Annotated in this window: 58 protein-coding genes and 1 tRNA gene (1 of these 59 cut by a window edge); 25 read left to right on the top strand and 34 right to left on the bottom strand. The window is 71.6% G+C overall.

All coding sequences use genetic code 11. The features are described from left to right. The 3 genes in view from ACFSC0_RS03635 to ACFSC0_RS03625 are tightly spaced (each overlapping or abutting the next) and all read right to left on the bottom strand, a layout consistent with a single transcriptional unit that may run on beyond the window. A protein-coding gene (locus ACFSC0_RS03635; RefSeq protein ID WP_377280471.1) for a YdcF family protein crosses the window boundary here: on the bottom strand, positions 1–296 show its start. It extends 340 nt beyond the left edge of the window; 296 of the gene's 636 nt are visible here — the first part of the coding sequence; it begins with the start codon at positions 294–296; its stop codon lies beyond the left edge, outside the window. Next, entirely contained in the window at positions 293–1,186 is an 894-nt protein-coding gene (locus tag ACFSC0_RS03630; RefSeq protein WP_377280472.1) for a cell division protein FtsX, read from the bottom strand. Before ACFSC0_RS03630 ends, ACFSC0_RS03635 begins: the two co-directional genes overlap by 4 nt. Then, complete coding sequence (locus ACFSC0_RS03625; protein WP_377355069.1) at positions 1,183–1,908, bottom strand: cell division ATP-binding protein FtsE; 726 nt, start codon at positions 1,906–1,908, stop codon at positions 1,183–1,185. The genes ACFSC0_RS03630 and ACFSC0_RS03625 overlap by 4 nt, the downstream gene beginning before the upstream one ends. Before the next feature lie 56 nt (positions 1,909–1,964). On the opposite strand from ACFSC0_RS03625, the gene ACFSC0_RS03620 reads away from it, so the two are divergent. Both ACFSC0_RS03620 and ACFSC0_RS03615 read left to right on the top strand, forming a co-directional pair. Next, on the top strand, positions 1,965–2,846 hold the full coding sequence (locus ACFSC0_RS03620; RefSeq protein ID WP_377280474.1) for a DUF3426 domain-containing protein: 882 nt from the start codon (positions 1,965–1,967) through the stop codon (positions 2,844–2,846). Further along, entirely contained in the window at positions 2,839–3,363 is a 525-nt protein-coding gene (locus ACFSC0_RS03615) for a phosphoribosyltransferase (RefSeq protein WP_377280475.1), read from the top strand. Before ACFSC0_RS03620 ends, ACFSC0_RS03615 begins: the two co-directional genes overlap by 8 nt. A gap of 94 nt (positions 3,364–3,457) precedes the next feature. Here ACFSC0_RS03615 and ACFSC0_RS03610 read toward each other — a convergent pair whose 3' ends face one another. The 7 genes from ACFSC0_RS03610 to argH form a co-directional block, all read right to left on the bottom strand. Beyond that, the gene (locus ACFSC0_RS03610; RefSeq protein WP_377280476.1) at positions 3,458–4,030 is read right to left on the bottom strand and encodes an AAA family ATPase; all 573 of its coding nucleotides are present in this window, start codon (positions 4,028–4,030) and stop codon (positions 3,458–3,460) included. A gap of 13 nt (positions 4,031–4,043) precedes the next feature. Then, positions 4,044–4,802, bottom strand: coding sequence for an N-acyl homoserine lactonase family protein (locus ACFSC0_RS03605; protein ID WP_377280477.1), 759 nt, complete (start codon positions 4,800–4,802; stop codon positions 4,044–4,046). Positions 4,803–4,832: 30 nt separating this feature from the next. Beyond that, positions 4,833–5,264: a DUF6326 family protein gene (locus ACFSC0_RS03600; protein ID WP_377280478.1), complete on the bottom strand. Its 432-nt coding sequence runs from the start codon at positions 5,262–5,264 to the stop codon at positions 4,833–4,835. A gap of 105 nt (positions 5,265–5,369) precedes the next feature. Next, positions 5,370–5,552 carry a hypothetical protein gene (locus ACFSC0_RS03595; RefSeq protein ID WP_377280479.1) on the bottom strand — a complete coding sequence of 61 codons (183 nt, stop codon included), beginning with the start codon at positions 5,550–5,552 and terminating at the stop codon, positions 5,370–5,372. A gap of 90 nt (positions 5,553–5,642) precedes the next feature. Then, complete coding sequence (gene lysA / locus ACFSC0_RS03590) at positions 5,643–6,911, bottom strand: diaminopimelate decarboxylase (RefSeq protein ID WP_377280480.1); 1,269 nt, start codon at positions 6,909–6,911, stop codon at positions 5,643–5,645. Continuing rightward, entirely contained in the window at positions 6,908–7,210 is a 303-nt protein-coding gene (locus ACFSC0_RS03585; RefSeq protein WP_377280481.1) for a hypothetical protein, read from the bottom strand. The genes lysA and ACFSC0_RS03585 overlap by 4 nt, the downstream gene beginning before the upstream one ends. After that, positions 7,207–8,625 carry an argininosuccinate lyase gene (gene argH / locus ACFSC0_RS03580; protein ID WP_377280482.1) on the bottom strand — a complete coding sequence of 473 codons (1,419 nt, stop codon included), beginning with the start codon at positions 8,623–8,625 and terminating at the stop codon, positions 7,207–7,209. Before argH ends, ACFSC0_RS03585 begins: the two co-directional genes overlap by 4 nt. Here argH and ACFSC0_RS03575 point away from each other — a divergent pair, their 5' ends adjacent. After that, positions 8,626–9,243 carry a TlpA family protein disulfide reductase gene (locus ACFSC0_RS03575; protein ID WP_377280483.1) on the top strand — a complete coding sequence of 206 codons (618 nt, stop codon included), beginning with the start codon at positions 8,626–8,628 and terminating at the stop codon, positions 9,241–9,243. Positions 9,244–9,420: 177 nt separating this feature from the next. After that, positions 9,421–11,295: an ATP-binding protein gene (locus ACFSC0_RS03570; RefSeq protein WP_377280484.1), complete on the top strand. Its 1,875-nt coding sequence runs from the start codon at positions 9,421–9,423 to the stop codon at positions 11,293–11,295. A gap of 15 nt (positions 11,296–11,310) precedes the next feature. Here ACFSC0_RS03570 and ACFSC0_RS03565 read toward each other — a convergent pair whose 3' ends face one another. Beyond that, positions 11,311–11,700, bottom strand: a complete 390-nt coding sequence (locus tag ACFSC0_RS03565) for a helix-turn-helix domain-containing protein (protein WP_377280485.1) — start codon at positions 11,698–11,700, stop codon at positions 11,311–11,313. A 439-nt stretch (positions 11,701–12,139) separates the two neighbouring features. Between ACFSC0_RS03565 and ACFSC0_RS03560 the strand changes: the two genes are divergently transcribed. Both ACFSC0_RS03560 and ACFSC0_RS03555 read left to right on the top strand, forming a co-directional pair. After that, positions 12,140–13,417, top strand: a complete 1,278-nt coding sequence (locus ACFSC0_RS03560; protein WP_377280486.1) for an acetyl-CoA hydrolase/transferase family protein — start codon at positions 12,140–12,142, stop codon at positions 13,415–13,417. A 67-nt stretch (positions 13,418–13,484) separates the two neighbouring features. Then, positions 13,485–14,141: a TetR/AcrR family transcriptional regulator gene (locus tag ACFSC0_RS03555; protein ID WP_377280487.1), complete on the top strand. Its 657-nt coding sequence runs from the start codon at positions 13,485–13,487 to the stop codon at positions 14,139–14,141. Positions 14,142–14,151: 10 nt separating this feature from the next. Here ACFSC0_RS03555 and ACFSC0_RS03550 read toward each other — a convergent pair whose 3' ends face one another. Together ACFSC0_RS03550 and ACFSC0_RS03545 are read right to left on the bottom strand one after the other, a co-directional pair. After that, positions 14,152–14,928: an acyl-CoA thioesterase gene (locus ACFSC0_RS03550; RefSeq protein WP_377280488.1), complete on the bottom strand. Its 777-nt coding sequence runs from the start codon at positions 14,926–14,928 to the stop codon at positions 14,152–14,154. Between the two features lie 16 nt (positions 14,929–14,944). Next, a tRNA-Arg gene (locus ACFSC0_RS03545) sits at positions 14,945–15,021 on the bottom strand. A 136-nt stretch (positions 15,022–15,157) separates the two neighbouring features. On the opposite strand from ACFSC0_RS03545, the gene ACFSC0_RS03540 reads away from it, so the two are divergent. From ACFSC0_RS03540 to ACFSC0_RS03500, 9 genes are all read left to right on the top strand, one after another. Beyond that, entirely contained in the window at positions 15,158–15,370 is a 213-nt protein-coding gene (locus ACFSC0_RS03540) for a hypothetical protein (protein ID WP_377280489.1), read from the top strand. A gap of 69 nt (positions 15,371–15,439) precedes the next feature. Continuing rightward, positions 15,440–15,622, top strand: a complete 183-nt coding sequence (locus ACFSC0_RS03535) for a DUF3606 domain-containing protein (RefSeq protein ID WP_377280490.1) — start codon at positions 15,440–15,442, stop codon at positions 15,620–15,622. 183 nt (positions 15,623–15,805) lie between these two features. Then, complete coding sequence (locus tag ACFSC0_RS03530) at positions 15,806–16,591, top strand: hypothetical protein (RefSeq protein ID WP_377280491.1); 786 nt, start codon at positions 15,806–15,808, stop codon at positions 16,589–16,591. Positions 16,592–16,594: 3 nt separating this feature from the next. Next, complete coding sequence (locus ACFSC0_RS03525; protein ID WP_377280492.1) at positions 16,595–16,990, top strand: phage holin family protein; 396 nt, start codon at positions 16,595–16,597, stop codon at positions 16,988–16,990. Beyond that, a complete protein-coding gene (locus ACFSC0_RS03520; protein ID WP_377280493.1) occupies positions 16,987–18,000 on the top strand; it encodes a DUF3618 domain-containing protein in 1,014 nt (337 codons plus the stop codon). Before ACFSC0_RS03525 ends, ACFSC0_RS03520 begins: the two co-directional genes overlap by 4 nt. 335 nt (positions 18,001–18,335) lie before the next feature. Then, positions 18,336–19,631 (top strand): dicarboxylate/amino acid:cation symporter, encoded by a 1,296-nt coding sequence (locus tag ACFSC0_RS03515; protein ID WP_377280704.1) that lies wholly within the window; start codon positions 18,336–18,338, stop codon positions 19,629–19,631. A 72-nt stretch (positions 19,632–19,703) separates the two neighbouring features. Next, positions 19,704–20,324 carry a DJ-1/PfpI family protein gene (locus ACFSC0_RS03510; protein WP_377280494.1) on the top strand — a complete coding sequence of 207 codons (621 nt, stop codon included), beginning with the start codon at positions 19,704–19,706 and terminating at the stop codon, positions 20,322–20,324. A gap of 11 nt (positions 20,325–20,335) precedes the next feature. Beyond that, a complete protein-coding gene (locus ACFSC0_RS03505; RefSeq protein WP_377280495.1) occupies positions 20,336–20,662 on the top strand; it encodes a DUF1244 domain-containing protein in 327 nt (108 codons plus the stop codon). Between the two features lie 5 nt (positions 20,663–20,667). After that, positions 20,668–21,336: an alpha/beta hydrolase family protein gene (locus tag ACFSC0_RS03500; RefSeq protein WP_377280496.1), complete on the top strand. Its 669-nt coding sequence runs from the start codon at positions 20,668–20,670 to the stop codon at positions 21,334–21,336. A gap of 25 nt (positions 21,337–21,361) precedes the next feature. On the opposite strand, the gene ACFSC0_RS03495 is transcribed toward ACFSC0_RS03500, so the two are convergent. The 4 genes from ACFSC0_RS03495 to ACFSC0_RS03480 form a co-directional block, all read right to left on the bottom strand. Further along, positions 21,362–22,147 carry a DUF899 domain-containing protein gene (locus ACFSC0_RS03495; protein WP_377280497.1) on the bottom strand — a complete coding sequence of 262 codons (786 nt, stop codon included), beginning with the start codon at positions 22,145–22,147 and terminating at the stop codon, positions 21,362–21,364. Between the two features lie 130 nt (positions 22,148–22,277). Then, on the bottom strand, positions 22,278–23,459 hold the full coding sequence (locus ACFSC0_RS03490) for a BaiN/RdsA family NAD(P)/FAD-dependent oxidoreductase (protein WP_377280498.1): 1,182 nt from the start codon (positions 23,457–23,459) through the stop codon (positions 22,278–22,280). Then, positions 23,459–23,986: a pantetheine-phosphate adenylyltransferase gene (gene coaD, locus ACFSC0_RS03485; protein ID WP_377280499.1), complete on the bottom strand. Its 528-nt coding sequence runs from the start codon at positions 23,984–23,986 to the stop codon at positions 23,459–23,461. The genes ACFSC0_RS03490 and coaD overlap by 1 nt, the downstream gene beginning before the upstream one ends. A 2-nt stretch (positions 23,987–23,988) precedes the next feature. Continuing rightward, positions 23,989–25,272: an MFS transporter gene (locus ACFSC0_RS03480; protein ID WP_377280500.1), complete on the bottom strand. Its 1,284-nt coding sequence runs from the start codon at positions 25,270–25,272 to the stop codon at positions 23,989–23,991. Between the two features lie 165 nt (positions 25,273–25,437). Between ACFSC0_RS03480 and ACFSC0_RS03475 the strand changes: the two genes are divergently transcribed. The 3 genes from ACFSC0_RS03475 (at position 25,438) to ACFSC0_RS03465 (ending at position 28,730) form a co-directional block, all read left to right on the top strand. After that, entirely contained in the window at positions 25,438–27,453 is a 2,016-nt protein-coding gene (locus tag ACFSC0_RS03475; RefSeq protein ID WP_377280501.1) for a TonB-dependent receptor domain-containing protein, read from the top strand. A gap of 90 nt (positions 27,454–27,543) precedes the next feature. Beyond that, positions 27,544–27,966, top strand: coding sequence for a hypothetical protein (locus ACFSC0_RS03470; RefSeq protein WP_377280502.1), 423 nt, complete (start codon positions 27,544–27,546; stop codon positions 27,964–27,966). Between the two features lie 14 nt (positions 27,967–27,980). Then, positions 27,981–28,730 carry a class I SAM-dependent methyltransferase gene (locus tag ACFSC0_RS03465; protein ID WP_377280503.1) on the top strand — a complete coding sequence of 250 codons (750 nt, stop codon included), beginning with the start codon at positions 27,981–27,983 and terminating at the stop codon, positions 28,728–28,730. Between the two features lie 10 nt (positions 28,731–28,740). Here ACFSC0_RS03465 and ACFSC0_RS03460 read toward each other — a convergent pair whose 3' ends face one another. From ACFSC0_RS03460 to ACFSC0_RS03445, 4 genes are all read right to left on the bottom strand, one after another. Next, positions 28,741–31,353, bottom strand: a complete 2,613-nt coding sequence (locus tag ACFSC0_RS03460) for an ATP-binding protein (protein WP_377280504.1) — start codon at positions 31,351–31,353, stop codon at positions 28,741–28,743. A gap of 102 nt (positions 31,354–31,455) precedes the next feature. After that, positions 31,456–31,782 (bottom strand): UrcA family protein, encoded by a 327-nt coding sequence (locus ACFSC0_RS03455; RefSeq protein WP_377280505.1) that lies wholly within the window; start codon positions 31,780–31,782, stop codon positions 31,456–31,458. Positions 31,783–31,814: 32 nt separating this feature from the next. Then, a complete protein-coding gene (locus ACFSC0_RS03450) occupies positions 31,815–32,726 on the bottom strand; it encodes a hypothetical protein (protein WP_377280506.1) in 912 nt (303 codons plus the stop codon). 125 nt (positions 32,727–32,851) lie between these two features. Further along, on the bottom strand, positions 32,852–33,094 hold the full coding sequence (locus ACFSC0_RS03445) for a hypothetical protein (RefSeq protein ID WP_377280507.1): 243 nt from the start codon (positions 33,092–33,094) through the stop codon (positions 32,852–32,854). Positions 33,095–33,283: 189 nt separating this feature from the next. Between ACFSC0_RS03445 and ACFSC0_RS03440 the strand changes: the two genes are divergently transcribed. Next, positions 33,284–34,309: a protein kinase family protein gene (locus ACFSC0_RS03440; RefSeq protein WP_377280508.1), complete on the top strand. Its 1,026-nt coding sequence runs from the start codon at positions 33,284–33,286 to the stop codon at positions 34,307–34,309. 85 nt (positions 34,310–34,394) lie between these two features. Here ACFSC0_RS03440 and ACFSC0_RS03435 read toward each other — a convergent pair whose 3' ends face one another. The 8 genes from ACFSC0_RS03435 to ACFSC0_RS03400 form a co-directional block, all read right to left on the bottom strand. Further along, positions 34,395–34,901 (bottom strand): CarD family transcriptional regulator, encoded by a 507-nt coding sequence (locus ACFSC0_RS03435; RefSeq protein WP_329636040.1) that lies wholly within the window; start codon positions 34,899–34,901, stop codon positions 34,395–34,397. 291 nt (positions 34,902–35,192) lie between these two features. After that, positions 35,193–35,534 carry a ferredoxin FdxA gene (gene fdxA, locus ACFSC0_RS03430; protein WP_377280509.1) on the bottom strand — a complete coding sequence of 114 codons (342 nt, stop codon included), beginning with the start codon at positions 35,532–35,534 and terminating at the stop codon, positions 35,193–35,195. Between the two features lie 84 nt (positions 35,535–35,618). Then, positions 35,619–35,900, bottom strand: a complete 282-nt coding sequence (locus tag ACFSC0_RS03425) for an RNA-binding S4 domain-containing protein (RefSeq protein ID WP_377280510.1) — start codon at positions 35,898–35,900, stop codon at positions 35,619–35,621. Further along, positions 35,897–38,431, bottom strand: a complete 2,535-nt coding sequence (locus ACFSC0_RS03420) for a helicase-related protein (protein WP_377280511.1) — start codon at positions 38,429–38,431, stop codon at positions 35,897–35,899. The genes ACFSC0_RS03425 and ACFSC0_RS03420 overlap by 4 nt, the downstream gene beginning before the upstream one ends. Positions 38,432–38,802: 371 nt before the next feature. Beyond that, a complete protein-coding gene (locus ACFSC0_RS03415) occupies positions 38,803–39,936 on the bottom strand; it encodes an ABC transporter permease (RefSeq protein WP_377280512.1) in 1,134 nt (377 codons plus the stop codon). Beyond that, complete coding sequence (locus ACFSC0_RS03410; RefSeq protein WP_377280513.1) at positions 39,933–40,850, bottom strand: ABC transporter ATP-binding protein; 918 nt, start codon at positions 40,848–40,850, stop codon at positions 39,933–39,935. Before ACFSC0_RS03410 ends, ACFSC0_RS03415 begins: the two co-directional genes overlap by 4 nt. Further along, positions 40,847–41,818 carry an HlyD family secretion protein gene (locus ACFSC0_RS03405; protein WP_377280514.1) on the bottom strand — a complete coding sequence of 324 codons (972 nt, stop codon included), beginning with the start codon at positions 41,816–41,818 and terminating at the stop codon, positions 40,847–40,849. Before ACFSC0_RS03405 ends, ACFSC0_RS03410 begins: the two co-directional genes overlap by 4 nt. Beyond that, complete coding sequence (locus tag ACFSC0_RS03400) at positions 41,818–42,450, bottom strand: TetR/AcrR family transcriptional regulator (protein WP_377280515.1); 633 nt, start codon at positions 42,448–42,450, stop codon at positions 41,818–41,820. The genes ACFSC0_RS03405 and ACFSC0_RS03400 overlap by 1 nt, the downstream gene beginning before the upstream one ends. A gap of 119 nt (positions 42,451–42,569) precedes the next feature. Between ACFSC0_RS03400 and ACFSC0_RS03395 the strand changes: the two genes are divergently transcribed. Both ACFSC0_RS03395 and rpmB read left to right on the top strand, forming a co-directional pair. Further along, entirely contained in the window at positions 42,570–43,844 is a 1,275-nt protein-coding gene (locus ACFSC0_RS03395) for a 3-phosphoshikimate 1-carboxyvinyltransferase (protein ID WP_377280516.1), read from the top strand. A 231-nt stretch (positions 43,845–44,075) separates the two neighbouring features. After that, entirely contained in the window at positions 44,076–44,375 is a 300-nt protein-coding gene (gene rpmB, locus ACFSC0_RS03390) for a 50S ribosomal protein L28 (protein WP_377280517.1), read from the top strand. Between the two features lie 174 nt (positions 44,376–44,549). On the opposite strand, the gene ACFSC0_RS03385 is transcribed toward rpmB, so the two are convergent. From ACFSC0_RS03385 to cobT, 3 genes are read right to left on the bottom strand one after another with little or no spacing between them, the layout of a single operon-like run. After that, a complete protein-coding gene (locus ACFSC0_RS03385; protein WP_377280518.1) occupies positions 44,550–45,299 on the bottom strand; it encodes a dienelactone hydrolase family protein in 750 nt (249 codons plus the stop codon). A 20-nt stretch (positions 45,300–45,319) separates the two neighbouring features. After that, positions 45,320–46,255 (bottom strand): esterase-like activity of phytase family protein, encoded by a 936-nt coding sequence (locus tag ACFSC0_RS03380; RefSeq protein WP_377280519.1) that lies wholly within the window; start codon positions 46,253–46,255, stop codon positions 45,320–45,322. A 50-nt stretch (positions 46,256–46,305) separates the two neighbouring features. After that, positions 46,306–48,255: a cobaltochelatase subunit CobT gene (gene cobT / locus ACFSC0_RS03375; protein WP_377280520.1), complete on the bottom strand. Its 1,950-nt coding sequence runs from the start codon at positions 48,253–48,255 to the stop codon at positions 46,306–46,308. A gap of 172 nt (positions 48,256–48,427) precedes the next feature. Between cobT and ACFSC0_RS03370 the strand changes: the two genes are divergently transcribed. Together ACFSC0_RS03370 and ACFSC0_RS03365 are read left to right on the top strand one after the other, a co-directional pair. After that, a complete protein-coding gene (locus tag ACFSC0_RS03370) occupies positions 48,428–48,604 on the top strand; it encodes a DUF1328 domain-containing protein (protein ID WP_377280521.1) in 177 nt (58 codons plus the stop codon). A 91-nt stretch (positions 48,605–48,695) separates the two neighbouring features. Beyond that, the gene (locus tag ACFSC0_RS03365) at positions 48,696–48,923 is read left to right on the top strand and encodes a DUF378 domain-containing protein (protein WP_377280522.1); all 228 of its coding nucleotides are present in this window, start codon (positions 48,696–48,698) and stop codon (positions 48,921–48,923) included. A 215-nt stretch (positions 48,924–49,138) separates the two neighbouring features. Here ACFSC0_RS03365 and ACFSC0_RS03360 read toward each other — a convergent pair whose 3' ends face one another. Beyond that, entirely contained in the window at positions 49,139–50,326 is a 1,188-nt protein-coding gene (locus ACFSC0_RS03360; RefSeq protein WP_377280523.1) for a DUF3089 domain-containing protein, read from the bottom strand. 187 nt (positions 50,327–50,513) lie between these two features. Further along, entirely contained in the window at positions 50,514–51,518 is a 1,005-nt protein-coding gene (gene cobS / locus ACFSC0_RS03355) for a cobaltochelatase subunit CobS (RefSeq protein WP_377280524.1), read from the bottom strand. 87 nt (positions 51,519–51,605) lie between these two features. Here cobS and ACFSC0_RS03350 point away from each other — a divergent pair, with 87 nt between their 5' ends. Together ACFSC0_RS03350 and ACFSC0_RS03345 are read left to right on the top strand one after the other, a co-directional pair. After that, positions 51,606–52,478 (top strand): TauD/TfdA dioxygenase family protein, encoded by an 873-nt coding sequence (locus tag ACFSC0_RS03350; RefSeq protein ID WP_377280525.1) that lies wholly within the window; start codon positions 51,606–51,608, stop codon positions 52,476–52,478. Between the two features lie 2 nt (positions 52,479–52,480). Beyond that, positions 52,481–53,011, top strand: coding sequence for a P-loop nucleotide/nucleoside kinase family protein (locus tag ACFSC0_RS03345; protein ID WP_377280526.1), 531 nt, complete (start codon positions 52,481–52,483; stop codon positions 53,009–53,011). The last annotated feature ends 84 nt before the right edge of the window (positions 53,012–53,095 follow it).

Here is a 53,095-nt window from a genome sequence, read left to right as displayed (position 1 = left end):
CCCAGGTCCACGCAGCAGTCATAGAGCGCGCGCACCGCCCGCGAGACGGTGCGGATGTCCTCGCGGCTGGCCTCGCGGTTGACGCCGGAGACCAGCATCCGCTCGCCCTTGTCGGCTTCCAGCAGGTTCATGGCCGCGCCGATCCGCTCGTTGGAGCCGGCGCCGGTCAGGGCGACGATCCCGTCCGCGGCCTGCGGCTCGGGCGCCGGCGTCGAGCGGTCCACGCGCTCGACGAAGGCCCACAGCCCCACGGCCCAGATCATGGCCAGGACCAGAAGCCCTGCGATGGTCCTCATACCAGCTCCCGGATCAGCGCTGCGGCGGTGGCGCGGGCGGCCACGGCGGCCACCGCCGCCGCCACCAGGGGACAGGGCAGGACGGCCAGCAGGTCGCTCCAGGCGACCGGGAGCACCGGCGTCAGGCCCGCGCCGCCCCCCGCCAGGCGCAGACCCGCCCCGACAATGGCCGCCGCGCCGGCGCCGAGCAACCCCGCCCGGGCGGCCATCAGCGCGAACCTGGTCTGGAACAGCCGGGCGATGAAGGCGTCCTCGGCGCCGGTCAGGTGCAGCACTTCCACCACCTCGCGCCGCGCGGCCATGCCGGCCCGGGTGGCGAAGGCCACCACGGCACCGGCCGCGGCGGCGATCATCAGGAAGATGGCCGCCCCGATCCAGCGGGTCATCCCGGCGCTGCGCTGGATGTCCGCCATCCAGGCGCTATGGTCGTCGACCAGCGCGTCCAGCCCCTGGCTCTTCAGCGCCCGGTCCATGTCCCGCTTGGAGGCCGGCGTCTGCGGGTCGAGCACGACGGCCACCAGCCGCGGAACCGGCAGGTCCTCCAGGTCGGCCACGTCGCCCAGCCAGGGGGCGATCAGCGCCTCGGCCTTATCGGCCTCGATGGCGCGCGCCTCCGTGACGCCGGGCACGCCCGCCAGGGTCTCGGCGGCGCGGGCGGCGGCCGAATCCGGCGTCTCGTTGCTCTTGGGCCGGACGACCACGGTCGCCTCGCCGGTGAGCTGGTCGGTCCAGCCGCGCGAGGCCCGGTCGGCCGCGATCACCCCCAGCGCCGTCAGGCAGGCGAGGAAGCACAGCACCGCGATGACGAAGGTCAGGGCCCCGTCGCGCGCGTCGCTGGCCGGCAGGAAGGGCGCCGGCTTCCAGCGGCCGGGGTCGAAGAAGTCGCTCAACCGGCCTCCCCAGGCAGGCCGTGGTGGACGAGCCGGCCCTCTTCGATGTGCAGCACCGGCATCCCCGAGCGGGCCACCATGTCCTGGTCGTGGGTGGCGATGACGATGGTGGTTCCGAGCCGGTTGAGCTCGACGAACAGGCGCAGGATGCGCACCGCCATCTCGTGGTCGACGTTGCCCGTCGGCTCGTCCGCCAGCAGGATCTCGGGCCGGGCGACGACGGCGCGGGCGATCGCCAGACGCTGCTTCTCGCCGCCGGCCAAGGTCGCGGGCATGGCGTGCATGCGGCTTCTGAGGCCCACCCAGGTGAGCAGCTCGGCCACGTCCTGGCGGTACTCGTCCGGCCGGCCGCCGGCGATGCGCAGCGGCAGGGCGGCGTTGTCGAAGGCCGAGAGGTGGTCGAGCAGCAGCAGTTCCTGGAACACCACCCCGATCCGCCGCCGCAGCGCGGGCCGCTCGACGGCGGGCGCGCGGCTCACATCCTGGCCGAACAGGTGCAAGAGGCCCTTGGACGGGCGGGCGGCGAGGTAGATCAGCTTCAGGAGCGAGCTCTTGCCTGCGCCGGACGGCCCGGTGAGGAAGTGGAAAGACCCTGGGGTTAAAGAGAAGGAAAGGTCCTTCAAGGTCTCGGGAGCACGGCCATAGCGCATCGAGACGTCATCGAAGCGGACAATGGCCGTTTCGGCGTCTTGCGCCAGTGCGGCGTGAGGGTTTCTGGACATGAAGGCCGAAATCGGCGACCTCGGAGGAGGTTGCTGGAGCGTCCGATTCGGCTGTCATGATACTGACCTGTCCCGACTGCGCCACCAGCTATTTCGTCGATGCGGCGAAGATCCCGCCTGACGGGCGGACGGTGAAATGCTCCGCCTGCGGAAAGCGTTGGACGGCCCACGCCGAGGTCGCGGAGCTGGAGCTGACGGAGGACGGCGAGGCCGCCGCCGCGGCCCGCGACGACGCCGACGAGATCCAGTTCGAGGAGGCCCCGCTCGCCGAGCTGCCGGGCGAGGCCCTGCCCAAGGTGTTCCGCGCCAAGACCGAGACCAGCCGCCGCATGCGCGAGGCGGTGGCGGTGGGCGTGGTCTGGGCCGGCATGGCGGCGGTGCTGGTCCTGACCCTCGGCGCGGCGGTGGTGTTCCGGGTCGACGTGGTGCGGCTGTGGCCGCAGACCGCGGCGGCCTACGCCGGCGTCGGCATGCCGGTGAACCAGCTGGGCCTGGCCATCGAGGGGCTGACGGTGGAGACGGCGCTGAAGGACGGCCACGCCGCCTATTCGGTCACCGGCACGATCCGCAACGTCGAGGGCCGCACCATCACCTCGCCGCCGCTGAAGATGACCCTGCTGAACAAGCAGGGCCGGCCGCTGGTGACCAGGATCGCCCGTCCCGCCGACCCGCGCATCCCGCCCGGCCAGGCGCGCCACTTCGGCCTGGTCATCCCCGACCCGCCGTCCACCGCCGCCGAGCTGGAGGTGAGCTTCGCCACCGACCTCGCGCCTGGGGCCGGCCAGGCGCCCGCGGCGGCCCAGGCCAAGGGCGACACCGCCGGGGCCCTCTCGCTGCGCAAGAGCCTCGAGCCCGCGCCCGCGGTCCACGCGCCGGGCCCGGCCGAGGCCCAGCCCTTGCCGGTGGACTCGCCGCACGCTCTAACGCCGCATGGCTGACACCCCGACCGTCCTGCTGACGGAGGAAGAGGTGCAGGCGCGCGTGGCCGCGCTGGCCCGCGAGATCGCCCCGCGCACCGACGACGAGACCGTCGCCGTCTGTCTGCTGACCGGCGGCCTGTGGTTCGCCGCCGACCTGACCCGGGCCCTCGCCCGGGTCGGCCGCAACGTCCGCTTCGACGCCCTCTGGCTGGCCTCCTACGGCGACGCCCGGGCCAGCCTCGGCCGCTGCGAGGTCCGCGCCGACCTGCAGCGCCCCCTGATGGGCCGCAAGGCGCTGGTGCTGGACGACGTCTTCGACACCGGCCTCTCGCTCAGCGAGGCCGCCCGCCTCGTCCGCGACGCCGGCGCCGCCGACGTCCTCACCGCCGTCTTCGCCCGCAAGCCCTGGCCCACCCAGCGCGCCATGGAGCCGGATTTCGTGGCCTGGGAGGCGCCGGCGAGGTTCCTCGTCGGCTACGGCATGGACCGCGCGGGCGAGCTGCGGGGCCTGCCGTACATCGGGGCTCTGGACTAAGGGCGGAGGAGAGCGGACCTACCTCCCGCCGCTGCGCGGGGGAGGTAGTTTTCCGCGATGTTTCGTCCAACATCCGCGAGTAGTGGGATCGGACCTACGCATGCAGACGGGAGATCAGCTCCGTCTCGATCCGATCCGCCGTCTCGGCCGCGCTGAGGCCGCTGGTGTCCAGGTCGAGGATCCAGTCGTGGTTGATCGGAAAGGGGCCTAGGGACGCCAGCGAGTCGGCCATTCCGGCGTCCGTGGTCTTGAACCGGCGGCGACGCTCCTCGCGGGCGATCCTCTCCCGGAGCTGCTCTTCGCCGCAGGCGAGACGGACCACGAGAAGGCTCGCCCCCCTCCGCTCGGCGACCCAGAGGATCTGCCCGGCTATGACCCAGTCGAGAGCGTGGCCGCCCGGGTCCGAGACCGCATGTGTGAAGACGTAGTTGCGCCCGGCCGGTCCGAAGCGCGCGACCGTCTCCAGCACCGCGGACATGACGTCGTTCGCCCTGTCCCACACGCCCGCCGGCAGGGCTGTCCCGTCAGGTTCGACCACCTCGAAGATCGGGTTGCACCAGAAGTGGTTGTCCAGAAGCTTCGCCGAGAGACGGTCTGCGATCAGCTTGCCGACGGTGTACTTGCCGACGCCAGGGGGGCCGACGAGGTAGACGACGACGTTGTTCATGGCGCCCGCCCGCCTACCCGCGGCTCGAGCTCAGGAGCGCGCGCTCGCCCCACTGGTCCGGGTCGTGGCCGTAGATCACCAGGGTGTCCGGGCCGCGCCGGGCGAGCAGGGCGTCCAGCGAGCGGTTCATGGCCGGGCCGTCGAAGTGGGCGGGGAACTCGCGGGTCTCTGCGGTCCGGCAGTTGTAGCAGGCGTCGGCGGTCAGGATGTAGTCGCCGGCCTCGGTGCGGACCTGCAGGGACTGGTGGCCGGGCGTGTGGCCGTAGCTCGGCAGGAGGGTGACCGATCCGTCGCCGAACAGGTCGTGCTCGCCGTCGACCTGGCGCACCTGATGGCCCAGGTCGAAGAAGCGGCGCGGCAGGAAGTAGCGGGCCGCGAGTTCGTCGTCGGACCCGGCCGCCCACTCCCTGGCCTGCACGACGATGGTGGCGTTGGGCAGCTCGTTGAGACCGCCGGCGTGGTCGAAGTGCAGGTGCGAGAGCACGGCGAAGCGTACGGCGGCCGGGTCGATGTCCAGCCGCTCGAGCGAGCGGGTGACCGTCTCCTCCGGCGCCAGGCTGACGTCCATCTCCTGGCTGCGCAGGCGGCGGCGATAGGGATCGTCCGCCTGCATCATGTCGGCGTGCAGGCCGCAGTCGAACACCGCCACGCCACTGGGATGCTCAATGACGTAGAACGGCACCGGGACGCTGACGCGGTCTCCCGCCATCCCGAGCCCGGCGCCGGGGCTGTGGAACTGGTCACAGACGCACCCGAACAGCTTCACGGCCATGCTTCCCTCCTGCGAATCCCGCCGGCGCCCTTAGCCGGGAGGTGCGCCCGAGATATCGCCAGCCTGCCTTGGCCATGTCCATGCAAGGCCCACGATAGCCAGGGTCATCGCCACCTCGAGCAGACCGAGGAAAATGTAGAAGGCCCACATTCCCCACAACGTGCCCAGGATCATCAAGGCGTAGATCGCGCCGACGACGATGTTGGCCCAGCGCGCCGCGCCGGCCCTCAGAAGCAGCGACATCGGGATCATCAGGCAGGGGATCGCGATCGAAAGCGCGAACGCGAAGAGCAGTCCCTGGCTGGTCGGCGGCAGCGCGCCCATCTTGCCGGCCATCACGCCCTCGAGCGCGCCGGGGGTGTAGAGCAGGAACAGGTCGTTGTACGCATAGAGCAGCATCACGGCCGTCCACAGGGCGGCCAGCTTGAGCCGGACATGGATCCTGGCGTCGGCGAGCTCCACCGGCCCCTCCCGTTTCCCCGCGGCGCCGAGCGCGCCAGACAAGCGTCACCGTTGACGTGGTAACGCCGTTCTTCGATTCAAGTGGGGAACCGGGTCCCGAGTCCGTCAGGCCTCCCGGCCGCGCCGGACGATCAGCGCCGCGGCGAGGACGCCGACGACCGCTCCGACCGCGCCCGGAGGGGCCGGCTCGATGCCGAAAACGCGGGCGCCGATGGCCGCGGTCGCGCCGACGAACAGGCCGAGCGCGAGGCAGAGCAGAACGGATCTGATGATGTCGAAGATGTTCAAGGTCCCACCCCCAGTCATGGCGGGGCCGGCCTTCTGCGAGGCCCCGCCCACCGCATTAACCTCTAGGTAACGGCCAAGCTTGCCGCAACCTCAAAGCCAGTCCGGAGCCGTCTCCCGCGACAGCATGTCCTCGTACGACGGCCGGGCGCGCACGACGGCGTGGCGGTCGCCCTTCACCAGCACCTCCGGGGCGAGCGGGCGGCTGTTGTATTCGCTGGACATGGTCGCCCCGTAGGCGCCGGCGGTCATGAAGGCCACCAGGTCGCCGGGCTGAAGCGGCGGCAGCTTGCGGTCGCGGGCGAAGGTGTCGCCGGTCTCGCAGACCGGGCCGACCACGTCGTAGGCCACGGCCTCGCCCTCGCGCGGCTTCACCGGCCGGATGTCGTGGTAGGCGTCGTACATGGCCGGGCGCAGCAGGTCGTTCATGGCCGCGTCCAACACCAGGAACCGGCGTCCGTCCGGCCGCTCGATCACGTACAGCACGCGGGCCAGCAGCACGCCGGCGTTGGCGGCGATCATCCGGCCCGGCTCGAAGGCCAGCTGCACGTCCAGCCCCTTCACCACGCCAGCGATCATCGCGGCGTACTCGGAGGGCGGCGGCGGCTCGGGCTGGTTGAAGTAGGGCACGCCGAGGCCGCCGCCGAGATCCAGCCGCTCGAGGCTCAGGCCCTCGGCGCGGATCCTCTCGACGAGGCCGCGCATCTTGCGGGCGGCCTCGTCCATCGAGGCCAGGTCGGAGATCTGGCTGCCGATGTGGCACGCCAGGCCCACGGGCCTGAGGCCCGGGCTGTTGGAGGCCTTGGCGTAAAGCCGCTCCACGTCCGGCAGGGCGATGCCGAACTTGGAGTCGGCCTTGCCGGTGGAGATCTTGTCGTGGGCCCCGGCCTTCACGTCCGGGTTGACCCGCAGGGCGACGCTGGCGCGCACGCCCTTGGCGCGGGCGACCTTCTCGACCAGCTCCAGCTCGGGCTCGGATTCGATGTTGATCTCCAGCACCCCGGCGTCGAGGGCGAAGGCGATCTCGGCCTCCCGCTTGCCGACGCCGGAGAACAGGATGCGCTCGGCCGGGATCCGGGCCGCCAGGGCCCGCCGGATCTCGCCTTCGGAGACGGTGTCGGCGCCCGCGCCCAGCCGGCCGAGGGTGCTCAGCACGGCGACGTTGGAGTTGGCCTTCACGGCGTAGGCGATCAGCGGATCGCCCAGCCCCGCGCCCACCAGCGCCTCGCGCAGCACCTGGTAGTGCCGCTCCAGGGTGGCGGTGGAATAGACGTAGACGGGGGTGCCGACCTCGTCGGCGATACGGGTCAGCGGCACGCCCTCGCAGGCGAGCTCGCCGCCCGTCAGCTCGAAGTGATTCATCGGCGGGGGTTGTTGTACGGATCCGGCAGGATGCCTTGCGGCGGGGCGCGGCCGGGGTCCTGCGGGCCGCCTTCGATCGGCAGGGTGCGCGGCGGGGCCGGGTCGGAGGTGCGGTCGCGCGGATCGATGGTGTCGACCGGGCGCGCGGGATCGCTGGCCCGCTCGGCCTCGTCGGCGTCGGCGGTGGTCGCCCGTCCGGCGCCGAACAGCGGGCCGGGGCGCTGGAGCTCGCCCGTCTTGCCGCAGCCGGCCAGGGCCGTGGCGGCGATCAGGCCGGCGATTGCGAGGCGAGGGGTCATTTCAAGATCTCCTTCCAGCGCGCGGCCTGCGCGCGCACCTGATCCGGCGCCGTTCCGCCGTAGCTCTTGCGGCTGGCCGCCGAGGCGGCCGGGCTCAGCACTTCGTAAACGTCACCCGTGATGCGCGGCTCCAGGCCCTGCAGCTCGGCGAGCGGCAGGTTCGGGAGGTCCACGCCCAGGGCCTCGGCCCGCTTCACCGCCGCCCCGGTCAGATGGTGGGCCTGGCGGAACGGAAGGTCCAGCTTGCGCACCAGCCAGTCGGCCAGGTCGGTCGCCGTCGAGAAACCCGCGCCGGCGGCGGCGGCCATCCGCTCGGGGACCGGCTCCAGGTCGGCGATCATGCCGGTCATCGCCGCCAGCGAGACCTCCAGGGAGTCGAAGGCCTCGAAGGTGGGGACCTTGTCCTCCTGCATGTCCTTCGAATAGGTCAGCGGCAGGCCCTTCATCACCACCGACAGCTGGGTGAAGGCGGCCAGCGCCCGGCCGGCCTTGCCGCGCACCAGCTCGGCCGCGTCCGGGTTCTTCTTCTGCGGCATGATCGACGAGCCGGTGGTGAAGGCGTCCGACAGCTTCACGAAGCCGAACTGCGGCGTCATCCAGATCACGATCTCTTCGGCCAGCCGCGACAGGTGGGTGGCGCAGATCGATCCCGCCGCCAGCGCCTCGAGCGCGAAGTCGCGGTCAGAGACGGCGTCCAGCGAGTTGGCCATCGGCGCGGAAAAGCCCAGAGCCTGGGCCGTCTCATGGCGGTCGATGGGGAAGGGCGAGCCGGCCAGGGCCGCCGCGCCCAGAGGGCTCTCGTTCATCCGCGCCCGGGCGTCGGCGAAGCGCGAGGCGTCGCGGCCGAACATCTCCACATAGGCCATCAGGTGGTGGCCGAAGGTCACCGGCTGGGCCGGCTGCAGGTGGGTGAAGCCGGGCATCAGGGTCTCGGCGTTCGCCTCGGCCTTGGCGACCAGCGCCCGCTGCAGGCCGCGCAGCTGCTCCAGCGTCCGGTCGCAGGCCTCGCGGACCCACAGGCGGAAGTCGAGGGCCACCTGGTCGTTGCGGCTGCGCGCGGTGTGCAGCCGGCCGGACGCGGGGCCGATCAGCTCGGCCAGCCGGGCCTCCACGTTCATGTGGATGTCCTCGAACTCCTCCCGGAACGGGAAGCGCCCTTCGGCGATCTCGCGGCCGATCTCCTCGAGGCCCTTCTGGATGGCGGCCTCGTCCTCGCTTGAAATGACGCCCTGCTTGCGCAACATCGCCGCGTGCGCGCGGGACCCAGCCAGGTCCTGCTCCGCCAGGCGGCGATCGAAGCCGATGGAGACGTTGATCGCCTGCATCAGCGCGTCCGGCCGGGCGGTGAAGCGTCCGCCCCACATGGCTTGGCCGGCGGGCGGCTTGGCTGGGGGCATCGAGGAAGAGTCCGACATATGAGTGAAAATCCGGCGGCGAAACCCAGCGGCGGTTTCCTGAAGTGGGCGCTCTGGGGCGCCGCCGCTGTAGGCGTCGCGGCGGTTCTCTACATCATCGGCGCCGCTCTCATCAAACCCGGCGGCGGCGGAGAATTGGAACGGCTGGCCAAGGGCGAGATGGCCAAGCTGGAAGTCCCTCTGGAGCCCACGCGCGCGCCGGGCCACGTGTTCCACGACGGGGCGGGCAATCCGGTGCGGATCGGCGACTTCAAGGGCCAGGTGGTGGTGATGAACATCTGGGCCACCTGGTGCGCGCCCTGCGTGCTGGAGATGCCCACCCTGGCCGCCCTGCAGAAGAGCTACGCCGGCAAGCCGGTGAAGGTGGTGGCGGTCAGCGTCGACCAGGAAGACGACCTGGCCAAGGCCCAGGCCTTCATCGCCAAGCACGCGCCGCTCGACTTCTACATCGACCGCGAGCGGAAGATCTCCTTCGTGCTGACGCCGCCGGCGCCCGGCATGCCGACGACGGTGATCTACGGGCCCGACGGCGTGGAGCGCGCCCGGCTGGCCGGTGAGGCCGACTGGACCAGCCCCGAGGCGAAGGCGGTGATCGATGCGGTGCTGGCCGGCGGCTGAGCGGCCGTTCACCACGCCGACATATCAACCCTTGCGCGCATCAAGCAGCGACTACCCACCGCAAGCGGGCGCCGACCACGAAAAAACAGCCGCTTAGCAGCTCGCGTATCGGTCGAGCCAAGAAATCTTTCACACTTGTCGCGATCAATGGTCGGACCAGGTGGGGGCGTTGGGTAAATGGGCAGGCGCACGTCGGGACCGGCACAGGCTGACTGGGAAGCGGCCGCTTGGTTCTTCGAGCACACCGCCGATGCGTTGGTCATCGTCAAGGACGGCCGGATCGCGCGCGCCAATCGGGCCTGGACCGTACTGACCGGGTGGTCGCCGGAAGAGACGGTCGGCCGCAGCTTCGGCGACCTGCTGCATTCGGAGGATTCGCCGCCGGAGCGCCGGCCTGCGCTCAAGCCGGGCGAATCGACGGTCCGCGAGGTGCGGCTCCTGTCCAAGGCCAGCGGCTGGCTGTGGATGCGCGTGCGGGCGGCGCGGGCGCAGGACGGGTCCGCCCTGGTGGCCATGCAAGACATCACCGACGAGCGGCGCCGCCGGAATGAGGCCCAGCAGTCCCGCCGGGCCGCGACCCTGCTGGGCCAGGCGGCCGGCATCCAGGTGTTCCGCTACGACCCTGTCGCAGACGTGGCCGTGCCCGACGCCCTGAGCGCCGATGCGGAGGGCCCGCGCCAGGAGGTCGCCGCCGCCTGCTGGCGCGAGAGCGTCCATCCCGACGATCTGGCGGCGGTGGAGCTGGCCTGGGAGCAGACCCGGCGCACAGGCGAAGCGGCCTCGGCCGAGTACCGGCTCCTGGTCGACGGCCACTGGCGGCGCGTGCGCGCGACCTGGCAGGGCCTGGCCAGGCGCCACACCGGCGACTGGGACATGCTGGTCATCACCCAGGACATCACCGAACTGGCCGACGCGCGCGACGCGGCCCTGGCCGCGGCCGAGGCCAAGTCGCAGTTCCTGGCCAACATCAGCCACGAGATCCGCACGCCGATGAACGGCCTCCTGGGCGCGCTGCATGTGCTCAAGGCCGAACAGTCGGTCGCGGGCGACCGCGCCCTCATCGAAGCGGCGCTGGCCTGCGGGGCGACGCTGTCGCAGCTGCTCGACGACATCATCGACTTCTCGAGAGTGGAGGCCGGCAAGGTCGAGCTCTCCCCCGAGCCGGTGGACCTGCAGGCCGCGCTCGACGTGGTGGCCGAGATGCTGCGGCCGGCCGCCGAGAGCCGCGGCCTTTACCTGTCGTGCGAGACGCCGGCCGGCGCGGGCTGGGCCCGGCTGGACCCGATCCGCCTGCGGCAGATGCTGTTCAACCTGCTGGGCAATGCGGTGAAGTTCACCGAGCAGGGGGGCGTGCGCATGCGGCTCAGCGCCCGTGGCCAGGGACGGCGCCAGCGGGTGCGGATCGAGATCGAGGACACCGGCATCGGCGTTCCCGCCGCCGCGCAGGCCAGGCTGTTCGAGCGCTTCGAGCAGGGCGACGGCTCGACGACGCGCCGTTTCGGCGGCTCCGGCCTGGGACTGGCGGTCAGCAAGGCGCTGGCCGAGCAGATGGGCGGGCGGATCGGTTTCAAGAGCCGCGAGGGACGCGGGTCGACCTTCTGGATCGACGTCCCGGCCCCTGCCTGCGCGCCGCCGGCGGCGAGCGCCGAGCCCAAACCGAGCTGGCTGCAGGGGCTGAGGGTGCTGGTGGTCGAGGACAACGCCACCAATCGGCTGGTCGCCACCCGCATGCTGGGCGCGCTCGGCGCGATAGTGGACACCGCCGTCGACGGGGCCGACGGCGTGCGCCGCGCCGCGGCCTGCGCCTACGACGTCATCTTCATGGACATCCAGATGCCGGTGATGGACGGCATCGAGGCCACGCGGCAGATCCGCGCCCTGCCCGGACCGGCCGCCCAGACGCCCATCGTCGCCACCACGGCCAACGTGATGGCCCACCAGGTCGAGACCTACCGCCAGGTCGGGATGGACGGCCATGTGGCCAAGCCGATCTCGCCAGCGGCGCTGCTGGTCGAGATCGCCCGCTTGTCAGGAGAGGCCGAGGCGGCCTAGCCGCGCCGGCCGCAGCTAGGCGACTTCCTTGGCCTTGGCCGGCTGGGCCGGCTCGCCGGCGGTCATCACCTTGAGCATGTTCACGAGCGAGGAGCGGGCCTCGGCGGGCATCCGCTCGAAAGCCGACAGGAGCTCCAGGGCGCCGGGCGTGCGCATGCGGCCCAGCAGATCGAGCTCGGTGGTGTTCTCCCGGTCGGGCGTGTCCAGAACCTCGAGCAGGTCGACGACGCGGCACTTGAGGGCCCGGGCGATCTGCACCAGGCGCGAGAACGAGATCCGGTTCGCGCCGTTCTCGTACTTCTGAATCTGCTGAAAGCTGACGTTGCACTGCTCGGCGAGCGCTTCTTGCGACATGCCGATCGTCCGTCGCCTGATCCGGACAGCCGCGCCGAGCGCGATATCCATAGGATCAGGCGATTTGGTCGAGGGTTCCGCCACTTGGGATAGTCTCCTGTTGGGTAGTCGACATTTGGACCACCCGCTTTGCGGGATCAATCTATTTTCACGTCAAATAGGGTCCGAGGCAGAGCTACTGCAACCTCGAAGTGGGCGCCATACCGCTGATTTGAAAAACCCGCGATCGGCTAAGTTTCAGCTTTTCAGCATTGTTAGCAACTTGCGCCGACTTGCTTGGGATTCGATTAACCTCATAGAATTGTCGGTCCGCGACAACACGGCGCACCCCCCGCTTAACGGCCTGCCTGCCACCGAAACTTGTGAACGAGGCGCGTCGGCGTCGCCGCGCGGGTCCCTCGGCGCCACCTGGGCGAGCGGCCCGGCGGCGGGCTTGACGGCCTGCGCCGCGGGCGGCACGCCTGCGACGGACCGGGCCGGAGACTGACCGATGGACGATGCGCCGAGCGCGCGGCTGGATCTGGCGCAGGTCGACTTCCGCGAGATCGTCCGTCCCGGCGACATGGTCGTCTGGACGCCGGGCGCCGGCGAGCCCGTGAGCCTGATCGAGCGGCTGCTGGCGCAGCGGCATGAGATCGGCCCGTTCCGTGTCTTCCTGGGCGGCAGCTATTCGGGCGTGGTGCGGCCCGAGCATGCCGACGTGATCCAGTTCTTCGGGCTCGGCGGCATCGGCGCGAACCGCGAGCTCTGCCGGGCCGGGCGGATGGAGGTCATCCCCTGCGCCTATTCCGAGATCCCGCGGCTGCTCACCGCCGGCGCGCTCGCCGCCGACGTGGTGATCGCCCAGGTCAGCGCGCCGGACTCCGCGGGCCGGCGCAGCTTCGGCGGCGCCTGCGGCTACATCGCCGCCCCGCTCGCCCGCGCCCGAACGGTGGTCGCAGAGGTCAACGCCCTCGCGCCCCGCACCGCGTCGCGCGCCCGCTTCGATCGCGCCGACCTGATGGTCGAGGTCTCCCGCGCCCTGGTCGCGCAGCCGGCCGGGCCGCCCGATGCGGTGGAGGCGCGGATCGCCGCCCGCGTCGCCGAACGGGTCGCCGACGGCGCGACCATCCAGCTCGGCGTCGGCAAGCTGCCCGGCGCGGTGCTGGGCGCCCTGAGCGGCCACCGCGACCTGGGCCTTCACACCGGCATCGTCGGCGACGGGGTCGTCGACCTCATCGAGCGGGGGGTGATCACCAACGCCGCCAAGACCGAGCTCAAGGGGATCGGCGTCACCGGCTCGCTGCTCGGCTCGGAGGCCCTCTACCGCTTCGCCGACGGCCGCAACGACCTGCTGATCGAGCCGGTGGAGTACACCCACGCAGCGCCGGTGCTGGCCGCCCTGCCGCGCTTCACGGCGATCAACTCGGCGCTGGAGGTCGATCTGACGGGGCAGGTCGGGGCCGAGCTGGCCGACGGAGTCTTCGTCGGCGCGGTCGGCGGACAGGCCGACTTCGTGCGCGGCGCCCTGGCCGCGGAGGGCGGGCGCTCGATCATCGCCCTGCCGTCGCGCACCCGACGCGGCGAGGGGCGCATCGTCGCCCGCCTGGCCTCGGGAACCGTGACCACGCCCAGGTCCGACGCCGACCTGGTGGTCACCGAGCACGGGGTCGCCGAGCTGCGCGGCCAGCCGATCCGCGAGCGGGTCCGCCGGATGATCGCCATCGCTCATCCCGACGACCGCGAGGCCCTGGCGCGAGAGGCCCGCGACGGCCCCGCCGGGTGGTGAACGGGGCGACGACACGCCCCGGGCGAGGGCGCTTGTGCTCGCTGGGCAAAGCGGCCATCTGTCGGATATGGCCTTAGAATCGCAACCTGAGGAGCGCCCGGCCCGGGCTCTCGGACGGACCCAGGCCCAGCGCCGGGCCGAAGCCGAACAGCGCATCCTCCTGGCGGCCGTCGACATCATCGCCGAACGCGGCATCGACCAGCTGACCCTCGCCGAGGCGGGCGAGGCGGCCGGCTACAGCCGCGCCCTGCCGGCCCACTACTTCGGCTCGCGCGAGGACCTGATCCTGGCCGTCGCCGACCACCTGGTTCAGGGCTATCGCAGCCGGATGGAGGAAGGCCCGCCCGGGGTCGGCGCCGGCGGCCTGGAGTCGCTGATCGCCCGCGTCGCCTACTATATCGACGACAACCGTCAGTCCGGCTCGCGCCTGAAGGCCTTCCACGAGGTGCTGAACGCGGCGCTGAACCGGCCGGCCCTGGCCCCGGCCATCGCCCAGCTCGACTACGAGAGCGCCGCCGGCTTCAGCCGCCACATCCGCGCCGCCATCCGCCGGGGGGAGATCCGCGCCGACGTCGACCCCGACGCCGAGGGGGTGCTGATCCTCTCCACCCTGCGAGGCGTCATGCGCCAGTGGCTGATCGCGCCCGACCGCATCGACCTGGACGCCATCCGCGCCGAGTTCATCGCCGGCCTGCGCCGCAACTGGTCGCCGGCGGACCGCTGAGCTTCGACGGCTAGGCGAAGATCGCCACCGTCTGCCGGCCGGCGGCCAGCCGCCGGCCCTCCCGGCTCCACAGCGACATGGCCTGAAGGGAATAGCCGTCGGCCGCCTGCTCGCTGGCCGAGCTCAGCAGCCGCCACTCGCCAGCCTGCACCGGCTGCAGGATGTCCAGGGACCAGGTGACCGTGCTGATCGGCGCCGGCGCGGGGAAGGCGACCATCGCCGCCGGCGGCAGGCTGTCGGCCAGCGCCAGCAGCGAGACCACCGGATCGACCCCCGCATGGTCCAGGTGGCGCACCCAGACGGTGAAGGCCGGCTCGGCGCCCGGCGACATCGGACGCGCGCCCGCCGCCAGCCGCATCTCGAAGTTCTGGAAGAAGCCGCCGCGGGGCGCCTCGAAGAAGGGCGGGCAGTCCTCGGGCGCGGCGACGCGCGGCGCGTCGGCCGCATCGTGGCCGACCTGGCTCTCGCGCGCCGCTCCGTAGGCGAACAGCGCCCGCGCCACCGGGCCGGCGTCGGCGAAACCGTCCACCGCCACGAACGAGGACGAGCGTCCCTGTCGGATCAGCCCGACCTCGAAGCGCAGCCGGCCCGCCGCGGCCCCGGTGAAGGCGAACTGCGCCGAGCGCAGGGGCGGGAGGTCGGCCAGGCTGCGCCGCGCCGCCTCGGCGCACAGCGCCGCCGTCATGCCGCCGTAGAGCGTCCTGCCCTGGGTCCACCCCTCCGGCGCCTCGATGGCGAATGCGCCGCCATCCCCGGCCAGCCCGTCCAGCGCCGCCCTCAGACTCATGTGGTCCCCGATGCTCTGGCGGCCCGGAAGGGACTCGAACCCCTGACCTTCGGTTTAGGAAACCGCTGCTCTATCCTGCTGAGCTACCGGGCCGTCGCGTGCGGCCCCGGATGCCATGACAGATGTGCGAGCACAACCGGTCCGCGGTTGGAACCGGTCCGGGGCCCCTTAGGCGGCGCTTTCGGGCCTGCGCTCCGGAACGTCGCCGTCAGGGGCCCGTTACGCTTGCATGCCCCGTATCCTCATCAGCTGCCCCGCGGGGGCAGGCGTCGTCTCCACCGGCTACCGCACCCAGGACGTGGACCTTGCGGCCGACCGCCAGCCGCGGTCGTTCCGATGCCCCTGCGGCGGCGTGCACACCTGGGACGCCAGCACCGCCTGGGCCGAAGACGGCATGACGGACTCGGCCAAGCGCGCCTACGGGCTGCGCGAGCGCGCCTAGCGGCTCTTTCGGAACCCGCCGCCGCCTCCATCGATTCCGCCGTCGAGCAGAGTCGAAAGGAACATCGTCATGTCGGACGATCCCACCAACCGGGGCGGCCAGGACAAGCAGCGGGTCAGCCTCGTCCGTGACGAGGAGGTCCGCTACTGGACCGACAAATTCCAGGTCACGCCGGACGAGCTCCGCGACGCCGTCGACAGGGTCGGCGACCGGGCCTCGGCGGTCGCCCAGGAGCTTGGCCGGGCCCTCTGAAAGCGCCCCGCAAGGGGGCGGAACAAAAGCCCCGCCTGCCCGCTTTCGCCCCCGCAAGCTGACGGTGAAACCCATGAATAGCGTCATCTATCTGATCGGACTTGTGGTCGTGGTCCTCGCGATCCTGTCGTTCGTCGGCCTCGCCTGAGCGCGCGTCCCACACACTCCGCGGAGAGCAAACCCATGTCGGACATCTATCCCGCCGACGGGCCCGGAGCCGAAGGCTCGGCCCCGTCCACTGGCGCATCCCCCGGCGGGGACGGCCGGCGCCCGAAGGAAGTCGCCAAGGAGCGGCTGACCCAGGCCGGCCAGGCCCTGAAGGGCGAGGCCCAGAGCTTCGCCCAGGGCGCCAAGAGCCAGGCGAGCGAACGGGCCGAGACGGCCAAGACCCAGGTCGGGTCCACCATCCACACCTTCGCCGACGCGATCCGCAAGGCGGGCGATGACCTCGGCGAGCACGATCAGACCTTCGCCGCGCGCCTGGTGCGCGAGGCCGCCGACGGGCTGGAGGGCTTCTCCCGCGCCCTTTCGGAGAAGCGGCCGGAGGAGATGCTGGACACGGTGCGCGACTTCGGCCGCCGCAACCCGGCCGCCTTCGTGGCCGGATCGGTGCTGGTGGGCCTGGCCGTCGGCCGGTTCTTCCGCGCCTCCGAGCGGCAGATGGCGCCCGACTACGGCTCGCCGTTGGAGGACTCCGAGATCGCGGAAGGCAACAGCCTGATCGCTGCGCCCGAGGCGGCCGAGCCGATCGACGTCGATCTGGGCGACGAGGAGCCCCAGAGCCTCGCCTCCGGCGCGCCCGACGTACTGGGCGACGAGATCGTCGACCAGCAGACCGCGGCCGAACAGTCCGCCTCGCCCGCGGCCCTGGCCGAGGGCGGCGAGCTGTCGCCGGAGCGCCGAAACCAGAGCGTGGAAGGGACCCAAGGCTCCGGCCGGCCCGCGTCCGACATCGAAAGGGGAATCTGAGCCATGCCCGACCCCGCAAGCGACCCCAGGTCGATCCCTCAGTTGATCGGCGACCTGGCCACCGACGTCTCCAGCCTGGTCCGCAAGGAGGCCGAGCTGGTCCGCGCCGAGTTCTCCGAGAAGACCACCCAGCTGCTCAAGGCGGGCGGCGAGATGGCGGGCGGCGCCATCTGCCTCCTGGCCGCGCTGATCGTGCTGCTGCAGGCCCTCGTCCTGGCGCTGTCCAAGGTCATGGATCCGGCCTGGGCCGCGCTGCTGGTCGGCGTTGTCGTCGCCCTGGTCGGCGTCTCCCTGCTCAGAATAGGCGCCAAGACCGCCAAGCCCAGCAACCTGACGCCGGAGCGCACGACCCGGCAGATCGAAAAAGACGCGCAGCTCGTGAAGGAGCAGGTGAGATGACGAGATCCTCCGAAGACATCGAGCGCGAGGTCGAGGCGACCCGCGGCGAGCTGGACCGCACTGTGGAGGCGCTCAAGGAGCGGATGAGCGCCGGCCAGATCATCGACGAGCTGATGGGCTCGATGAAGGGGAGCGGCGCCTCGGAGATGGTGTCGAACCTCGGCCGCCAGGCCAAGGACAACCCCCTGCCGCTGGCCCTCATCGGCGCCGGCGTCGCCTGGCTGATGTTCGGCAAGCCGCCGGCCCAGCGCGACTGGCGCGAGCGGCGCAGCTTCGTGGCCGATCCCTACACCGGCGAGGTGGGCTTCGAGGGCGACGCCACCGTCTACGACACCGACGCCAGCCGCTACCACGAGGACTATGACCCGCTGACCGGCGCCGACCTTTCCAGCGAAGGCAAGGGGCCGGGCCTGAAGGACAAGGCCGCTCAGGCCGCCGCCAAGGCCAAGGCGGCCGCGAGCAATGCGGCCCACAAGGTCACCGACGCGGCGCACTCGGGCAAGGCCAAGGCCTCGCAGGCGGTGAGCGGCGCCAGGGACAAGGCCTCGCAGCGCCTGTCCTCGGCCAAGGCTCGCACGGGCGACGGCTACCACCGGGCGGGCGAGCGCCTGTCGAGCGCGCGCGAACGGGCCCGGGCCCAGGCCGGCCAGTACGGCCAGCGGGCCCAGCGGACCTTCCTCGAGACCATGGAGAACGAGCCGCTGATCATCGCCGCGGCCGGCGTCGCGATCGGCGCGGCCATCGGCGCCGCCCTGCCGGCCAGCCGGATCGAGAACCGCGCCGTCGGCCGGTTCCGCGACAAGGCGCTCGACCAGGGCAAGGCCATGGCCCAGCAACGCATGGACGAGGCCAAGACCATCGCCCAGTCGGCGCTCGGCGCGGTCAAGGAGGAGGCCGACCGCCAGGGCCTGCCGACCCAGCCCGACGCCCTGGCCGACCGCGTCCAGGAAGTCGCCCGCGCCGGCCTCGACACCGCCAAGCGCGAGATGGAGCAGCGCCGGGCGCATTAGGCCAGACGCGGCGCCCTTCCTCCCCTGCGAAGCGGGGGAGGGGGACCGCCCGCCGAGGCCGGCTCCGGCCGGCCGAAGAGCGGGTGGGGGAGGGGGCGAGCCGCCTGCGCCGTGACTCGGATAGCCCACTAGGAGCGGGGATAGGCCGCGCTCCTGGCCTGCCCTCTCCACCATGCGCTCTGCGCTTCGCTCGGCGCATGGTCCCCCTCTCCGATGAATGGGAGGGGAGAGAAGGGGGCGGGATGAGCGGTTTTTCGTGAGCCCACGGCGTGTTACCGCATCCCATCGGCCGCCGGCCGAGCGGGGGATGAGGTGACATGGGCGTCTTTCGGCCGCTGAAGATCCTGTACGTCCAGGTGCTGATCGGCATCGCGCTGGGCATCGCCGTGGGCGTGGTCTGGCCGGAGTTCGGGGTGGCGCTGAAGCCGTTGGGCGACGGCTTCATCAAGCTGATCAAGATGGCCGTGGCGCCGGTGATCTTCTGCACCATCGCCGCCGGCATCGCCCACATGAGCGACATGCGGGCCTTCGGCCGGCTGGGCGTGAAGACCCTCATCTACTTCGAGGTGGTCTCCACCTTCGCCCTGGCGGTGGGCCTGATCGTCGGCAACCTGGTTCGTCCCGGCGTCGGCTTCGACGTCGACCCGGCCACCCTCGATCCCTCCATCGCCGCCGGCTACGCCGAGAAGGCCAGGGAAGGGCAGGGGATGGCCGAGCACCTGCTGGCGCTGATCCCCGACGCCTTCTTCGGCGCCTTCGCCGAGGGCAACCTGCTGCAGGTGCTGGTGATCGCCGTGCTCACCGGCTTCGCCTGCGCCAGGCTCGGCGAGTTCGGGGCCAAGATGGCCCATGTGCTGGACGACATCTCCAAGGTGTTCTTCTCGATCATCGCGGTGATCGTGAAGCTCGCGCCGATCGGCGCCTTCGGGGCGATGGCCTTCACCATCGGCCGCTATGGGATCGAGTCGCTGCTGCAGCTCGGCGCGCTGGTGGCGACCTTCTACACGACCAGCCTGATCTTCGTGCTGGCGGTGCTGGGCGCCATCGCGGCGGCCTCCGGATTCTCGATCTTCAAGTTCATCCGCTACATCCGCGAGGAGCTGCTGATCGTGCTCGGCACCTCCTCCTCGGAGTCGGTCCTGCCGCAGATGATGCAGCGGCTGCAGACGCTGGGCGCGGGCCGCACCACCACGGGCCTGGTCATCCCGACCGGCTATTCCTTCAACCTCGACGGCACCAACATCTACATCACCCTGGCGGTGCTGTTCCTCGCGCAGGCGACCAACACCGAGCTCGGGCTCGGTCAGCAGCTGACCATCCTGGCCGTCGCCATGCTGACCTCCAAGGGCGCCAGCGGCGTCACCGGCGCGGGCTTCATCACCTTGGCGGCGACGCTGGCGGTGGTGCCGGACGTGCCGATCGTCGCCCTCGCCCTGCTGGTCGGCGTCGACCGCTTCATGAGCGAGTGCCGGGCGCTGACCAACCTGGTCGGCAACGGCGTCGCCACCCTGGTCGTCGCCCGCTGGGAAGGCGACCTCGACCGCGAGCGGATGCGCCAGGAGCTGGACGCCGGCCCCACGCCCCTCGCCGAGCCCACGCCCCGTCAGCTCGCCACGGCGGAGGCGGACTAGCCGCCGCGGCGACCTACTGCACCGCGGCCCCGGATGGTAGAAGACCGGGCGTCAACGCCTCTGGAGGGCATCGTGCAGATCGCGGTTCTTACGTTCGACGGGTTCAACGAGCTGGACTCGTTCATCGCCGCTGCGATCCTCAACCGGCTGAAGGCCAAGGGCTTCGCCGCCTACATCACCGCGCCGACCCCAGAGGTGACCTCGTTCAACGGCGTGACCGTCCAGCGCCAGCGGCCGCTGGAGTTCGCGTCCGAGGCCGACGCCGTCCTCATCGGCAGCGGCATGCGGACGCTGGAGTTCGCCGCCGACCCGGACCTGCTGGCGCGCATCGTCCTCGACCCTTCGCGCCAGCTCGTCGGAGCCCAGTGCTCGGGCACGCTGCTGCTGGCCAAGCTGGGCCTGCTCGGGGATCTGCCGGCCTGCACCGACCTGACCACCAGGCCCTGGGTGGTGGAGGCGGGCGTGCAGGTGCTCGACCAGCCCTTCGTGGCCCACGGCAATGTGGCCACGGCGGGCGGCTGCCTGGCCTCGCAGTACCTCGCCGCCTGGACCATCGCCCGCCTCGCCAGCCTTCGCGACGCCGAGGAGGCGATCCACTACGTGGCGCCGGTCGGCGAGAAGCAGGCCTATGTCGCCCAGGCGCTGGCGGCCATCACAACCTTCCTTCCCGGCGCCGCGAGCGCGGCGGCTTGAGAGGCGCTTCCATGACAAAGATCGACGACAAGCTCGCCGCGGCCGCGTTCCACCGCCTGGTCGATCACCTGCGGATGCGGTCCGACGTCCAGAACGTGGACCTGATGGGCGTGGCCGGGTTCTGCCGCAACTGCCTGAGCGACTGGCTCAGCGAAGCGTCCGAAGGGGCGCTCTCGAAGGACGAAGCGCGGCAGGCGGTCTACGGCATGCCGCAGGCCGAGTGGAAGGCCCGCCACCAGACGCAGGCCAGCCCCGAGCAGCTGGCCCGCATGGACGCCAGCGTCGCGCTCAACGAACGCCTGCGGGCCGAGCGGAAGGCCGCCCCGGGCGAGGGCTGAGCGCCATGGCGGCCGAGCCCCTCAGCATCCCGGTTCCCGGGCACGGCGACGTCTCGGCCCTGTGGCAGGCGCCGGCCGGCGCCTGGGCGGGACTCGTCCTGGCGCACGGGGCGGGCGCCGGGATGACCCACAAGTCCATGGCGGCGATCGCCGACGGCCTCGAGGGGCTGGGCGTGGCCACCCTGCGCTACCAGTTTCCCTACATGGAGCGGGGCTCGAAGCGCGTCGATGCGGCGCCCGTGGCGCACGCGACGGTGCGCGCGGCCGCGGCGGCGGCGAAGGCGCGGGCCGCGGGGTTGCCGCTGTTCGCCGGCGGGCGCTCGTTCGGTGGGCGCATGACCTCCCAGGCCCAGGCGGCCGCGCCGCTCGACGGCATCCGCGGCCTGGTGTTCTTCGCCTTCCCCCTGCACCCGGCGGGGAAGCCCTCCACCGACCGGGCGGCGCATCTCGATGAGGTGGCGGTCCCGATGCTGTTCCTGCAGGGCGACAACGACGCGCTCGCCGAGCTGGCGTTGCTCAGGACCACGGTGGACCGGCTCGGCTCCCGCGCCCGGCTGCACCTCCTCGCCCACGCCGACCACGCCTTCCATGCGCCGGCCAGGACCGGCCGCAAGGACCCCGAGGTGCTGGCCGAGGCCCTGGCGGCCGCCACGGACTGGATGCGCGGGGTCTGAGGGGCCTCGCCCGCGCGCGCCCCGGTCAGGCCCTGACCTCGTCGCCGGGGTTCCGGAACGCCGCCTCCCCGGCGTCGGAGACCTCGACCCACTTGGGGTCCGGCGCGGCCTCGGCGGCGTAGTTGTCGTGCCAGTTCCACCACTTGTACGGCGGGCTCTGGGGGTAGCCCTCGGGCGAATCCTCCCACGTCTCCTGCCGGCCGAGCGCGGTCAGGTCGAGGTAGCTCCAGACCGTTCCCATCGCCTCGTCGCCGCGGTTGTTGATGAAGTAGGTGCGGAACACGCGATCGCCGTCGCGGATGAAGACGTTGTGGCCGTGCCATTCGTCGACGCCGAAGTCGGCGTCGAAACTGTCGGTGATGGTGTACCAGGGCATCTTCCAGCCCATCCGCGCCTTCAGCCGGGCGATGTCCGCCTGCGGCGCACGCGAGGCGTAGGCGAGGGTGGTGTCGCGGGCGTTCAGGTGGGCGAGGTTGCCGACCTGGTCGGCGCCCAGCGAGCAGCCGCGGCAGGCGTGGTCGGGCCAGCCGAACACCCCCGGCTCGAAGAAGGCGCGGTAGACGACCAGCTGGCGGCGCCCCTCGAACAGGTCCAGCAGGCTGACCGGCCCGTTCGGCCCCTCGAACCGGTAGGACGTCTCCACCGCCATCCACGGCATCCGCCGCCGCTCGGCGGCAAGTGCGTCGCGGGCCCGCGTGTGGGCCTTTTCCTTGACGAGCAGTTGCTCGCGCGCGGCCTCCCACGCCTGCGGCGAGACGATGGGCGGCGTGCGCATGGCGCCAGCTCCGCCGTTCTCAGGTGACTGGGTCATGATGGCGATGTCCTCCGAAGCGGTCGGGCCGCGAGCGTTCACGCCGAGCGGCCCCGTCGCGGAACAGCCTGGCGCCGGGCCCTTGCGCGGTGGGAGTGACAAGTTTGGCGGGATTTGACGCGACGGCCTTTCAGAGCCGCGCCAGCACCCCTTCCGCCGCCGCCACGCCCGTCGCGAAACAGGCCTGCAGCAGGTAGCCGCCCGTCGGCGCTTCCCAGTCCAGCATCTCGCCGGCCGCGAAGACGCCCGGCAGCGCCTTGATCATCAGGTTCTCGTCCACGGCGGACCAGGCGATCCCGCCCGCCGAAGAGATGGCGCGCTCCAGGCCCTGGGCGGCGGTGAGCACGACGGGCGCGTGTTTGATCGCGTGCGCCAGGTTCTCGGGCAGGGCGCCGCCGTTCGCCTCCCGGACCAGGTTGACCGCGACCGGCGACAGCCCCGCGGCCTTGCGCAGGAAGTTGGACGCCGACTGGCTGCCGCGCGGGCGGGCGAGCTTTGCGGCGAGCTGGTCCTCCGTCAGGTTTGGCTGAAGGTCGAGCTCCAGCACGGCCCGGCCGTCGCGGGCGATGGCGTCCCTGAGCGGGGCGGAGAGGGCGTAGACCGCGCCGCCCTCGAGGCCGTAGCCGGCGATCGTCGCCTCGCCGCGGACCGTGCGGCCCTCGAAGCTGAGCGCCAGGGGCTTCAACGGCGCGCCCGCGAACCGGCTGCGGAACGGCTCGCTCCAGGGCACGGTGAAGCCGCAGTTGGCCGGGCGGAAGGGCCGGACCTCGACGCCCCTGGCCGCCAGGATCTGGACCCAGTCGCCCCTGGAGCCGAGCTTGGGCCAGCTCGCGCCGCCCAGCGCCAGGACGGCGGCGTCGGCCCGCACCGGCGGCGCGCCGCGGAAGGCGAGGGCGCCGGTCTCGTCCCAGCCGAGCCACTCCGCGCGAGTCTCCAGCCGCACCCCCTGCCGGGCCAGCCGGGCGAGCCAGGCGCGCAGCAGCGGCGAGGCCTTCAGCGCCTTCGGGAACACCCGCCCGCTGGAGCCGGTGAAGGTCGGCTGCCCCAGCCCTTCGGCCCAGGCGATCAGCGCCTTCGGCGGGAAGGCCTCGAGATAGGGGCCGAGCCGCCCGGCCGCCTCGCCGTAGCGGGCCTTGAACCGGTCCAGGGGCTCGGAGTGGGTCAGGTTCAGGCCGCCGCGCCCGGCCATCAGGAACTTGCGCCCGAAGGTCGGCATCCGCTCGTAGACGGTGACCGCCGCGCCGGCCGCGCTCAGCCGCTCGGCGGCCATCAGCCCCGCCGGCCCGCCGCCGATGACGGCGATGCTGGGCATCAGCCGCTGAACTTCTTCCGCAGCGCCCGCTCGACGCTCGGCGTGACCAGCCAGGAGACATCCTCGTTCAGGCTGGCGAGCTCCCGGGCGGTGCTGGAGCTCACGTGCAGGAAGGTCTCCTGGCAGATGAAGTGGACCATCGGAATGGTCGCATCCAGCCGGCCGAAGACGCCGTGGTAGCGGAACTCGTCGTCGAAGTCGGAGGCCTGGCGCAGGCCGCGCACGACGTGGGTCGCGCCTATCCGCCGCGCGTACTTGATGACGCTCTCGCCGACATAGGAGCCCACCTCGACCTGCTCGGGCAGCGCGCGGCCGCCTGCGCCGGCGAGGTCGAGGTCCATGACCGAGTCCCGGATCAGCTCGAGGCGCTGGCCGACGTCGAACAGGCCGGTTTTCAGCGGGTTTGCGCCGACGGCGATGTGCACCACGTCGAAGGTCGTCAGCGCCTTCTGGACGATATCCAGGTGCCCGCGGGTGATCGGGTCGAACGAACCCGCATAGAGGGCCCGGGTGCGCGCGGGCTTCATCGCTAGTCCTCCGTGTGCCGGGGCCGGGTGGCGGCCAGGCCGATCAGGCTCAGCACGCCTGCGGCCACCAGGTAGCCGCCGGTCATCACCAGCCCGCCGCGGTCGGCGAGCGCCTGGGCGGCGATGGGGGCCAGGCCGCCGCCGATGATCCCGCCCACATTGAACGCCAGGGACGCCCCGGAGTATCGCACCCGCGGCGGGAACAGGTTGGGCAGGTAGGCGCCGAGCGGGCCGTAGACGAAGCCCATGACCAGCAGCGCCAGCGACAGCCAGGCCCAGATCAGCAGCAGCGAGCCCGAGGCCATCATCGCGCCCATCGCCGCGCCGATCGCCACCGTGCCGACGCAGCCGGCCATCAGCACCCGGCGCGGGTTGGCCATATCGCTCCACCAGCCGGCGATGACGATGCCGGCGGCCAGGAACAGGATCGCGCCCAGCTGGACGCCCAGGAAGGCCTCGCGGCTGTAGCCGAGGGTGGTCGTGCCGTAGCCGAGGGCGAAGGCGGTCGCGAGATAGAAGATGGCGAAGCAGGCGATGACCGCGAAGGTGCCGCCGAGCAGCGCCAGGGGATGGCGCACCACGACTTCGGCCATCGGCACATGGCTGGGTGGCGCCTCGGCCACGGCGCGCTGGAAGGCCGGCGTCTCGCCGATCTTCAGCCGCACCCACAGGCCCAGTCCGACGAGGATGGCGCTGGCCAGGAAGGGCAGGCGCCAGCCCCACTCCCGGAAGTCGTCGGCCGGCAGGAACAGGCCCAGCAGCAGGAACAGGCCGTTGGCGGCGATGAAGCCCACCGGCGCGCCGAGCTGCGGGAACATGCCGAACCTCGCCCGCCAGCCGGGCGGAGCGTTCTCCACCGCCAGCAGCGCCGCCCCGCCCCACTCGCCGCCGAGCCCGAAGCCCTGGCCGAAGCGCAGGATGCAGAGCAGCAGGGGCGCGATCCACCCCGCCACGGCATAGGTCGGCAGGAAGGCGATCAGCAGGGTCGAGCCGCCCATCACCATCAGCGAGGCGACCAGCGTCGACTTGCGTCCGATCCGGTCGCCGAAGTGGCCGAAGAAGGCCGCGCCCACCGGCCGGGCGAAGAAGGCGACGGCGAAGGTCGCATAGCTGCTCATCAGCTGGGCCGAGGGCGAGGCGGCCGGGAAGAACAGCGGCCCGAACACCAGCGAGGCGGCGGTCGCGTAGATGTAGAAGTCGTAGAACTCCACCGCCGTGCCGACGAGGCTCGCGGTCAGCACGCGGCGGGTCGAGGCGCCGCCGACGCCCGGATCGGATGAGTTCAAGGTGGCCTCCCCTTCGCCGTTCAGACCGCGGCGTGGAGACGAGGTCAAGGGGCGCGGCCGCGCCGGCGCCAGCCGAAACAGCGCTTGCCAGCTCGGTATGTTATAACATAACAAGCCCCCATCGCCACGCTTTGGGGGAATGTCATGAAGTCACGCAGCTTGCTCATGTTGGCCGCGAGCGCCTCGGCGCTGCTCGCCGGCGGAGCCGCGGCCCAGACGCCCGGCGCGGGGCACGAGGTCGCCGAGGTGGTCGTCGAGGCCACCCCGCTCGGCCACACCATCAACGAGGTGGCCACGCCTGTCGCCCAGCTGGCGGGCGACGAACTGGTGCAGCGGCGCCAGGCGACCCTCGGCGAGACGCTGCAGGGTCTCCCCGGCGTGAACTCCGACACCTTCGGCGGCGGCGCCAGCCGCCCGGTGATCCGCGGCCAGACGGCGCCGCGGGTGAAGGTGCTCTCCGACAGCTCCGAGCTGATGGACGCCTCCGCCGTCTCGCCCGACCATGCGGTGACCACCGAGCCCCTGCTGCTGCGCGAGATCGAGGTGCTGCGCGGCCCCAGCGCGCTGCTCTATGGCGGCGGCGCGATCTCGGGGGCGGTGAACCTCATCGATTCCAAGATCCCGACGCAGGCGCCGGCGCGCGGGGTCGAGGGCGTCGCCGAAGTCCGCGGCGGGACGAACGCGGACGAGCGGGCCGCGGTCTTCGGGCTCACCGTCGGCGGAAGCGGCTTCGCCCTGCACGCCGAGGCCGTCGGCCGCAGCTCCGACGACTACAAGGTTCCCGACTGGGACGAGGACCGGGTCCACGGGACCTTCAACGACACCTCCACCGTCTCGTTCGGCGGCTCCTGGATCGGCGAGCGGGGCTACCTGGGCGCGGCCTTCACGCGCCAGAGGAGCGAGTACGGACTGCCCGGCCACAGCCACGACTACGAGTCCTGCCACCCCCACGGCAGCAGCCTGCACTGCGGCGGTCACGGGCACGACGACGACGATCACGACCACGACCATGGCCACGAGGATGAGGACGCCCCGTTCGTGCGCCTGCGCAGCGAGCGCTGGGACATCCGCGGCGAGTACCGGGAGCCGTTCGCCGGCGTCGAGCGCATCCGCCTGCGCGCCGGCGTCACCGACTACCGCCACGACGAGGTCGAGGGCTTCACGCCGGCCACCACCTTCCGGAACGACGGCTACGACGCGCGGGTGGAGGTGGAGCACAAGCCCGTCGCCGGCTTCTCCGGCGTGATCGGCGTGCAGACGGCGGTCAGCGACTTCAGCGCGCTGGGCGCCGAGGCCTTCCTGCCGGCGTCGGAGACCCGGACGACCGGCCTCTTCCTGTTCGAGGAGCTGGACTGGCGCGACTGGCACTTCGAGTTCGCCGCCCGCAAGGACTGGCAGGAGATCGAGGGCGCCCGGATCGTGCGGACCGAGCACGACCCGTTCTCCCTGTCGGCCTCGGCGCTCTGGACGTTCGCGCCCGGCTATTCCGCCGCCCTGGCGATCTCCCGCTCGCAGCGGGCGCCGACCGCCCAGGAACTCTATGCGCGGGGCGTCCACCTGGCGACCAACACCTACGAGATCGGCGACCGCAATCTCGACGAAGAGACCGCCAATACGGTGGACCTCACCTTCCGCAAGACCGAGGGCGACACGACCTTCACGGTCGGTCTCTTCCACCACCGCATCGAGGACTACATCTTCGCCGCCACGCTCGACCGGTTCGAGGACTTCCGCCTGATCCGCTACACCCAGCAGGACGCGCGGTTCACCGGCATCGACGGCGAGCTGACCCACCGCTTCACGCCGGCCCTCTCGGCGACGGTGTTCGGCGACTACGTGCGCGCCGAGCTGACCGGCGGCGGCGGCGACGTCCCGCGCATCCCCGCCGGCCGGCTCGGAGGGCGCGTGAACGGGGCGTACGGCGGCTTCACCGGCGAGCTCGAATACTACCGCGTGTTCGACCAGGACGAGGTCGCCGACTTCGAGCAGGAGACGCCCGGCTACGACATGGTCAACGCCACCGTGGCCTACAGCCTGCCCGTCACGGAGGGGCGGATGCAGGTCTACGTCCGCGGCACGAACCTGCTCGACGAGCTGGCGCTCAACCACGCCTCCTTCGTCAGCCGCGCCGCGCCTCTTCCGGGACGGACGGTCGTGCTGGGCCTGAGAGCCTCGTTCTAGCGGGGTCGCGTGCGGGGCCTGTCCGGCCACTCGCGTGGAGCGGGGACGCGACGCGTCCCCGCGCCTCTGGACTCTCGGCCGGCAGCCGACGTGGCCGGCCGGCTCGCCCACGCCGAAGAGCATTGCCGGCGCCAGGGGCAGGCCTGGACCACGGGGCGCCGCTTCATCCTGCAGCGGCTGCTGGAGGCCGGGCGGCCGCTGAAGGCCTACGAGCTGATCGCGATGCTGCAGGCCGCCGGCCGGCCGAGCAATCCGGCCACGGCCTACCAGGCGCTGAAGGGTTTGCTGGCGGCCGGGCTCCTCATTCGGGTGGAGAGCCTGAGCGCGTTTCATGCGGTGTCGCCGCAGGCCGGGCCGCAGGCGCTCCTGGTATGTCGGTCCTGCCGGGGCGTCACGGAGGTCGGGCTGCCGGAAGAGGTGCGCGCCTGGCTGGCCGCCCAGCAGGGCGACTTCCGGCCTGAGGGTTGGATCTGCGAGGTCGTGGGGACCTGCTCGGCCTGCAGCGAAGACTAGCTGGGAGCGCACCGATGGCGTCGCGACTGTTCGAGTTCATCGCCGCGCGGCATGAAGGGCCCTGGGGCGCGGTCCTGGACGCCGGAACGGGGGTGCATTCCGCCGGCTGGCTCGCCGGCCTTCCGACGGAGAGCCTGACGCTGGTCACCGCCGCGCCGGCCCATGCCGACCAGGTCCGGCGCAGCGTCCCCTTGCGGCCGGCCGACCGCCTGCTGGTGGGCGACTGGGCCGACCCCGCCTTCCTGGCCGGCGAGAGCTTCGATGCGGTGCTCGCCGATTACCTCGTCGGCGCGGTGGAGGCGTTCGCGCCGTATTTCCAGCAGGCGCTGTTCGACCGGCTGGCCCGGCTCGTCCGCGGGCGCCTCTACCTGATCGGCGTGGACCCGTACGTCGTGGCCGAGCCCGACACCGCCTCCGGCCGGCTGGTCTGGGAGATCGGCCGCTTCCGCGACGCCTGCCTGCTGCTCGCCGGAGACCGGCCCTATCGGGAATACCCGGCCGAGTGGGTGCTGGCACAGCTCGACCGTGCGGGCTTTGCGGTGATCGAGGCGCGCCGGTTCCCGATCCGCTACAAGGCCGCCTTCGTCGACAGTCAGATCGACATGGCCCTCATGCGGCTGCCCGCGCTGCCGGACCCGGCCCTGGCCGAGGCGCTGAGGGCGCGGGGCGAGGCGCTTCGGCGGGCGGGGCTTGCGGCCGTCGCCGCCAAGGACGGAATCCGGCACGGGTGCGACTACGTCATCGTCGCCGAGCGCCGCCCCTAAGGCCGCCGCCTCACGCGCCGGCCGGCTCGTGCAGCCCGCGCTCGCGGGCGATGCTGACGGCGGCGAGCCGGCTGGGCGCCTCCAGCGCGGCCAGGATGGCGCCGACGTGGTGCTCCACGGTCTTGGCGCTGAGGCCCAGCCGGTCGGCGATCTCGGCGTTGGCGAGCCCGTCGCTGAGCAGCGAGAGGACTTCGCGCTGGCGGGGCGTCAGCCCGGCCGGGTCCTCGCGCCGCGCCGCCCGCGGCCCGGCCGGCACCGAGCGGACGCCCTCCGCCCGCATGCGCCGACGCAGCTTGCGCGCCGCCGGAGCCGCGCCCAACCGGTCGAAGATCGCCAGCGCTTGGCGCTGGGCGGCCTCGTCCCCGTCGGAGAGGGCGATCGCCTGTTCGTAGGGACAGCCGCGGGCGGCCCAGAGCTCCGCGGCCTCGCGCCAGCGCCCTTCCACGTGGGCCTGGTGCGCCGGCGAGAGCTGGGCGCGGGCCTTGGGCTCCAGCGCCGGCGGGCGGCCGAGGATGGCGAGCCACAGGGCGGTCTCGCCGATGTTCCACAGCTGGCTCCAGGATCGCACGACCTGGGCGTGGACCTCGGCCAGCTGTTCGACGGCGCCCGGCCGCGAGCCGCCCAGCCAGTGCGCTTCGGCGTCCGCAAGGGCGATCGGGACCCGGCGCAGGAGGTCGCGCTGGGCGGTCGGGAGCTTGCGCGCCTGGTCGAGCAGGCCGCCCTCGGGCAGGCCGAGGCGGACACGCACGCGGCTGAGCGCGATCATCGCCGAGAGGCCGACGGTGACCCGCGGGTAGGGGCCGAAGACCACGTCCTCGGCCTCGGTGAGCGCCTCCTCCAGCCGGCCCATGTCGAGCAAGGCGGCGGCCCGGTTGCCGCGGATGAAGGCCTCGAGCGGCAGCTGGTCGCGGGCCGCGCAGGCGGCCTGGCCCTCGTCGAGCGCCTCGAGCAGGCCCTCGTGGCGGCGCGCCGGGGTCATGATGGAGGTGAGGTTGGAGTAGAGCCGGGGCAGGGCGTCCAGCTCGCCTCTGGCCCGCGCCTCCTCGATCGTTTCGCGGATCGCCGGCGCGCCCTCGTCCAGGTTGGTGGAGGCGCGCGTGGTCCGCAGATAGGTCAGCGCCTGCAGATAGATGTCCGTGCGGCCGAGCTTTTCGGCCCGCGCCAGGGCCTCCTCGGCCGCGGCGATGGCCTCGTCGTTGCGGTCCGCCAGCATGTCGAACTGGGCCTTGCTGGCCAGCGCCATGGCGTACTGCCAGCTGTCGGGCTCGGCCCGCAGCACGCGCACCGCCGCCTCGACGTCGGCCTGGCAGAGGTCCGGGTCGCCCAGGTTCCACTGCACATGGGCCGAGATGCGCAGCGCGTTGCCGAGGCCGGTGACGTTGCCTACCCGCCGATGGATGGCGATGGCTTCGTCCAGCGCCTGCCGGGCCAGCAGGAACTCGCCGCAGAAGTGGGCGCAGAAGGCCTTGCGCTCCAGCAGCTGGGCGCGCTCGCCGTCCGCGAACCCGCCGTGCTCGATCGCCCGGGAAAGGTGGGCCACCGCCTCTCCGTAGGCGCCCAGGGCTCCGGCCTCCTCGGCGGCCCGGATGGCGTAGCGCACCAGGTCGGCGGCCGAGCCGGCCTGTTCGGCGTGGTGGGCGATCTCTGCGGCGCGGGCGCCCTCGCGGCCCTTGAGCAGCACCAGGGCGGCGGTGTGCAGTTCGCGCCGGCGCAACGGCGACAGCGACTCGTTCACGGCCCGGCGCGCCAGTTCATGGCGGAAGGCCAGCGCGGCGCCCCGGGCGTTGAGCATGCCGGTCGCCAGGCACTCCTCGACCCCCTTGTGGTCGTGGTCGCTGGCGATGTTGCGCAGCGTCTCCTCGTCGATCTGGCGGGGGAAGATGGAGGCGCACTCGAGGGTGCGGCGGGCGTGGGGGGAAAGGCGCGCCGCCCGCGCGACGGTGACCTCCTGCACCGTGCGGGGAACGACGTCGCGCTCGTAGGCCAGGTATTCGGTCACGTGGAACGGGTTGCCGCCGGTGGCCTGGAACACCTCGGCCGGCAGGCGGCCGCGCCGGCGCGCCAGCCGCGCCACGGCGGCCGCGGAAAGCGGTTCGAGCTCGATGCGCTCGCGCGCGTCGCGCGGCATGTCGGCCCACAGCGAGGCCAGCCGGGCGCTGGACTGCGGCTCGTCGGTGCGGAAGGTCACCAGCACCATCACCGGTGCGGTGCGGATCCGGCGGGCCAGGAACCTGAGCAGGTCGAGGGTCGCATCGTCCGCCCAATGGATGTCCTCGAGGGCGAGCAGCCCTGGCCCCTTGCCGCCGGTGAGCAGCCGCAGGAGCGCCTCGTAGGTCGCCAGCTGTCCGGTCGGGGAGATGGAGAAGCGGCCCTGGCTTTCGCGCGCGATGTCGCGCAGCGGGCCCATCGGTTCGGGCGTGGCCAGATGCTCGCAGCCGCCCATGTGCACCCGGGTGTCGGCCCGATGCGCGTCGACGAAGGCCAGCAGCAGGGAGCTCTTGCCGATCCCCGCCTCGCCCTCCAGCGAGACGATCCGCCCGGCGCCGGCGCGCGCCTGCGCGAGAGCCGCCTCGAGGCGCGCGTGAGCTGTTTCCCGCTCGATGAGTTCCGCCGCTCCCGTCATGGTTGAAGCGTATCACCGCGGCGTCGGCTGAGAAACGCCGTTATCCGGAAGCGAAGCGACCCCCGCCGGACGTCTCCGGCGGGGGCGCCTGACGGCCCTTGCTCAGGGCATGCGGGCGGCGAGCACGACGGCCGGCTCGGTCAGCGGCCGGGCCTCGTAGAGCGCGAGCAGCTGGGGCCGGGCGCTGGCCAGGGCCTCGGCCCGGCATGCCTTGATCAGCCGCATGGGGGTGAAGGGCGAGGGGTCGCGGCAGATCGTGGTGGCGGCCCGGCTGACCCGGCGCTCCAGGATCTGGCGGCCGGCCGGATGGCCGATGTCCAGGTCGGCGTAGCTCACTCTGGCCGAGACCTGTTCCACCTTCGCCCAGGCGGGGGCGGAGAGGGCCAGAGCGGCGGCCGTGGCGATGACGCTGGGGAGGATACGTTGCATTTTGTTGTGTCTCCAGAAGGGTTTGTAGTGGGTTACGCGAACAACTCGGCCATCGCCTCGAACTCGGCGACGGCATTCGGCTTCAGGCGCCGAATGGTTTCGATGAACCTCGGGTGGGAGAGCCCCGACCCGACGTAGGTCCACCGGTTGGCTTGGTGCTGGACGGCCATGAACCGCTCGCGCTCGGCCTTGCCGAACGGCTTGCCGCGCGTCGCCTCGAGGGCTTCGAGGTCGAAGGCGGCCTGCTGGCGAAGGCCCTCGTCCAGGAAGGCGCCGAGCCGCTTGTAGCCCTCGATCGCCTCGTCGATCTGGGCGGGCGTGCAGCCGGCGGCGATCTCTTCCACCAGCAGGGTGTCGATCTGCGCGTGCTGCTGCTCCTCCATCCAGTGGTGCAGCAGCAGGTCCTTGAAGCGTGGATCCAGCTGCTGCTCGTCCTGGATGCTCTCGGTGAAGTGGCGCTGGCTCATCCACTCGATGTGCAGGATCAGCAGCGCCACCGAGAGCGGCGGGTGCGAGAGCACGTGCGCGGCGATCGCCTCCGGCGGGCCGATCGTCTTGCAGCGGACGCCGAACTCTTCCGCGAACGCCGCGGCGAACGTGCGGAACAGGTGGATGTGCTTGGCCTCTTCGGCGGCGAACTGGAGCATCGCGCGCGAGCGGTAGGACTCCCCGGTCGCCTGGGGTCGCGCATGGTCGAGCAGGAAGGGCAGGATGAACTCCTCGACCAGCCCGAACATGACCAGGTAGGCGTTGCCGCGAATCTGGTTGAGCTCCAGCCGCTCGTCGGCGGTCAGGAAGTCGAGAGGCGCCGTGCGGGCGAGCGCCTCCGGCATGAACGGCTTGGAGAAGTCCAGCCGCTTGTCCGGGCCGATCAGCTCGTCCACGCGCCAGTTGATCCGCTCGGCGCGCGCAAGGCAGTCCTCGAACGAGAAGGCTTTGGTCATCGGGGCAGGTCCTTCGTTGCGGTGCAGGACCGTCTGGATAGGACCGCGCGTGACCCCCCGCGTCGGGGAAACCCCCTAGTTTCGCCTGAGCGCCCCTGACACGAAGGACGTGACGGGGCGTCTGGTCAGGACCGTCGCCCGGACATCAGCCTGAGCCAGGGCGCAGCGTGGAAGAGGCTCATCAGCAGGTACATCGGGACCATGCCGGTAAGCGGAGAGTCATGTCCCGCCGAGCAGAGCATGATCGCCGGATCGTCGCCCACGGCGGTGAGGGCGGCCATGGCGGCGAAGGTCGGCGTGGCCGAAAGAGCCAGCCACCTGGCGATCACCATTCCGCCGGCCTCGGTCGTGACGTCACGCCCGCTCATCGCAGCCTCCAAGCTTGGGCAAGGCCCACGCGCTGTCGTGAGAGGCAGACTGGCGGCGACCCGGCGGAGGGCGGGAGTGACAAGTGTGGCGGGATCGGAACGCCGCCTCCGCCTGGGCCTTCACGGCCCGGCTCGTTCAACGTGGGCCGCAGGTGTTAGGCTCGCGAGCGGAGCCGGCCGGGGAGAGAGATGACCTCGTCAGACGCCCATCTGGACATGCGCAGGCGCACGTTCGAGCGCATCGCCGCCCGGCTCCGGTCGTTCGGCGACGACGATCTCTCCGCAGCGTTGGCCCCCGACAAAGCCTCGTGGCGTTACAGCGTCCACGGCAGTCAGTCCGCGGTGATCGAGGTCGAAGGCGCGAAGGTCTTCGTCAAGCAGATCAGCCTCACCGACCTGGAACGGAGACCCGAGAACGAGGGGTCGACCGCCAACCTCTTCGGCCTGCCGCTGTTCTACCAGTACGGGGTCGGCTCTGCGGGGTTCGGCGCGTGGCGCGAGCTGCAGGCCTACCTGAAGGCCGGCGAGTGGGCGCTGTCCGGCGAGTGTCCGCATTTCCCGCTCGTCTATCACTGGCGCGTGCTACCAAGGCGGCCGCCCCCGCTTTCGGCCGAGCAGCTCGCCTGGCTGGAGCGCGCGCCGGACTATTGGGAGTCGGACGCCGTTCGGGCCCGGCTTGAGGCGATCTCCGGCGCCACGTCATCCATCGTCCTGTTCCTCGAGCATGTGCCGCAGATGCTGGACACCTGGCTCTCGGACAGCCTGGCCGGCGAACCGCCGGCGCCCGGGCTGGAGGCGGCGATCCTCCGGGTTCACGAACAGCTGGACGAGACCGCCGCATTCATGAACGGCCGCGGCATGCTGCATTTCGACCTGCACGCCTTCAACGTGCTGACCGACGGCGATCAGGTCTACGCGGCCGACTTCGGGCTGGCGCTCTGCGAGGACTTCGACCTGTCGCCGGCCGAGCGCGGCTTCTTCGAGGCCCATCGCCTCTACGACCGCGGCTATGTCGCCTGGGGGCTCGTGGAGTGTTTGGCGCCGAAGGGAGAGCCGCGGGTGCGGGCGCCTGCGCTCGACGCCCTCGTCGCCCGCTGCAAGCCGGTCGCGGACATCCTGCGCAGCTTCTTCGGCAGACTGAGCGGCGAGGCCAAGACGACGCCCTATCCGGCGGCCGAGCTCGAGGCGGCGCTTGCGCAGATCCGCGTCCAGTGACGGCCGCCGCGAGCGCGAAGCCGCAACGAAAAACGCCCGGCGTCTCCGCCGGGCGTTTCCGCATTCAGAGCTGATCGCCTTCGGCTTACGCCGCCGTGCGGACCAGGGACTTGGCGAGGATGCCGATGGCCTCTTCGCGGTCGATGCGCTCGATGGCGGCGACTTCGCGGGCCATGCGGTCCAGCGCCGATTCATAGAGCTGGCGCTCGGAGTAGGACTGCTCGGGCTGGTTCTCGGCGCGGTGCAGGTCGCGGACCACCTCGGCGATCGAGATCAGGTCGCCGGAGTTGATCTTGGCTTCGTATTCTTGGGCGCGGCGGCTCCACATGGTGCGCTTCACCCGGGCGCGGCCCTTCAGCGTGTTCAGCGCCTGGCTGACCACGTTGGTCTCGGCCAGCGGGCGCAGGCCGGCGCTCTTGGCTTTGCCGGTCGGGACGCGCAGCGTCATCTTCTCGTGATCGAAGGTGATTACGTAGACCTCGAGCTTCAGGCCGGCCACTTCCTGGGTTTCGATCCCCTGCACCAGACCCACGCCGTGGGCCGGATAGACGACGTGATCGCCAACCGAGAAATCCAGACCGCTCTTGCTCATCACGAGACCTCTTCAATGTCCTTTGCGTCCGGGCCGCGGGTTGCGCGCGCATCCGCTCGAACGGACAGGGCCATTCCCCGCAAGATGCTTGCGGCGGCCCCGACTCTCGAGCGGTTTTTCGACCTCTAAGACAACCCTCGCCTTTATGTAGGCGTGCCGGCCTGGACGGCTCTTCTGCGGAATGACGGGCAAAGCGAAGCCGCTTTCCACCACGTCGGAATAGACATTAACACAAAATCGTGCCGAATGAAAGGCTTGCTGCGGCGCGTCAGAAGCGCCGCCAGCTTCGCGTCAGGAGCCGCGGCCAGGCTTCTCGCTGAAGTACTTCTCGAACTTGCCCGTTTCCCGCTCGTACTGCTCGGCGTCGGCCGGCGGCGTGCCCTTTACGGTGATGTTGGGCCAGATCTTCGAGTACTCGGTGTTGACCCGCAGCCACTTGCCGTCCGGCTCGTCTTCGGTGTCCGGCTTGATGGCGTCCACCGGGCACTCCGGCTCGCACACCCCGCAGTCGATGCATTCGTCCGGATTGATGGCCAGGAAGTTCTCGCCCTCATAGAAGCAGTCGACCGGGCAGACCTCCACGCAGTCCATGAACTTGCACTTAATGCAGGGATCCATGACGATGTAGGTCATAACGGGGACAATACTCCGGTCGCAGGCGCGCGGGTTTTCGGGGTCAGGACGCGGCTTGTCAATGCCGCGCCCCTGAGCTGACCATCAGGATATCTGTAAGGGCGAGTAGAGCTCGCGTGCTTCCGAGGCCGGTCCGCGTCGTTCGCCGAGGCCTTCGACCGCCACCGCGATCAGCCGTCCGCCGACCGCGAACACCAGGCCGTCGCCCACCTTCACCGAGCGGGACGGCTTGTCGAGCCGGGTTTCGACCCCGGCGCGGGTGAGCCGCACCCGGCCCTCCTCCACATAGCGGGCCGCCAGCGAGCGGGTCTTGAAGAAGCGGGCGCGCCACAGCCACACGTCCACGCGGCAGCTGTCCTCGCTCATGCGCGGGCGGCCTTGGGCTTGCGCCGCGGCCGGCGGCGGGGCGGGGCGGTCTTCAGCGCCGCCAGCGCGGCGAACGGCGAATGGGTCGGCGGCTTGGCCGGCCGGGGCTCGGCGATCCCGCGCCGGCGCCAGGCGACGGGCTCGCCCGCCTTGGGCCTGCCGGTCCGGGCGAAGCCCAGGTTCCGCATCACCGCCCCGGCCTCGGCCTCGCTCCAGCCGAGCTCTTCGCGCGCCTGGTCCGACAGGACCTGGCCGCCGGCCAGCTTGGGCGCGGCGCGCAGCAGGGCGTCGAGCCGCTCCAGGCCCTCCACCGGGGCGGCCACCGGGCCGACGGCGCGCAGGCCGTAGGCGGCGAGCGTCTGGGCGCTGGGGGCCGGGTCGCCGAGGCTCGACAGCCCTGCGCCGGCCGGCCGCCATTGCGGACTCGCCTGCGCGGCGAAGGCCTGGGCGTAGGCCTGCGCCGGGGGCTTCAGCAGGGCCGGCAGGTAGAGGCTGAAGGCGCCCAGCTTGACGCCCAGGGACTTCAGCGTGCGCCGCTCCACCTGGCTCAGCGCCTTGGCCTCGGCGCGCACGGCGCTGCGGTCCAGTACGCCGCCCTGTTCGATCAGCCGGTAGGCGAGGCCCCGGGCCAGGCCCTTGATCCTGCCCTCCGAGACCGCGCTCTCCAGCCGGCGCAGCGGCTTCAGCCGCCGGTCGGCCTCGGCGGCCGCGAAGGCCTCGAGCCGGCGCTGGGCCCGCTCCCGCGCCGGGCCGGCGCCGAGCTCGCCGAACAGCCGCACCCGCGGGGCGAACAGCGTCCCGCCGGACAGCACGCCCACCGCGTCGCCGCGCCACAGCACCGTCCCATCGGGAGCGAGGGCGAAGGCCTCGTCCGGCTCGGCGGCGAGCCTGCCCAGCCGCCGGGCGATCTCCGGGCCCACCGCCGCCGTGGCGGCGGCGCGCAACGCCTTCTCCTCGAGCAGCGAGGCGCCCTGGGCGGCCTCGAAGCTGACGCCGGAGAGCTTGCCGACGTACTGGCCCTCGACCGTCACCACCCCGTCGGCGGCGACGCCGGCCAGCAGGTCCTCGCGGACCCGAAGGCCGCGCATCAGGGCGCTGGTCCGCCGGTCGACGAACCTCGCCATCAGCTTCTCGTGGAGGGTGTCGGAGAGCCGGTCTTCGAGCGCCCGGGTCTTGCCCTGCCAGTTCGCCGGGTCGGCCAGCCAGTCCGGCCGGTTGGCGACGTAGGCCAGGGTGCGCACGCTGGCGAGGCGCCCGGCCAGGGCGTCGATCTCGCCGTCGGTGCGGTCCAGCCACTCGTACTGGCGGGCGATCCAGTCCTCCGGGATCCGGTGGGTCCGGGAGGTCAGGTGGCCGAAGAAGTCGCGCACCAGACGGACGTGGTCCTCGGTGGCGGTCTTGCGGAAGTCCGGCGTCTGGCAGACGTCCCACAGCCGGAAGAGGGCGCTGCGGTCCCGGCAGCGGGCGGCGATCTCCGGATCGGCCGCCAGCTGGCGCAGCGTCATCTCGTCCAGGCTCTCGGCGGCGAGCTTGAGCCCCTCCCGCTGCGGCGGGGCCGCGAGCGAGCGCATCAGCGCCGGAAGGGAAGCGAAGTCGAGGGCCGCGTTGCGCCACTCGGCGGCGGCGACGGGCTCGAAATGGTGCTGCTGCACGGCCTCGACCAGGTCGGGGTCCATGTCCTCGCACTCGCCGGTGACGCCGAAGGTGCCGTCCTTGCGGTAGCGGCCGGCCCGCCCGGCGATCTGGCCGATCTCCTGCGGGTAGAGCCAGCGGGTGCGGCGGCCGTCGAACTTGCGCAGCCCGGCGAAGGCCACGTGGTCGACGTCCATGTTGAGGCCCATGCCGATGGCGTCGGTGGCCACCAGGAAGTCCACCTCGCCGGACTGGTAGAGGGCGACCTGGGCGTTGCGGGTGCGGGGAGAGAGCGAGCCCATCACCACCGCCGCGCCGCCGCGCTGGCGGCGGATCAGCTCGGCGATGGCGTAGACCTGGTCGGCCGAGAAGGCGACCACCGCGCTGCGCCGGGGCAGCCTCGTCAGCTTCTTGGGGCCCGAATAGGTGAGCTCGGAGAACCGCTCGCGCGAGACGATCTCGGCGTGCGGCAGCAGGCGGCGGACCAGCGGCGCCATCGTCGAGGCGCCCAGCAGCATGGTCTCGGACTTGCCCCTGGCGTGCAGCAGCCGGTGGGTGAAGACGTGGCCGCGCTCGGGATCGGCGCACAGCTGGATCTCGTCGACGGCGAGGAACTCGACCTCGCGCGACAGCGGCATGGCCTCGACGGTGCAGACGAAATACTGCGGCCGCGGCGGGATGATCTTCTCTTCACCGGTGATCAGGGCGACGGCGCGGGGGCCTCTGGCCTTGACGATGCGGTCGTAGACCTCGCGCGCCAGGAGGCGCAGCGGCAGGCCGATCATGCCGCTCGCGTGGCCGAGCATCCGCTCGACCGCCAGGTGCGTCTTGCCGGTGTTGGTCGGCCCCAGAACCGCCACCAGTCGGGACGGCGCGGCCCCCGTCGGGCGGTCGCTCATGGATCGAATGTGGGGGGGCGCAGGGAGTCGGGCAAGCGTGGCAGCCCGTCGCTGCAAGTCACCGGTCCTGACGCAACTCTACGCCTCAACCCCTACTCCTGAGCGCCCCAGGAATAGACGCGGCAGAGGCGAGGTGAGTTCCAGGACTATCATTTCCTCCCCTGCGAAGCGGGGAAGGGGACCGCTCGCGAGCGCAGCGAAGAGCGAGTGGGGGAGGGGGCGAGCCGCGCACGCGGCGGACGGAAAGTGCAGTTTAGAGTGATCCACAGCGCCGCGTCCGTGGCTTGCCCTTTCCACCCCCCGCTCTTCAGCCGGCGTCCGCCGGCTTCGGCGGGCGGTCCCCGTTTCCCATGAATGGGAAAGGAAGGGCGCTAATCCAGCGTCCGGCGGTACCGGGCCATGGCCAGCGCCGTCACCACGCACACGAACGCCGCCAGCGCCGTCAGCTCGCGCCACATCTCGTGCGCCTCGAGGCCCTTCAGCAGGGCGCCGCGGACGATGCGCAGGAAGTGGGTGACGGGGATGACCTGCCCGATCGCCTGGGCCCAGGCCGGCATGCCGTGGAAGGGGAACATGAAGCCGGAGAGCAGGATCGAGGGCAGGATGTAGAAGACGCTCATCTGCATGGCCTGCAGCTGGCTTCTCGCCACCGTCGAGATCAGGAAGCCGAGCGCGAGCGAGCCGACGATGAACAGCGAAACGCCCAGCGTCAGCCCGATCCAGCCGCCGGCCATCGGCACCCCGAACAGCAGCCGCGCCAGGGTCAGCACGATGACAGTCTGGGCCAGGCCCACCAGCACGTAGGGCGCGAGCTTGCCGATCATCACCTCGATGGGCTCCACCGGCGTCGCCAGCAGGCTCTCCATGGTGCCGCGCTCGGCCTCGCGGGTGACGCTGAGGGCGGTCATCATCACCAGGGTCATGGAGAGGATGACCCCCAACAGGCCGGGGACGATGTTGTAGGCGGTCACCGCCGCCGGATTGTAGCGGCGGTGGACGACCACCTCGAACGGCGCCTGCGAGAGGCCGCGCTGGGCCAGGGCGCCCTTCAGGTCGTGGGCGAGGGCGTGGGCCGGGAGCGCGGCGAGGGCGGCCGCCGCGCCGCCGGTCGCGGACGGGTCGGTGGCGTCGGCCTCCACCAGGATCTGCGGCCGGTCGCCCCGCGCGACGCGGCGGGTGAAGTCGCCGGGGATGGTGACCCCGAACTGCACCTCGCCCCGGCGGATCAGGGCGTCCAGCTCGGCCGGCGTGCGGGCGGTGCGCTCGATGTCGAAGAAGCCGCTGTTCGTCATCGCCGCCAGGGTCGAGCGGGCCAGCACCGAGTCCTCCTGCACCAGCACCGCCGTCGGCAGGTGGCGCGGCTCGGTGTTGATGGCGTAGCCGAACAGGATCAGCTGCACGATCGGCAGCGCCAGGATCATGGCGTAGGTCAGCCGGTCGCGGGTGAGCTGCTTGAACTCCTTCACCAGCACCGCCCAGATCCGGACCGCCGACAGGCCGCTCATCGGAAGTTGTCCCGCGAACGGCCCATCAGCTGGATGAAGACGTCCTCAAGCGTAGGCGCCACCTCGGTCCAGCGGAACGGCGGCCGGCGGTAGGGCGCGAGGGCGGCCTCGAGCGCGGCGCGGTCGGTCCCTGAGGCCTGCACGGCCGCCCCGAACGGCGCGGCGGCCTCGACGCCGGGCTTCTCGGCGATCTCCGAGGCCAGCCGGTCGATCCCCGCCCCCTCGCCGCGGAAGGTGATCAGGCCCGAGCCGGCCACCACCTCCTCGGCCGTGCCGCGGGCGATCAGCCGGCCGTAGCTGATGTAGGCGATCTCATGGCAGCGCTCGGCCTCGTCCATATAGTGGGTGGAGACCAGCACGGTCAGCCCCTGGCCGGAGAGGGCGTGGATCTCGTCCCAGAAGGTGCGCCGCGCCTTCGGGTCCACGCCGGCCGTGGGCTCGTCGAGCAGCAGCAGCTGGGGCTGGTGCAGGGTGGCGCTGGCCAGCGCCAGCCGCTGTTTCCAGCCGCCGGAGAGGGCGCCGGCGAGCTGGCCTCGCCGCTCGTAGAGGCCCAGCCGCTGGAGCGCCTCGGCCACCCGCTCGCGCCGGCGATCGAGGCCGTGGACGCGGGCGGTGAACTCCAGGTTCTCGGCGATGGTCAGGTCCTCGTAGAGGGAGAACCGCTGGGTCATGTAGCCGGTGCGCTGCTTGATCTCGCCCGCCTCCTTGCGGAGGTCGAAGCCGAGCGCCGCGCCCTCGCCGCTGTCCGGCGTCAGCAGGCCGCAGAGCATGCGCAGCGTGGTGGTCTTGCCGGAGCCGTTGGGCCCCAGGAAGCCGCAGATCCGGCCAGTCTCCAGCTGCAGGGCGACGTCCTGGACCACGTGCTTGTCGCCGAAGCTCTTGTTCAGGCCCCGGACGTCGATGGCGAGGCTCATGAGGCCGCCTCCAGCGGAAGGACGTCCACCGGCTGGCCGGGGTTGAGCCGCACCGACGGGCGGGCCTCCACGAGGTAGACGAGCCGGTCGCGGCTCTCGCGCGAATAGATGACCGGCGGGGTGAACTCGGGCCGGGGGCTGACGAAGACGATCTGCGCCGTCAGGCCGTCCCGGCAGCCGTCGCAGCGGAAGCGGACGGTGCGGCCCGGCCGATAGGCGGCAAGGTCCGTCTCGGGCACGAAGAACCGCAGCTTGATCCTGTCGTGCGGCAGCAGGGCGAGCACCGGCTGGTTCGCGCCGGCCCATTCGCCCGACTGGAAGAAGACCTCCTCCACCCGGGCGGCGGCGGGCGCGACGGGGGCCAGGTCCGACAGCCGCGCGCCGGCGGCGGCGAGCCCGGCCTGGGCCTGCCGCACCCGCTGGTCGGCGGCCTCGACCTGGCCCTGGCGGGCGCCGAGCTCGGCCGCGTCGCGCCGGCGGGCGGCGGCCCGCACCTCGGCCTGGGCGGCCTGCCAGGCGGCCTCGGCGTCGTCGAGCCGGGCGGGCGCGTAGATGCCCTTCTGCACGAGGGGCCGGATGCGGCGAAGGTCGGCGGCGGCGTCCCTGGCCCGCGCCTCGGCGGCGGCCACCTGGGCGTCGAAGACGGCGAGCTCGAGCGGGCGTTGGCCCTGGCGGGCGTCCTCGGCCTGCGCCTGGGCGGCCGCCACTTCGGCGGCCGCCTGGTCCCGCTGGGCGGCCAACTGCTCGGGGTCGACGACGAACAGCCGCTGGCCGGGGCTCACCTCCTGGCCGCGCCGGACGAACACCTGCTCGACCGTGCCCGACACCGGGGCGGCCAGGTAGAGCGGCTCGCCCTCGACGTAGCCGGTCAGCACGTCCGGACCCTTCAGCCGCGGCGCCAGCACCAGCAGCGCGATCAGGCCGGCGGCGACCAGCAGCAGGATCAGGGGGAGGATCTTGCGGCGCATCAGCCGGCCTCCGTCAGAATGCCTTGCAGGACGGCGCGGACGTGCTGGCGCGCCAGGGCGGGCATGTCGAAGGGCTCGGCGCCGATGGGCGCGAAGGTCTCGCGCCAGATCACCCCGACCAGCAGCGGCGAGGCGACCGAGAGGGCGTACATCCGCGGATCGCCCGGCTTCACCTCGCCGCGCGCCTGGGCGGCGGCGATCGCGGCGGTGAGGGCGCCGAGCGCCTTGGAGACCAGCTGGTCGTGCCAGACCTGGGCGAGCTCGGGGAAGTTGCGCGCCTCGCCGATGACCATCTTCACCAGGCCGCCGACCGGCGTCGTGGTCACGACCTCGGCCATGCGGCCGGCCAGCATCTCGAGAAGCGGCCCGATCGGGCCCGGGTGGCTGGCGAGCACTGCGAGCACGGCCTCGAAATTCGGCGCCACGCCTTGCGTCACCACCGCCCGGAAAAGGTCTTCCTTGGTCTCGAAGTAGAGGTAGAGGGCGCCTTTGGAGACGCCCGCCCGGGTGGCGATGTCGTCCAGCTTGGCGCCGGCGAAGCCCTTCTCCGCAAACACCTCGAAGGCGGCGGCGACGATCTCGGCCGGCCGGGCTTCCTTGCGCCTGCGGAACTTGGGTGCGCCGGCCTGCATCGGCTGCTCCTGATAACTGACCAGTCAGTTAGTAACAGCTCCCCCCGCGTGGCGCAACGCCGTTCGGCGCCATCGCCGCGGGCTGGCGCGGCGCGCAGGCGCGCGCTACCTGTCCGCCCATGACCGCCCCCGCCCGGATCGACGGCGTCCGCCTGACGCCCGTGACAGCCCCGCTGACGGGCTCCGTGCGCCTGCCGGGCTCGAAGTCGATCACCAACCGGGCGCTGCTGCTGGCGGGCTTGGCCAGGGGGACCAGCCGGCTCACCGGGGCGCTGAAGAGCGACGACACCGCCCACATGGCCGCCGCCCTGCGCGACATGGGCGTGAGCGTGGAGGAGCCGGACGAGACCAGCTTCGTCGTCAGCGGGTCCGGACGTCTGACCGCCCCGCAGCGGTCCCTGTTCCTCGGCAACGCCGGCACGGCGACGCGCTTCCTCACCGCCGCTGCGGCGCTGGCCGACGGAGCGGTGGTGCTGGACGGCGACGCCAACATGCGCAAGCGACCGATCGCGCCGCTGGTGGAGGCGCTGGCCCAACTCGGGATCGAGGCGGCCGCGCCGACCGGCTGCCCGCCGGTGGTCGTCGCCGGCAAGGGCGGGTTCGAGGGCGGCAAGGTGGTGATCGACGCCCGCCTCTCCAGCCAGTACGCGTCGGCCCTGCTGATGACCGGGGCCTGCGCCCGCGGGCCTGTCGAGGTCGAGCTCGCCCACGCCGAGATCGGCGCGGCCGGCTACATCGACCTGACGCTGGCGGCGATGCGCAGGTTCGGCGCGCAGGTGGAGCAGCTGGGCAACCGGCCCGCCTGGCGGATCGAGCCCACCGGCTATTCCGCCGCCGACGTCTTCATCGAGCCCGACGCCTCGGCCGCCACCTATCTCTGGGCCGCCGAGGCCCTGACCGGCGGGCGGATCGACCTCGGCATGTCCGCCGAGGCCTTCAGCCAGCCCGACGCCAAGGCCTGGGCCGTGATCTGCGCCTTCCCGCGCATGCCGGCGGTGATCGAGGGCTCGCAGATGCAGGACGCCATCCCGACCCTGGCGGTGCTCGCCGCCTACAACGAGACGCCGGTGCGTTTCACCGGCATCTCGGGCCTGCGCGTGAAGGAGTGCGACCGCATCTTGGCCCTGTCGCAGGGCCTGAACGCCATCCGCCCCGGGCTGGCCCGGGAGGAGGGGGACGAGCTGGTGGTCGAGGGCGATCCGGCGCTCGCCGGCCAGGAACGGCCCTGCCGCATCGACACCTTCGACGACCATCGGATCGCCATGGCCTTCGCGCTGGCGGGGCTGAAGACGGCGGGGATCGTGATCCAGGATCCGGACTGCGTGGCCAAGACCTATCCCGGCTACTGGGACGCGCTGGCGGCGCTGGGCGTGGAGCTCACTTTCGGCGCGTGAGGAACGCGGCCGCAACGAATCGGGACCGAATCACTGACTCGGCCGGAATCACGCTTCGTTCCCTACAACCCATTGTATCTGACTCGCTTTCGGCCACAAACGAGCTCCACCGCGGCGTTGTCGCAGGCGCCGCTGCGCCTTGACGGGGCCTGACGCCTTCGACTATATCGCGCGCTCCTCGCGGGGCCCTCCGGCTCCGCGTCCGTTTTTCTACGCGAAGGTTCTATCGCCATGTCGCGCCGCTGCGAGCTCACGGGCGTCGGCCCCCTGGTCGGCCACAACGTGAGCCACTCGAACATCAAGACCAAGCGCCGCTTCCTGCCGGCGCTGAACCCCGCGTCCCTGCAATCGGACGCGCTGGGCCAGACCTTCCGGCTGCGCATCTCCAACAAGGCGCTGCGCACGCTCGACTTCAAGGGCGGCCTGGACACCTTTCTCCTCGGCGCCAGCGACGAGCAGCTCTCGCCCCGCGCCCAGAAGATCAAGCGCCAGCTCAAGGCCAAGCTCGCCGAACAGAAGGCCGCCGCGTAAGCGGGCCTACAGCGCCAAGGATCAGGCCGCCTCCGGGCGGCCTTTTTCGTTTCAGGCCTCTCCCTCCGCGAAGCGGGGGGAGAGGGTGGGGTGAGGGGGGCGTCTCCACCGTCTCGGCGGCGGCGCGTCAGCTGCCCCTCACCCTACCCTCTCCCCGCTGGGCGGGGAGAGGTCTCAGGACTTCAGCGCCCCGTCGAACAGCGCCACGAGCTCGCGCCAGTGGCGTTCGGCGCCTTCCGGGTTGTGTACGGGCATGTCGGTGGGCACCCAGCCGTGGCGGCAGCCGGGCCAGATGGAGACCTCGGCGTCGACGCCGGCGTCCTTGAGGGCGGCGGCGAGGCGCACCTTCTGGGCCTCGTCGAAGCTGCGGTCCTCGTCGGCGCCGGCGACCAGCACCTTGGCCTTGATCTTGGGGGCCAGGATGTGGGGGCTGTTGGGATCGTCCGTGGCCATGTTGCCGCCGTGGAAAGAGGCGGCGGCCCCGATCCGGTCGGGGAAGGTCCCGGCCGCGCGCAGGGCGATTCCGCCGCCCATGCAGTAGCCGGTGACGCCGACCTTGCCGGGCTTCACCTCCGGCTGCGTCTCCAGCCACTCCAGCGCCGCGCGCGCGTCGATCAGCTGGCGCTCCACGTCGGTGCTGGCGCGCAGCTTCTGGAAGATGGCCTGGGCCTCCGGATCGCCGGCCCGGGCCTTGGCGATGTCCGGCGGATCGTAGCGGCCGGCGCGCCAGAAGAGGTCGGGGAGCAACACGTAGTAGCCGGCCCCCGCCAGCCGCTCGCCCATCTGAAACAGGGCCGGCCGGATCGCCGGAGCGTCCATGAAGATGATCGCGCCGGGCCACGGGCCCTGGCCCTCGTCCGGCTTGAAGGCGAAGGCGCGCGCCGGCCCGTCGGCGGTGGGCAAGGCGATCTCGGTGTGGCTCACGGCGTCTCTCCCTCGTCTCGTTATGGCCTCCAGTCGAACGCCACCAGGAGGGTGCGCTGGATCTTCTGGAAGTTGTCGTCCGACAGCAGGTAGAAGCGCAGCCCCCCGCGGATCGGGACCGCCGCCACCGCCTCGAAGTTGTCGACCGTGAGCGGGCGGGAAAGCTCCAGCCGGTCCACCTCGCCCTGCGGCCCGTCGATCTTCAGCACGATGCGGTTGCCGCGCAGCGGGTCCCAGGCGCGCAGCAGGTAGGCGGTGCGCCCCTCCGGCAGGCGGCGCATCGCCACCAGGCCGAATTCCTTGCCGGGGCGCTCGACCGTCGGGCCTGCCGTGCAGCCGGTCGAGAGGCGGCAGAAGAAGAGCTGCGCGCCGTCCTCGCCGCCGGCGACGTAGGCGTCGGGGCCTGCGGCAGGATCGGCGGCGAGCGCCTCCATCCCGCCGTTGGCCGGGAAGTCGGCCTGCGGGGCGGGCGCCTCGCGGGGCGGCCCGCCGCCGGCCGGGTAGAGCCAGATCCGGTGCCGCTGCTCGAAGCTGACCAGCCGGTCGCCGTTGTCCAGCACCGCCAGGCCCTCGGAGTCGGCCTCGAGCTTGCCGGGCAGGGGTTGGCCGTCGAGGCCGGCGAGCGCCTGGATCCGCGCCCCGGTGACGCCCGTCAGGCGCCCGGCGCGGTCCAGAACCAGGCGCGCCTCCAGGAGGTCGCCCTCGTCGGAGATCGCCGTCAGCCGCCCGTCCGGTTCCACCAGCAGGTCCGACAGGCCGTGCAGCCGGGCGGTGTCCTCCGACGTCAGGGCCACGCCGCCGGCGTAGGTGAAGCGGCCGATGCGGCTCTCGTCCGGCTTGTCGGGGTTGAGCGGCACGGGCTGGGCGTCGATCCGGATGGTCCCGTCGGCCGGCACCGGCTGCTTCGGCAGCGGCGCTTCGGCCGGCGCGCAGCCGGCGAGCATCAGCAACGCCAAGATGAGACCTCTCCCCGCGTGGCGGGGAGAGGTCTTGCCCCCCTCGAAAATCAACTCACCACTCTCCGCACTTCCTTGAAGGTGGAGCGGCGCATCTGGCCGTGCGGGCCGTGGGCGCTGGGCGGCTGCTGCAGCAGGTTGGCGGAGGCCCGGGTCACCTTCCGGGGCTCCTCCTCGAAGAGTTCGGCCAGCTGTTCGACGATGGCGCCGGCCAGCTGCTCCACGTCGACGATCGTCACGGCGCGCTTGTAGTAGCGGGTCACGTCGTGGCCGATGCCGATGGCGATCAGCTGCACCGGGCTCTTGGTCTCGATCTCGGTGATCACCTCGCGCAGGTGGCGCTCCAGGTAGTGACCCGAGTTCACCGAGAGGGTGGAGTCGTCCACCGGCGCCCCGTCGGAGATGACCATCAGGATGCGCCGCTGTTCGGGCCGGCCGATCAGCCGGTGGTGGGCCCAGATCAGCGCCTCGCCGTCGATGTTCTCCTTCAGCAGGCCCTCGCGCATCATCAGCCCGAGGTTGCGGCGGGCCCGGCGCCAGGGCGCGTCGGCGGCCTTGTAGATGATGTGGCGCAGGTCGTTCAGCCGGCCGGGCTGCGGCGGCTTGCCGGCCTTCAGCCAGTCCTCGCGGCTCGTCCCGCCCTTCCAGGCCCGCGTGGTGAAGCCCAGGATCTCCACCTTCACCCCGCATCGCTCCAGCGTGCGCGCCAAGATGTCGGCGCAGACCGCGGCCACCATGATCGGACGTCCCCGCATCGAGCCGGAATTGTCGATCAGGATGGTGACGACCGTGTCGCGGAATTCGGTGTCCTCCTCCTCCTTGAAGGAGAGCGGGGCGGTGGGGTCGATGATCACCCGGGTCAGCCGCGCCACGTCCAGCAGCCCTTCCTCCAGGTCGAAGGTCCAGGAGCGGTTCTGCTGGGCCAGCAGCTTGCGCTGCAGCCGGTTGGCCAGCCGCGAGACGACGTTGGACAGGCTGGCCAGCTGCTGGTCGAGGTAGGCGCGCAGGCGGCCCAGCTCCTCGGGATCGCACAGCTCCTCGGCCGCCACGATCTCGTCGTGGGCGCTGGTGAACACCTTGTAGGTCGCCTTGGAGGGATCGCCCTTCAGGTCCGGCCGGGCCGGCTGGTCGCCTTCGCCCATGTCCGGCGGCTCGTCGGTGTCCTCGGCGTTGGGGTCCTCCTCGGCCTCCATCATCTGGGAGTCGGCGTCCTCGCTCTCCCGGTGGGTGGCCTCGTTCTCGTCCATCGCCGCCTGCTGGGGCGACTTGCCTTCGCCTTCGCCCTCGTCGCCCTCGTCGGTCGCCTCGGGCTCGCCCTCCTCGCCGCTCTCGTCGTCCTCGTCCGGCTGGTCCGGCGCGTCCGACAGGTCATCGCCCATGGAGAGGTCGCGGATGATCGCTCGGGCGACCTTGGCGAACGACTTCTGGTCCTCGATGGTGGCGGCCAGCCGGTCGAGATCCTCGCCGGCCTTGGCCTCGATGTCCTGGCGGAACATCTCCACCATCGGCCGGGCCATCGGCGGCGGCGGCTCGCCGGTCAGCCGCTCGCGGACCAGCAGCTGCACGACGTCGGCCAGCGGCGGGTTGGCCTCGGCCTCGATCGGGTTGAACACCCGCTTGGCGTAGGTGTGGTCCAGCACCGCCTTGAGATTCTCGCGCACGCCGCCCAGGGCGTTGGCGCCGATCGCCTCGATGCGGGCCTGCTCGATGGCGTCGTAGATCGGCGCGCCCTGCGCCGAGTGCGGCCGGGTCTTGGCGTGCTGGGCCACGTCGTGGTGGGCGAGCCTCAGCGCCATCTGGTCGGCCAGGCCGCGGATGCGGGCGGCGTCCTCCGGCTTCAGGTCCCGGGGCGGGTGGGGCAGCACGGCCCGCTTGCCCTGCAGCTGCGGCCCCTCGCCCGAGTAGACGATCTCCAGGTCGGCGGTCTCGGCGAGCGAGCGCGCGGCGTTGGCCAGCGCGCGCTTGAAGGGCTCGGTGGGGCTTTCAGGGTTCTTGGCCATGGGAGCGTTGTTTTATCCCGCCGCCGCGGCGCAAGCGAAGCGAAAGCTTTCTGCCCAGCCGCCCAGGCGTTGTGCAGCTTGGATTTGGCCGCCGCCGACGCAATGGCCACGCTTGCATCCGGCGGAACGGGCGTGCATGGGGCCGCCTTCGCAGTCGCCGCAGAGTGTTTTGATGTTGAAGTGGGCTTTCGTCTTCGCCGCCGTCGCCGTGCTGGCCGGGATCCTCGGGTTCTCCGGGATGGCCGGGGAGGCGACCGCCGCGGCCAAGCTCGTGTTCGGCCTCTTCATGGTCGTCTTCGTCGTCATGGTCGCCCTCGCGGTCATGACCGGTCAGCGGCTCCGGCGCTAGCTTGCGAGAAAAATCAAAAAGCTAGCTGCGCCGCGCGGAACGCGGGTCGCTCAAGTCACGTTCCCCCCTCAGAACGTGGAGAGCGAAAAACATGAAAGCTATCAACCTGATCACCCTCATGCTGGTGATCGTGGGCGGCGTGAACTGGGGCCTGGTGGGCCTGTTCGAATTCGACCTCGTGGCCGCCCTGTTCGGTGAAGGCAGCGCCCTGTCGCGGACCGTCTACACCCTGGTCGGCCTGTCGGCCCTCTACCAGATCATCCCCTTCTCGCGCGCCACCCGCGTGGGCGAGGTGCCGGCGGAGGCCGCTCGCCGCTAAACCAGTTCCGCGGCACGGACGCAGCGCCCGCTCCGGATCACCGGGGCGGGCGCTTTTCGTTTGAGGCTGCGCCCCCTCCGTCTCGTCGCTTCGCGCCGATCCACCTCCCCCGTCGTCTTCGCGTCGGGGGAGGATCAGGTAGGCCAGGCTCCTCCCCCGCAGCGCAGACTGCGGGGGAGGGGGACCGCCGAAGGCGGTGGAGGGGGCGCTTCCGATTATCCCGCGTTCTTCGCCAGCCAGGCCTTGGACTGGGCCTCGACGATGTCGAGCAGGTTGCCCATGGCCAGGTTGACGTCGATCAGGTGCAGGCCCCAGCCGGCGTTCGGCTTGCCGTCGGCGCCCGGCACGTCGCCGGCGATGTCGTCGGCCCGCGGGTCGGCCGGGTCGGCGTTGATGTGCACCGACAGGTAGTGGAAGCCGTCCTTGTTCACGCACTCGGCGGTCAGCAGGCCGGGCACGGCCACGAAGGGGGTGTCGATGGTCTTGCCCTTGGCCCAGACCGGCGGGCCCTCGCCGGAGATCATCGTGCGGCCGGCGGCCAGATAGGCCTTCAGCTCGCCCTTGCCGCCCGACAGGTTCGCCGGGTTCACGCAGGCCGCTTCCATGCCGGCCCCCTCGCGCGGACGGCCGAACAGGCTGGTCGGCGGCGGCGGGATGGTGTCTCGGAAGGCGGCGTAGGCGATGGCGCAGCCGGTCTGGTCGGCCGACTTGCAGAGCGGGATGGAGGTGAAGGTCCCGACATCCTTGCCCTTCTCCACCGGCAGGGTGGTGCCGATCAGCAGGGCGCTGACCAGCTGCTTCTGCACCGGCTTGCCGTCGATGTGCTCCTTGATCAGCTGGGTCAGCACGCCCGAGCCCTGGGAGTGGCCGATCAGGACGACGCCGCGACCCTTGTTCTCGTTCGCCAGGTACCAGTTCCAGGCGTCGACGACGTCGTTGTAGCCGGTCTGGGGCATGGGCCCGCGGGCGGCCGGCGGCGTCCCGCCCGACATCATCTGGCGCAGGGCCGTCAGGGTGAACTGGCGATAGAGCGGGGCGAACACCCGGCACTTGGCGCCGAAGCGGGCCAGCTGCTGCTCGACCACCCGCTTCTCCTCGGCGTTGGCGGTCATGTCGCTGATCACGCCCGGATCGTTCGACACCGTCGGATAGACGTAGAAGCAGTCGACCGGCGCATTCGGATCGGCCTTCCAGGTCTCCTTCTCGGTGGAGCCGTCGGCCTTGACGATGGTGGCGGTGTTGTCGATCGCGCAGGCGTCGTCTCGCCCGGGCCAGCACAGCCAGTTGGCCTTGTCGGCATAGTCGTTCTTCGGCGGCGCGGCGTCCTGGGCCGTCGCAACGCCCATCGCGGCCATCATCGCCGCCGCCCCGAGCGTCAGCCCGGCCAGCATCTTCCTGGACATCTTATCCCCCTCGAGAGCGACCACGGTTTTGTGGTCAGCGCAGACCGCTATGGCCTCCCCGGGGAGCCGCCGTCAATCGCGGTCGCGCCGTTTGCCGGCGGCCTTGATCGCGGCCCAGATCAGCAGCGAGACGACCAGTGCGCCGGCGACGACCGCCAGCTCGCCGAAGACGCCGAGGGAAGCCACGTCAGGCCACGCGGATGCGGGCGGTGCTTTCCGGCAGGTCCTGGCCGAAGGCGCGCTGGAAGAACTCGGCCACGGTGCCGCGCTCCAGCTCGTCGCACTTGTTCAGGAAGGTCATCCGGAACGCCAGCGCGATGTCGCCGCCGAAGATCTCGGCGTTCTGGGCCCAGGTGATCACCGTCCGCGGGCTCATGACGGTGGAGATGTCGCCGTTCATGAAGGCGTTCCGGGTCATGTCGGCGACCCGCACCATGGCCGCGATCGTCCGCTTGCCGTCGGGCGTGTTGTAGCTGGGCGCCTTGGCCAGCACGATCTCGGCCTCCACGTCGTGGTGGAGGTAGTTGAGCGTGGTGACGATCGACCAGCGGTCCATCTGGCCTTGGTTGATCTGCTGGGTGCCGTGGTAGAGGCCCGTGGTGTCGCCCAGCCCGATGGTGTTGGTCGTCGAGAACAGGCGGAAGTGCGGGTTCGGCCGGATCACCCGGTTCTGGTCGAGCAGGGTCAGCTTGCCCTGCGCCTCCAGCACCCGCTGGATCACGAACATCACGTCCGGGCGGCCGGCGTCGTACTCGTCGAAGACGAGCGCCATCGGCCGCTGGATGCACCAGGGCAGGATGCCTTCGCGGAACTCGGTGACCTGCTTGCCTTCCTTCAGGACGATGGCGTCCTTGCCGACCAGGTCGATACGGGAAACGTGGCTGTCCAGGTTCACCCGGATCAGCGGCCAGTTCAGCCGCGCGGCCACCTGCTCGATGTGGGTCGACTTGCCGGTGCCGTGATAGCCCTGGACCATCACCCGCCGGTCATAGGCGAACCCGGCGCAGATCGCCTTGGTCGTCTCCGGATCGAACTTGTAGGCCTCGTCCACGTCCGGCACGTGCGGATCGCGCTCGGAGAAGGCCGGAACCTGCATGTCGGAATCGATGCCGAAGGTTTCGCGCACCGAGACCATCCGGTCCGGGACCAGGGTGATGAGCTTGTCGTCTTGGTTTTCGGCGAGCATGGTCATGTCGAGGTTCGATTACAGGTGGCGCGCGCGCATTGCAAACGTGCGTTTGATGGTGCGCAGCGTACCCAGGTTGGGAGGAAGAGCGCCATGTCCGCCTTGGTTCAGACCGCCCCGAAGAGCCTCGTCGTCGAGCCCTGTGAGAACGGTTTCGGCGCGCGGATCACGGGCCTTGATCTCAGTCGTCCCTTAGATGGGGAGACGCTGGCTGAAGTGAAAGCCGCCTTCGCGCGCCACGCGGTGGTTTCCTTCCCGGACCAGCCCCTCAGCCTCGAGCAGCTGGAGGCCTTCACCCTGCAGATCGGCCCGTTCGGCGAGGATCCGTTCATCGCCCCGATGCCGGGCCACCCGAACGTGCTGGAGCTGCGCCGGGAGCCGGACGAGAAGGCCACCAACTTCGGGGCCGGCTGGCACTCGGACTGGAGCTTCCAGCCGCATCCGCCCGCGGCGACCCTGCTCCACGCCAAGGTCGTCCCGCCGGTGGGCGGCGACACCCTGTTCGCCGACTGCGCCCGGGCCTACGAGGCGCTGTCCGAGACGATGAAGCAGCTGCTGGCGCCCCTGCGCGCCGTGCACAGCGCCGCCCGCCCCTACGGGACCAAGGGCGTCTTCGCCCGCGAGACCGAGAAGCGGACGATGCAGATCATCACCTCCGAGGAGGCGGAGAAGACGGAAGTCCATCCGCTGGTCCGCACCCACCCGGTGACCGGCCGCAAGGCGCTGTTCGTCAGCCCGGTCTACACCGTGGGCATCGAGGGCATGACCGACAAGGAGGCGGGCGCCATCCTCGGCTTCCTGTTCGCCCACATGACCCAGCCGGAGTTCATCTTCCGTCACAAGTGGGCGGAGGGGACGCTGCTGATGTGGGACAACCGCTGCACCGTCCACTTCGCCGAGGGCGGCTACGACGGCCACCTGCGGGTGATGCACCGCACGACGGTCGCGGGCGACAAGGCCTTCTAGGGATGCCCCCGCCGCAGGTGCTGATTGTCACCGGCGCCATGGCGGCCGGCAAGTCGACGCTGGCCCAGGCGTTGGCCGAACGGCTGGAGCGGGCCGTCCACCTGCGCGGCGACGTGTTCCGCAAGATGATCGTCTCCGGCCGCGCCGTGCCCGGCGAGGGGGAGGAGGGGATCGCCCAGCTGAAGATGCGCTACGACCTGGCGGTGCTGGCGGCGGCCAAGTACGCCAGCAGCGGCTTTTCCGTCGTCTACCAGGACGTGGTGCTGGGCGAGGACCTGCTCGAGGCCGTCCGCCGGCTCAAGCGCTGGCGGCCCGGCGTGGTGGTGCTGAACCCGCCGGCGGGCGTGCTCGCCCAGCGTGACCGCGACCGCGCCAAGACCGGCTACGGCGGCCCCTGGAGCGCCGAGGGGTTCGCGCGGATGGTGGCGCAGACCCCGCGCGTGGGGCTGTGGATCGACAACGCGGGACTCACGGTGGCCGAGACTGTCGCGGCGATCCTGGCCGATCCGGACGCGACGCGCATCGGCCTTTAGACCTCTCCCCCCGCTCGGCGGGGGGAGAGGGTAGGGTGAGGGGGGAGTCTCCGTCCGCGCAGAGTTCCGTCGCTTCGCGCCGGG

The sequence above is a fragment of the Phenylobacterium terrae genome, from assembly GCF_042681205.1.
Taxonomy (GTDB): Bacteria; Pseudomonadota; Alphaproteobacteria; order Caulobacterales; family Caulobacteraceae; genus Phenylobacterium; species Phenylobacterium terrae.
This window is presented reverse-complemented; position numbering and strand designations above follow the sequence as displayed.

Excerpts from the sequence above, each read along its gene's own strand:
- ACFSC0_RS03400 (WP_377280515.1), bottom strand. The coding sequence starts at position 42,450 with ATGCAGGCCGGCGCACCCAAGTTCCGCAGGCGCAAGGAAGCCCGGCCG.
- argH (WP_377280482.1), bottom strand. The coding sequence starts at position 8,625 with ATGTCGGACTCTTCCTCGATGCCCCCAGCCAAGCCGCCCGCCGGCCAA.
- cobT (WP_377280520.1), bottom strand. The coding sequence starts at position 48,255 with ATGGCCAAGAACCCTGAAAGCCCCACCGAGCCCTTCAAGCGCGCGCTG.
- ACFSC0_RS03460 (WP_377280504.1), bottom strand. The coding sequence starts at position 31,353 with ATGACGGGAGCGGCGGAACTCATCGAGCGGGAAACAGCTCACGCGCGC.
- ACFSC0_RS03360 (WP_377280523.1), bottom strand. The coding sequence starts at position 50,326 with ATGTCCAGGAAGATGCTGGCCGGGCTGACGCTCGGGGCGGCGGCGATG.
- ACFSC0_RS03520 (WP_377280493.1), top strand. The coding sequence starts at position 16,987 with ATGACGAGATCCTCCGAAGACATCGAGCGCGAGGTCGAGGCGACCCGC.
- ACFSC0_RS03620 (WP_377280474.1), top strand. The coding sequence starts at position 1,965 with ATGATACTGACCTGTCCCGACTGCGCCACCAGCTATTTCGTCGATGCG.
- ACFSC0_RS03420 (WP_377280511.1), bottom strand. The coding sequence starts at position 38,431 with ATGAGCGACCGCCCGACGGGGGCCGCGCCGTCCCGACTGGTGGCGGTT.
- ACFSC0_RS03410 (WP_377280513.1), bottom strand. The coding sequence starts at position 40,850 with ATGAGCCTCGCCATCGACGTCCGGGGCCTGAACAAGAGCTTCGGCGAC.
- ACFSC0_RS03575 (WP_377280483.1), top strand. The coding sequence starts at position 8,626 with ATGAGTGAAAATCCGGCGGCGAAACCCAGCGGCGGTTTCCTGAAGTGG.
- fdxA (WP_377280509.1), bottom strand. The coding sequence starts at position 35,534 with ATGACCTACATCGTCATGGATCCCTGCATTAAGTGCAAGTTCATGGAC.
- ACFSC0_RS03585 (WP_377280481.1), bottom strand. The coding sequence starts at position 7,210 with ATGACCCCTCGCCTCGCAATCGCCGGCCTGATCGCCGCCACGGCCCTG.
- ACFSC0_RS03350 (WP_377280525.1), top strand. The coding sequence starts at position 51,606 with ATGTCCGCCTTGGTTCAGACCGCCCCGAAGAGCCTCGTCGTCGAGCCC.
- ACFSC0_RS03565 (WP_377280485.1), bottom strand. The coding sequence starts at position 11,700 with ATGGATATCGCGCTCGGCGCGGCTGTCCGGATCAGGCGACGGACGATC.
- ACFSC0_RS03550 (WP_377280488.1), bottom strand. The coding sequence starts at position 14,928 with ATGAGTCTGAGGGCGGCGCTGGACGGGCTGGCCGGGGATGGCGGCGCA.
- ACFSC0_RS03450 (WP_377280506.1), bottom strand. The coding sequence starts at position 32,726 with ATGACCAAAGCCTTCTCGTTCGAGGACTGCCTTGCGCGCGCCGAGCGG.
- ACFSC0_RS03435 (WP_329636040.1), bottom strand. The coding sequence starts at position 34,901 with ATGAGCAAGAGCGGTCTGGATTTCTCGGTTGGCGATCACGTCGTCTAT.
- ACFSC0_RS03365 (WP_377280522.1), top strand. The coding sequence starts at position 48,696 with ATGAAAGCTATCAACCTGATCACCCTCATGCTGGTGATCGTGGGCGGC.
- ACFSC0_RS03455 (WP_377280505.1), bottom strand. The coding sequence starts at position 31,782 with ATGCAACGTATCCTCCCCAGCGTCATCGCCACGGCCGCCGCTCTGGCC.
- ACFSC0_RS03425 (WP_377280510.1), bottom strand. The coding sequence starts at position 35,900 with ATGAGCGAGGACAGCTGCCGCGTGGACGTGTGGCTGTGGCGCGCCCGC.
- ACFSC0_RS03525 (WP_377280492.1), top strand. The coding sequence starts at position 16,595 with ATGCCCGACCCCGCAAGCGACCCCAGGTCGATCCCTCAGTTGATCGGC.
- ACFSC0_RS03540 (WP_377280489.1), top strand. The coding sequence starts at position 15,158 with ATGCCCCGTATCCTCATCAGCTGCCCCGCGGGGGCAGGCGTCGTCTCC.
- ACFSC0_RS03535 (WP_377280490.1), top strand. The coding sequence starts at position 15,440 with ATGTCGGACGATCCCACCAACCGGGGCGGCCAGGACAAGCAGCGGGTC.
- ACFSC0_RS03445 (WP_377280507.1), bottom strand. The coding sequence starts at position 33,094 with ATGAGCGGGCGTGACGTCACGACCGAGGCCGGCGGAATGGTGATCGCC.
- ACFSC0_RS03345 (WP_377280526.1), top strand. The coding sequence starts at position 52,481 with ATGCCCCCGCCGCAGGTGCTGATTGTCACCGGCGCCATGGCGGCCGGC.
- lysA (WP_377280480.1), bottom strand. The coding sequence starts at position 6,911 with ATGAATCACTTCGAGCTGACGGGCGGCGAGCTCGCCTGCGAGGGCGTG.
- ACFSC0_RS03500 (WP_377280496.1), top strand. The coding sequence starts at position 20,668 with ATGGCGGCCGAGCCCCTCAGCATCCCGGTTCCCGGGCACGGCGACGTC.
- ACFSC0_RS03440 (WP_377280508.1), top strand. The coding sequence starts at position 33,284 with ATGACCTCGTCAGACGCCCATCTGGACATGCGCAGGCGCACGTTCGAG.
- ACFSC0_RS03405 (WP_377280514.1), bottom strand. The coding sequence starts at position 41,818 with ATGCGCCGCAAGATCCTCCCCCTGATCCTGCTGCTGGTCGCCGCCGGC.
- ACFSC0_RS03555 (WP_377280487.1), top strand. The coding sequence starts at position 13,485 with ATGGCCTTAGAATCGCAACCTGAGGAGCGCCCGGCCCGGGCTCTCGGA.
- coaD (WP_377280499.1), bottom strand. The coding sequence starts at position 23,986 with ATGAAGCCCGCGCGCACCCGGGCCCTCTATGCGGGTTCGTTCGACCCG.
- cobS (WP_377280524.1), bottom strand. The coding sequence starts at position 51,518 with ATGACCATGCTCGCCGAAAACCAAGACGACAAGCTCATCACCCTGGTC.
- ACFSC0_RS03395 (WP_377280516.1), top strand. The coding sequence starts at position 42,570 with ATGACCGCCCCCGCCCGGATCGACGGCGTCCGCCTGACGCCCGTGACA.
- ACFSC0_RS03465 (WP_377280503.1), top strand. The coding sequence starts at position 27,981 with ATGGCGTCGCGACTGTTCGAGTTCATCGCCGCGCGGCATGAAGGGCCC.
- ACFSC0_RS03505 (WP_377280495.1), top strand. The coding sequence starts at position 20,336 with ATGACAAAGATCGACGACAAGCTCGCCGCGGCCGCGTTCCACCGCCTG.
- ACFSC0_RS03495 (WP_377280497.1), bottom strand. The coding sequence starts at position 22,147 with ATGACCCAGTCACCTGAGAACGGCGGAGCTGGCGCCATGCGCACGCCG.
- ACFSC0_RS03415 (WP_377280512.1), bottom strand. The coding sequence starts at position 39,936 with ATGAGCGGCCTGTCGGCGGTCCGGATCTGGGCGGTGCTGGTGAAGGAG.
- ACFSC0_RS03615 (WP_377280475.1), top strand. The coding sequence starts at position 2,839 with ATGGCTGACACCCCGACCGTCCTGCTGACGGAGGAAGAGGTGCAGGCG.
- ACFSC0_RS03530 (WP_377280491.1), top strand. The coding sequence starts at position 15,806 with ATGTCGGACATCTATCCCGCCGACGGGCCCGGAGCCGAAGGCTCGGCC.
- ACFSC0_RS03475 (WP_377280501.1), top strand. The coding sequence starts at position 25,438 with ATGTTGGCCGCGAGCGCCTCGGCGCTGCTCGCCGGCGGAGCCGCGGCC.
- ACFSC0_RS03605 (WP_377280477.1), bottom strand. The coding sequence starts at position 4,802 with ATGGCCGTGAAGCTGTTCGGGTGCGTCTGTGACCAGTTCCACAGCCCC.
- ACFSC0_RS03570 (WP_377280484.1), top strand. The coding sequence starts at position 9,421 with ATGGGCAGGCGCACGTCGGGACCGGCACAGGCTGACTGGGAAGCGGCC.
- ACFSC0_RS03625 (WP_377355069.1), bottom strand. The coding sequence starts at position 1,908 with ATGTCCAGAAACCCTCACGCCGCACTGGCGCAAGACGCCGAAACGGCC.
- rpmB (WP_377280517.1), top strand. The coding sequence starts at position 44,076 with ATGTCGCGCCGCTGCGAGCTCACGGGCGTCGGCCCCCTGGTCGGCCAC.
- ACFSC0_RS03560 (WP_377280486.1), top strand. The coding sequence starts at position 12,140 with ATGGACGATGCGCCGAGCGCGCGGCTGGATCTGGCGCAGGTCGACTTC.
- ACFSC0_RS03370 (WP_377280521.1), top strand. The coding sequence starts at position 48,428 with ATGTTGAAGTGGGCTTTCGTCTTCGCCGCCGTCGCCGTGCTGGCCGGG.
- ACFSC0_RS03490 (WP_377280498.1), bottom strand. The coding sequence starts at position 23,459 with ATGCCCAGCATCGCCGTCATCGGCGGCGGGCCGGCGGGGCTGATGGCC.
- ACFSC0_RS03610 (WP_377280476.1), bottom strand. The coding sequence starts at position 4,030 with ATGAACAACGTCGTCGTCTACCTCGTCGGCCCCCCTGGCGTCGGCAAG.